This window comes from Micromonospora sp. C31, from assembly GCF_018070575.1.
GTDB lineage: Bacteria > Actinomycetota > Actinomycetes > Mycobacteriales > Micromonosporaceae > Micromonospora.
The window spans coordinates 1-56,923 of sequence record NZ_JAGPXN010000025.1 but is presented as its reverse complement, the minus strand read 5'-3'; the positions used below and the strand labels follow the sequence as shown (position 1 = coordinate 56,923).

Below are 56,923 nucleotides of genomic sequence, written 5' to 3'. Positions count from 1 at the left end.
GTCACCCTTGGGTAGCAGGGCGACCAGCAGACCCGCCGCGAGGATGAGCACCACCAGCGCGGCGGCGGCGATGAATCCGGGCCGCGTCCATGGCGGTCGCTGGGTGAAGTCAGGCTGTGACATGAGGGGGCCTCCCCGAGCTAGACGATCAGGGCGCCGACGATGGTGGATGCGCTGCCGATCAGGATGCAGGCGGCGAACACCCAGCCGAGCTGGGCGACGTTGGTGTCGTCACCGCGGCGGTGTGCCAGGGCCATCTTCGCGGCGCTGTAGATGATCCCTCCGACGCACGCGGCGGTGGCGAGCCACGCGATCCACTGGAGGATCTCCAGCACGTTGCTCTGCACCACTCCGGGGGGTGCCACGCCGCCGCCCGGGTTCGGCACCCCACCGGGGGGAGGGGTGGGGGCAGCCAAGTACAGCCCGATGCGAGCGGGTAGGTCTGCGAGCGTCATCGGTTCACTTTCGGTGTCGTTTGGATTTTTTGTGCGAGGGCGTGGCGCAGTGTTTCTACGTCGGGGGGTGTGCCGACGTCGCGGGGGTCGTCGGCGGCCAGGAGCGCGTCGATCCAGCCGACGCGCCACACCTGCGGCGCCCAGCCGCCGAGCAGTTGCAGTCGTTCGGTGGCGATGCGCGGGGGGCGCCGTGGGGAGGCTGCGACAGCGACCACGCCCAGCACGGTGGTCGTGCCGGATATGCCGGCGCGGCGACGCCACTGCTCGATCGCTCCGGTGGCCGCCCAGGTGCCGTGGGCGGATAGGCGGCACACCAGCACCACCTGGGCGGGCGGCATCGCCGGCGTCGTCAGCGGCCACGTCCGACCGAAGTCGACTCCGAAGCCGGCCAGCCGCGCCAGGGTGCTCGTGCCCGCTCCACCGTGGCACCCGACCCACCAGATCGGCGGCCATCCACTCAGGAGGACATTCTCCGGAATCGCCGAGGACGGAAGGTGGGGTGCGCTCCCAAGGCGCGTGCGGTGCGCGGTAACAGTCGTTGCCTTCACCGGCGTTCCCGCCGCGCGCAGATGCTCCCCGCCATCTGATGCCTCCCCCGTGTAACAAGGTCACCGACGAGTAGCCGACAGTAGCACCGCGTTTCTCAATGGATCTATGGTGATTGCTCTGCCGCGACAAGGACGCGAATGAAAGCACGGGGGAGGCGTCATATGGCACGCAGAGCAGCCACATCCGCGCGCATCAAAGACGGTGGATGGCAGGTTCGGGCGCTGTTGGCTGCTGTAGGTGCGGCGGCGGCGTTGACGGGGTGCGGCACGGCGGCAGAGCCGGGCACACCGACACCGGACCTCAGTGGCCCGGTGTATCCGACGGCCGGCGCGGTCGAGGTGTCGCCGACATCGACCGGCGAGGCACTGGGCAGCGACGACCACGGCGACGAGCGGGCCCCGGCTGCGCTGCCGCCAGCGGCTCAGGCGCCGAAGGTGGCGGCGGCGTTCGCGGCGGCGTGGGCGCGGTCGGATCTGCCGGCGGACGTGTGGTGGAAGCGGGTCGCGCCGCACTGCGAGGAGGGCTTCGCTCGCGCGCTGCGTACCGTCGATCCGGCGCAGGTTCCGGCGACGCAGGTGACGAGCCGCCCGGCGGTGAAGCAGGCGCCGAAGGACGGGGCGGCGGTGTACGAGGTGCCCACCGACGCCGGCACGCTGACCGTCACCCTCGCCGCCGTGAACGGGCGTTGGATGGTCACCGGCAACGACTTCGTGCGGGCGGTCCAGTGACGCGACGGTCGATCGCTCTTGTGGCGGCGGTGGCCGCCGTGGTGATGCTGGTTTGCGGCGGAACCGTGGGACTGCCTCTGGTGCTGTTCGGCCAGGCGCAGGCCGAGGCGGCGGCGTGCGAGGTGCCGTCGCTACCTGGTGCCTCACCGGTGCCAGGTGCCGGCAGGTGGGACAGTGCCCAGAGCACACACGCGGCGACGATCGTGGCGGTCGGACGCCAGCGTCAGGTGCCGCCGCGTGGGTACGTCATCGCGCTGGCCACCGCGATGCAGGAGTCCACCCTGCGCAACCTCGCCAACTCCACGGTGCCCGAGTCGCTGTCGCTGCCGCACGAGGGTGTGGGCCACGACCACGACTCCGTCGGGCTGTTCCAGCAGCGTCCAGGGTGGGGCACCGTCGCGCAGCGGATGACGCCCACCTACGCGGCCGAGAAGTTCTACGAGGCGCTGGTGCGTGTCGACGGGTGGCAGCGGATGCGGCTGACCGACGCCGCGCAGGCGGTGCAGCGTTCGGGCCTGCCGGAGGCGTACCAGAAGTGGGAGCCCGACGCGGAGCAGCTCGCCGCGCGGGTGCTCGGTCTGCCGAGCATCGACGACATTGGCGGTGGTGCGCCGACGGCCCCGTGCGGCGTCGACGACCTTGGTCCGGTCCCGGTCGGTCCGGGCGGGTGGGTGCAGCCGCTACGGGCGATGGTCACCAGCCCGTTCGGCCCGCGCAACGGCCGCCTGCACGCCGGCGTCGACATGTCGACCTCGGACGTGCGGGGTGACCCGATCCGCGCCGCGTCGGCCGGGGTGGTGGAGCAGGTCAAGTGCGACTGGCACACCACCTGCAACCGCGACGGGCACACCGGTGCGCGCGGTTGCGGCTGGTACGTCGACATCCGCCACGCGGGCAACGTCGTGACCCGCTACTGCCACATGATCGAGCGGCCCGAGGTGTCCATCGGTCAGCGCGTCGCGGCCGGAGCAGTCATCGGACACGTCGGCAACTCGGGTGGCAGCTCCGGGCCACACCTGCACTTCGAGGTGCACACCAACGTGCGTCCTGGCCCGTACCACGCCAACAGCAGCAACGCGATCGACCCCGAGCCGTGGATGCGGGCCCGCGGCGTGCCGCTCGGGACCAGGTCATGACCGGCGCCCACACGATGACGGCCTCCCCCGCCGCAGCAGGGAAGGCCGTCATCGTGACGTGGGCCGGGTCGCTACGTCTGCGCCGGAACGTCGGCCGGCGTCACCAGCTCGTCCGGCTGACCCTGTGCGGGCTGCGCCTGACGGGGCGGGCGGCGACGCCTGGACGTGGTCGACGACTCCGGCGCGTCCAGGCCGAGCTTGGCCAGTTCGTCTGCCGTCCAGCCGCCGGCGAGGGCGTCGGCGTATCGGGCGGCGTATCGGGCGTTGGCCTCGCGCAGCGCGTCGATGAGCTGGTCGCGGTCGTGCCGGGCGGTAGCGGCCTCGCCGACCAGGGCCGCGCGCTCGCGCAGCAGTTGCAGCGCGGCCTTCTCGGTTTCGGCGCGGACGGCCTTGGCGGACTGTTCGGCCATGGGATCCTCCCCCTGGATGCTCCGGTCTGGTGGCTGTGGACGCCGAGCCTAGCGGTCAAGATCGATCCTCGTGGGCCCGCCCTTGCGGCACCGCTGGTGACCGCCGGAGACGCCGTCAACGCTCGCCGAGGACGTCGACCAGGAGCACGGACGTGCCACCGGCACGTCGCGCAGTGCCGCGCCGCGTCGTCGACGGTGGGCGCTGGCGACCGGCCGTTCCGGGTCACCACGAGGTTGTCTCGTGGTGCGCGCCGTCAGGTGTGCTCGGGTCCGCGACCACACGGTCAGGTCGCGCACGCGCGACCCACCGGCCTCGCCGGAGCAAGTTGGAGTAAAAGTCTGACTTTTGGTCAGACGGGCCGCGCAGCGGCCGGGCAGATCAGGGCGGCGTCGGCCCGCCGGGAGGGTGGTCGACGTGGCTGAGTCGCCGCAGGTCGGGGTAGTCCGGTTCGGTGCCAGTGAGCGCCGGAGGCGTGCCCACACCGACGATGATCCGCGCGTGCACCGGGTGACCGTGCGGCTGTCCGAGGCGGAGCGGGCGGCGGTCGAGGCGAACGCGGCGGCGGCCCGGATGGCCACCTCGGCGTACCTGGCGGAGGCCGGTTCGGCGCCGCTCGTGCCCGCCCCAACGGGCCCGGGCAGGGGCGGGGAGACGGGACCGTTGCTGGTCGAGTTGATGGGTGTGCACCGGCAGGTGCGAGGCGCGGCAACCAACCTCAACCAGGCGGTGACGCGGCTGCACTCCACCGGGGAACCGGCCGGGGACCTGGCCGCCACGGCGGCGTACCTGGCACGGATCGCGGCCCGCGTCGACGACCTCGTCACCGCGATCGCCGCCGCGCAGACCGGCCGACGCTGATGATCCCGAAGGTCACCTACGGCGCCCGGGTCCGGGGCCTGCTGGAGTACCTGTGGGGCCCGGGGAAGGTCGAGGAACACGTCAACCCGCACCTGGTTGCCGGGTACGACGACGTGGCGCTGCTGGCTCCCGGCCGGCACGAACGCGACGGCGAGCGGTGGTCGCTGGGCGAGCTGGCGGCGCGGTTGGACGCGCCGCAGATCGCCGCCGGCGAGCGCGGAGTGAAGCAGTACGTGTGGCAGTGCTCGCTGAGCCTGCCGGCCCACGAGGGCCAGCTCGACGACGCGACGTGGGGCCGCATCGCGGGCAGGTTCGTGCAGGAGATGGGCTTCACCGGCGACGCGGAGCGGGCCGGATGTCGGTGGATCGCGGTGCGGCACGGGCTCTCGGCGAAGGGCAACGATCACGTGCACCTGGTCGTCACCCTCGCCACCGAGGACGGGGCACCGGTGTGGCTGCGGCAGGACAAGCGGCGCAGCCAGCAAGTCGCCGACCTCATCGAGGACGAGTTCGGGCTGGGCAAATGGACACCCGGTCGGGCCGGGGCGACCCGGCGTCCGGAGCTGACCCGGCCCGAGGTGGAGCGGGCCCGGCGCGTCGACCAGGCGCCGGATCGGGAGCTGCTGCGCCGCCAGGTCCGGGCCGCGCTCGCCGGCGCCACCAGCGAGGCCGAGTGGGTCGCGCGAATGAGGGGCGCGGGTCTACTGGTCGCTGCGCGTACGGCGGCGACCGACCGGGACCAGGTGGTCGGGTACGCCGTGGCGCTACGGCCGGTCGGTGCCAGCAAGCCGCGCTGGTATGCCGGGCGCAGCCTGGACGGGGACCTGAGCCTGCCCCAGATCCGCAAACGGTGGCCCGACGCGCCACCGCCGGCAGCCGGGCAGTGGAAGACGGCGGATTCCGCAGAATCGACGACGCTGCGCGGTGAAGATCGGATGGCGGTGTGGCGGTCGTCGGCCGCCGCCCTGGAGGCGATCAGCGGGCGGCTTGCCGGCGTCGCGCCAGGCTCGCCGCAGTGGCCGGTGGTGGCCCGCGCCAGCGCCGACCTACTGGCCCGGGTCGCGGCGGCCACCGAGCCCTCCGGGCGGGGCCCGGTGACGCGGGCGGCTGACGCACTGGCCCGCGCGGCAGCACCACCGCGTCGCGCACCGGCGCCGGCGGCGTCAACGATCGCCGCCGAGCTGGGCCGGGTCGCCGACGCGCTGATGGTCACCGGACCCGCCCGCGACGGCGGTGAGGCGGCGGTGCTGCTCGCCGTGGTCGTGCAGGCAGCCCGACTGGTGGTGGCGCTGGCCGAGCTGCGCGCGGCCGAGCAACAGGCACACGCGGCCGGCGCGGCGGCCAGGGCAGCGGCGCACCTGATGCCGCTGCTCGCGCAGGGCGCGGGGCACGTCGAGCGAGACGTTCCAGCCCCGCGCGTCGGGCGCGAGGAGCCGGACACGGCACGGGCACGGGCCCGCGTCGACCCGGCGGTGGATCAGCAGACGCAGCGATGAGAGACGGGGGACGGTAGTGGCCGACACCGAGATGGCCGAGATCCACCAGCGGGCCACCGCGGCGATGACTGCCGCGATCCAGGCCGCCGGCCAACTGGCCCAGGTGCTGATCGACGCCCGCATTGCGCAGCTGCAACGCGCCGCGCGGGCCAGCGAGGAGCAGGCCCGGCAGATCCACGCGCAGGCTCGCGCGGCGCAGCAGGCCGACGCGGCGGTGTGGCGGCCGGCGATGCGCCCGGGATGGTGGCGCACTGCCGGGACGGAGGACATCGCTCGGGTGTGGCGGGCCGCGTCGACGTGGCAGCACGTCGACCCCCGGGCGCAGCAGGCCCGGCAGACGGTCGTCGACCAGCTCGCCAAGCGGGCCGGCCGGGCGGCCGAGAAGCCTGAGCCGGTGCGCGAGCCGGACGACATCGAGGTGCTGTCCGATGCCGTCGACCGGGCGGTGCGCGAGGCCACGGACCGGGTGCGGCGGCCGGCGATGTCCGCCGAGGCGGTGCGGGACAGGCAGGAGCGGATGGCCGCTGAGGTCCGCAAGGCGTGGCCGTCTGGGCAGCGGGCCGAGCGGGTGCTCGGGTGCGAGGCGTGGGGTGCTCTGGCGTACACGCTGGACCAGGCGCAGCAAGCCGGCCACGACGTGCAGCAGTTGCTGCGCGGTGTGCCCAGCTTCGTCGACCGGGCCCGGACCCCGGGGGCGTTCGCGTGCCGGGTGGTGCAGGACCAACTCGACGGACGCATCGACCTCGGCACGGTACGTCGAGACCGCAGCCAGGAGACCGCCGAGAACCAGACGGCCCGTACCGATCCGGCGGAGAGCATCGCCACCAGCAGCAGTGAACCGGCGGTGACGGCCGCTCGGGCGTACCCCGTCTCGACCCGAGATGCTGTGGCGGGGGCGAAGACCGGCAGCGACGTAGCCGGGCAGGTGCCTGCGGTGAAAGCCGTGGAGGCCGGCCTTGACTCGCCCAGCCGGTAGGCCCATGTTCGGTGAGGAGCCCGTAGGCGTGTGGTCATCTACCGCCGAACGCGCCGCACGATTGAGGGCGGCTGCGGCGGGTCCACCAGCAGCGAGGAGTACGAACGGTTCCAGGTGCGAGTGCCGCCCGCCCCCTCGTGACACTCGAAGTCCAAGCGCACGTTAACCGGCGACGACGCGTTCCACTCCAGCTCCAGAACCACGGTGTGCGTGGCTCCAGGTGCGAGGTTGGTGAGCGTGATCGACGGCCTGGCGTTGGCCTCGTGGCCGCCGACATGCGGGACGAAGCCGCGCACGTCCGGCTGTCCGGCCGCGCTGATGATGACGGTGTCCAGGTGCGTCCCCCGCGAGCAGCTTGATCGGGATCTCCGCGAAGCGCTCACCGCTGACCTGGTCCACGCCCTGGTCGACCTGGAACCGAGGGCCTTCGGCCTCGTCTCGCGCCCTCTGCTCGCTCTGATACTGCTGACGCGCGAGCGCCAGTTGCTCCTCGGCGGCCCGCGCCTGCCGCTCCGCCGTGGCGGCCGACTCCTTCGCACTGGCCGCTTGCTCCTGGGCGCTCTTGGCCTGGCGCCCCGCGCTGACGGCCTGCCAGACCGCAATCCCGGCAGCCACGGCCGCGACTCCTGTCGGTCCCCACGTCGACCAGTCGATGTCCATCATCCGCCCCCCCCGCCGCGTCGCGCTACGGTCGTGCAGGCTACGCGAGCGCGCCGACGCCGCGCCGGGCGAGCCGGGACGGGGTTGCTTGCGAGATTTACTCATTTGGCCGCCAGTGTCGGCGTCGGTCGATACCCTCGCAGAGCGCGGATGCAGCTCGGCCGATTCCGGCCGAGCACGAGGACCGCCACCGGGGGGACCAGTGACCCAACCAGTCTGGGAGCAACTCGACCCGCTCGCCATGAACGACGGGGTGTACTACGTGCCGGCCGCAGTCGAGTTGCAGCCCCGCCTTCCGGACTGGGGTCAGCCCGACCAGCCCGCTCTCCGCGAGCGCCTGGCGAACGATCGACCCCACGGCATCCGCGGCCAGAAGCTGCTCTGCCTGCTCTGCATGCGCCACCGAGCCCAGAACGGGCTCGGTCGGTCGCCGGTCTGGATGACGCTGGTGGAGGGGCAGTACGGCCCGGTGTTCCGGCACGAAGACGGTCGCTCACCGCACCCGGAGCACGAGCCCGAGACCGACACTCACAAGGCGCTCAAGGAGCGCAAGGCCCGCACGTGGCGGTCCGTCGGCGGCGACGTCAAACTCGAAGTGTGGCGACCGCGCGCCCGCCGTCGACCCGACGTCGTGGCCGTCGGCCCCGTCCTGACCGTGGCCGGCGAGGTCCAGCACTCCAAGGTCGCCCCGGGTGACATCCGGGCCCGGCAGAAGGCTCTCCACAAGGCGGGCGACCGAGTGGTGTGGACCACCGACCGCAGCGCCGACAACATCGCGTTCCTTCACCCGGTGCCGCACCTGTCCGTGCCCGCTCTCAGCAACTATCGCCTGTACTTGACCGAGCCCCGGCTTGAGATCGGCGCGGGCGCCATCACGTTCGAGGAGCAGCGATGCGGGTGGGCGGACCTCTGGACCGGCACGAACCGCTGCCCGGTCACCCGCAAGGCCGTGCCGTGCGGGCGCCTGCACCTCTACCCGACCTTCAACCCCCGCAGCTACAGCCGCGAGAAGGCCGCCACCACCGCGGTGTTCCCGTGCGGCCCGCGCCCGCACCTGGACCACCTGCTGGAGGGCATCCTGCACGGGTCGTGGTTGCCGTACCGGCACCGTGACCGAGTTACCTGGATCCCCGCGACCTCCCACATGGAGGTTGTCGCCGAGCGGGGCGGGACCCTGGAGCTGGCCGAGGGCGGAAGCGCCCCACGCCGCGACCGGGCGAACGAACGAGCCTGCGAACGCCGAGCCGGAGCGGTCGCCGCCCAGAGCGAGGCACCCGAGGCGGAGAACCTGTCCCCGTGCTGCGGCGAGAGGCCGCCCGGGCGTGCCGGGCAGCCGCTGGTTCCCGCGTGCAAGCTCTGCCGGAACTCCCCGACGTACTACCGGAGGGACGAACTCGACCAGGGAGCGACCCGGGCCTGACGCCCCAAACCGCGCCGTCTGCGCCCGGCCATCGCTCAGCGGCCCGCTGTCGTCGAGAAGCAGCGGCGCGTCGTAGACGGACAGGTCCAAGTGAAGCGGCAGCGACGGCCGCTCGGGCGTACCCCGTCTCGACCCGAGATGCTGTGGCGGGGACGAAGACCGGCAGCGACGCAGCAGGGCAGGTGCCTGCGGTGAAAGCCGTGGAGGCAGGCCTTGACTCGCCCAGCCGGTAGGCCCGTGGACCGGTGACCATGACGTGGCCTCTCACTCTGCGGTGAAGGGCCGCAGCCGTGTGATCGACCAGTACGGACACGGCCAGGGCACATCGACCAGCCGCAGGAAAACCGGTGAATTGCCAGCGCTGCCGGTCATCGCGGTGCCCTACCGTTGGGTAATGGCATCGGACCCGCTGATCTTCGAGAACACCTGGCCGGCGTCGACCATCGACGGCATCCCCGCGGTCGTTCACGGCATTCTCGACCTGACCTGTGATCCGGACGGCAGCGTGTCCATGAGCCTCAGCGTTGGCCGCGTGGGCGCGGCCCCCGAGGACTGCGAGTACACGGAATTCGTTCTATCGCCCAAGCAGGCCGACACCCTGGCCACGATCCTGGCGAGCCGTGAGCGTGAGGCTTGAGATAGTCCGCCGCCAGGGGGCCAGATCGGTGGCAAGCCGACCCGGCCCGCAGCGCCGGCCACGGCGCGAGGACCGGAAGCGGCGCGGCAGCACCTTCCCGGGGCCTGCCCTCTCTCCTGCCAGCCCTTCCGACGGGCGAAGCTGCCGGCAGGCCCATCCGTCCGGGAGGATGGCTTGCCTCTACCCGGGCGGATGGGGCTGCGTTGACCCGCCTGATTCCGCAGAGCTGCCCGGTCAGGGCTGGTCGACGTCGTTCTCGACATGCGGAGCGTCGAAACTAATGACGTCCCCGACCTCCATCGGGACCGGCCGGTCTAGCACCAACTCGAACTCTGGTTCACCCGCGTCGCCGCTGCCGAACCCGACCGGCACCTGCTTCACTTCCGCCCGGTTACGACGCAACTGGGCTACCCGGGCATGCCCGATGACGGGCGAGCTCCACGTGTCGCCGCGGATCACCGCGATGCTGTCACGGCGGCGAGCCGTCCACGGGTAATGAGCCATCCATCCGCGGCACCGGCAGATCGTTCCGTAGATCGGATGCCGCTCGACGGACAGCACGGTGGCGCCGTTGGTGATCCCATCGAACACATCAATGCCTTCAGGTCCCGGTTCCATGGGCGTAGCGAAGGGGTCGGTCATCCCGCCATTCTTCTGCCACGGCGCCTACCGGGCGGGCTCAGACTTGACGGCCGGCGCGGTCCCGCGAGCTGCCGGCGCTGGGGACAGTGTCGACGCCGGCATCGACGCGGCGGTGGTGGCGGACGGGAACGCGATGGCCGCCACCGCGGCGGCTGTCGTGGCGTCGCGGGCGGGTGTGGGTTCGGTCGGTGGCTCGGGTTCGGTTCGGGTTTTGGCGTAGACGTAGTGCTGGATGACGGTGCGTAGGTCGTCGACCAGGCGGTCACCGTCGGCGGCCAGCTTGGCAAGCCGGGCGGGGGCGTCGGCGAGCTGGGCGGTGATGGCGGGGACGAAGGTCTGGGCGAAGCGGTCCGGGTCGTCGGCCTGGGCGGCGGCGTTGAGGTCGGGGTGTGTGCAGAGGCGGGTGGTGGCCTGGTTGAGCCAGATCCGTTCGTCGCGGGTGAGTGCCGCCGCGAGCACCGGTACCCGGGCGCGGATCTCGTCGTCGGTGAGCACGACCCTCGGCGTCCCGGCCGGGTCGGGGCCGGGCCGGTCAGCGCTGGTGCTGGCCGGGGTTGTGCCGGCTTCTGGTGTCGGCGTGGCACGGATGGTGTCGTGGACGGCCTGGCGGGCGGCGTTGAACATGCTCGCTCGCCAGTCGGGGTTGTCGCACTTGAGGAAGATCGCCACGGACAGATTGGGCTCGTTCGGGTCGCCGAGCATGGCGGTGAGGGCCTTGTCGAAGGTGCTGGCGAACGCGGCGACGTCGTCCTGGGCGCGGGCGGCGCTTTGTAGCGTGCCGGCGTTGGCTACGCGGTGGACTCGGATGGCCAGCCAGGCGCGTTCGTCGTCGGTGAGGCTGTCGCGTACCTGCTCGGGCATCCAGGCGTCGTCGAGGGTGACAGGTACGGCGGGTGCGCTGGCGGTGTTGACCGGTACGGAGTCGAGGTCGGCGATCGCGTCGACGGCGGCGGAGACGGCCCGCATCCGGCGCCGGGTGTCGACGAGTTCGTTGTGGCGGGCGAAGGGCTGACCGAGTTGGGTGCGGGCCCGCTCGATCTCTTCCCGTTGGCTGGCGATGTTGGCGACGAGCTGGCCGCGTCGGGACTCCAGGGCGGCGAGGTGGTGTTCGAGGCGGCGGATGAGGCCGGTGGCGTCGCCGGTGGTGGCGTCGGTCAGCGACAGTTTGGTGCTCATGCCGGAGTCGCCGTTGACGGTGAGGGAGACCAGGACTCCGTCGCGGCCGTTCCAGATGGTGGCGGTGACGGCGAAGCCGCCCAGCTTGGCCAGCGGCACCTGGTCGCGTTGTTCGGTGGCGCCGAGGCCGGCGGACGCGGCGGTGATGGCGTGTTGCAGTGCGCGGCCAGCGTCGGGACGCTTGTCGAGGTGGTGGCCGGCGACGGTCATCCGGAACTTCTCACCGCGGATGTCCTGGCGCTGGGCGATCGTCTGGTCCAGGGCCTCGATGCGCCGCTCGTCGACGGTGATCCACTGGTGCAGCTCCCGGATCTGCTTCTCCAGGGCGGCGTGGGTGTTGTGGTGGGATCGGTTGGCCCGTTCCAGCCGGGCCAGCTCCATGCCCAGCTCTTCCTTCTCGATGAGCAGCGGGTTGCCGGTGGCGATCGCCTTGATCTGGTGGGCCTGAAGGGTCTCGTCGGAGACGTCCTCGATCTCTCGGGCCACGGTGCCGCGCATCATCTGGTCGATGAAGCCGCCCTTGCGGGCGACGGTCTGCCAGGAGAAGGCGTCGAAGGAGCCGGTGACGACGTACCGGTAGATGCTGACCTCGGCGTTCTGGTTGCCCTGCCGCATGATCCGGCCGTCTCGCTGGGTGATGTCGGCCGGGCGCCACGGGCAGTCGAGGTGGTGCAGGGCGACGGCCCGGTTCTGGATGTTGGTGCCGGTGCCCATCCGGCCGGTCGAGCCGATGAGCACGGACACGTCGCCGTTGCGGCAGGCGGCGAACAGGTTGGCCTTCTCCTTGTCGTTGTTGGCCTCGTGGATGAACCTGACGGCTTCGCGGGGCATCCCCAGGTCGACCAGCCGGTCGCGTAGCGCCTCGTACGCCGTCCACCGTTGCGGGTCCTTCGGTTTCGGGGTGCCCAGGTCGCAGAACACGATCTGCAGCGCGCCCGGCGTCGGATGCTCGACCGGGTTTTCGGCGTCCGGGTCGACCAGGTAGCGGGTCTCGCGGTGCGCCTGCCAGATCTCGGCGATGTTGCGGGCCGCCACGTCGATCTTTCCCGGGGTGTCCTGGGCCGCGCCGAGCAGCCGCAGGTCCAGCGACGCGGCCCGCGCCTCGCCGGAGATCTTCAGGATGTTGTCGATGTCCCGGTCGCGGGGGTTGTTGCGGCACCACTCGACGCGGTCGTCGAGGGAGGCGATGAAGTCGACTAGCTCGGGCGCCGGGTCGATGCTGATGACGTGCGGGGCCCGGTGCCCGTCGGCGTTGACGCTCAGCAGCGGGGTGGGTAGTTGCAGGTCTTCGGGGGTGCGGATGTCGCCGAAGGTGCGCAGCATCAGCGACAGCTCGGCGGCGTTGGTGTACTTCGCCAGCCGAGACTTGGTCTGGAAGCCGCTGCCGGTGGGTGAGATCTCCACCGACGTGACGACCTTGCCGAACACCGACGCCCAGGTGTCGAAGTCCATGGTGCCGGTGGCTTCGAGCAGGTCCGGACGCAGATGCCGGGTGACGACGTACAGCTCCCGGACGCTGTTGGCGATCGGGGTGGCGGTGGCCCCGCACACCACACGCTGGCCGTAGCGGCGGCGCAGGAAGTCGAGCTTGGCCCGGAAGTCGATCGCCCGGTCGGAGCCGTCGTTGCTGGCGTCGACGATGCTGGAGGTGATCGTGTCGTTCTTCAGGTCGTGCCACTCGTCGCGGAAGACGAAGTCGACGCCGGTCTGGTCGAACGTCACGCCGGGGTCGGTCGGCTTGTCGAACTTCTCCTTGATCTTCTCCTCTTTGCGGATCAGGGAGCCTTGCAGTCGTTTGACGGCGGCGTTGCGGTCGGGGTCTTCGCCGTTGGCGACGGCCTGCGCGTGTGCCCGTTCGATCTTGTTGCGGAGGTCCTTCAGCTCACCGTCGAGGAAGCGGCGCTGCTCGGCGTCGGACAGCCGCAGCGTCTCGAAGAAACTGGCGGCCATGATGACGGTGTCCCAGTTGCCGGTGGCGCAGCGGGCCACGAAGCGTTGCCGGCGGGCGGCGCTGGTGTCGTCCTGCCCGGCGGCCAGGACCCGGGCCTGCGGGTAGATCTGGAGGAACTCCCGGGAGAACTGTTCTAGCAGGTGCGTGGGCACGACGATGGCGGGCTTGTTGACCAGCCCGAGGCGCTTGAGTTCCATCGCGCCGATCGCCATCACGGCGGTCTTGCCGGCGCCGACGCAGTGGAACAGGCCTACCCCGGGTTCGTTGACGATCCGGGTGACCGCCTCGATCTGGTGCGGGCGGGGCTTGAACTCCACCGAGATGCCGGGCAGGCTGCGCCGCGCCCCGACGTAGGAGCGGGGCACGTGGGCGTTGAACATCCGGTTGTAGGTGGCCGCGATGCGGGCGGCCCGCTCCGGTTCCTCCCACACCCAGGCTTCGAACCGTTCCTCCAGCTCGACAGCCTTGGCCTGCGCGGCGGCGCTCGCCTCCACATCGAGCGCCCGCTTGCCCTTCTCGACCTCGTAGAAGACGCGGATCGGGGTCTTGGTCAAGAGGCGCTGCGCCAGCTCGGGCGCGGACATGCCGGGGGTGCCCCAGGTCGAGCAGGCGAGCACACCGGTCCGGCTGCCCTTGACCTGCCAGTCTGATCCGCCGGGGTGCGTCACCCTCAGCCGCGGATCGCGCAGGATCTCCTGGAGGAACGCCTGCACCTCGGTGTAGTCGATGAACGGGGCGCCGAAGGAGACCATGATCTCGCCGGGGCCGACGTCGCGGGGCAGGACCCGTTGCAGGGCACGGACGTTGACCTCGAACCTCGGGTCGTCCTCGACGGCGACGAGCGCCTGATCGAGCTTGGCGCGCACGTTGTCGGACAGGTACGCGGCGGCTTCGACCAAGCCACCGGTGCCGGGATCGTCGTAGACCAGCTCACCGAGGGCTTCGCGGGCCTCGGGCTCGTTGACGCCGAGCAGCCGGGCGATCTGCGGCAGGAGCACCGCGCCGTGGTCGTCGAGGCAGATGGCCAGCGCGTCTTCGGGGCTGTCGGCGCCCAGGCGGGGTGCTCGGGGCAGGATGACCCGCTTGTTGAAGATGTCCGCCTTGGTGGCGGTGCGGGTGTCGTCGTTGAAGTTCTCTAACGCGAACACCGTGGCGGCGTACGGGTCGATGCCGCGGAATCCGCCGAGCTGGGGGTAGTTGCGGTAGAGCTTCGGCTGGCCGGTCTCCTCATCGAGGATCGTCTCCAGCTCACCGGTGGTCTTGTTGCGTTGCCGGCGGGTGTAGGTGTCGTAGCGGTTCAGGAAGCCGTACTGCTCGACGTAGGCGTCGTAGAGGGTGTTCAGGCGGATCCGCAGGAACGCCGCTGAGCCGGCCGGTGGGCCGTCGGGGTGTTCGTCGCCGTCGTCGAGTGACGACGATTCCGCTTGCAGCAGCTCGGTCACGGTGTCGCGCAGCAGCAGCAGTGCGCGCAGCTCGTCGGCCTGGGTGGCGGGCACCTTGTGCTCGACGACTTGGCCGTTCTGCACGGTGGTGAAGGTGCCGTCGTCGAGGGCCTCGATGTGGCCCTCTTCGCGGCCGACGGCGGCCAGAACCGCGGCCGGCTCTGCCGGGCCGGCTTCGACGCGCGGGGTGAGGGTCAACCCGGCGAGGCGGGCCTCGTCGACCACGTCGGCCAGGACCCGGGCCAGGTCTGCGGCGGTGTCGCCGCTGCCGGTGACGATCAGGTCGTGCGCGGTGTAGGCGCCCCGGCCGACGGAGAGCTCACCGAGGATCCGGTCGGGCCGGGCGGCGAAGAACTCGTTGACGTGGATGGTGTCGCCGCCGGGCACGTCGATCTCTTGGGTCTGCTCCCAGGCCATGCCCGCCTGCTCCTGGCCGGGCGCACGGCGCCGAAGGATGAGCAGGTCGGTGACGACCTTGGTGCCGGCGGCGTGCTCGTGGGCGTCGGTCGGCAGCCGCACGGCGGCCACCAGATCCGCCAGGGCCGCCATCTCCCGTCGGGCGGCCGGGTTCGCGGCGTCCATCGTGTAGCGGGAGGTCAGCGCCACGACCAAGCCGCCGGGCCGGGTCAGGTGCAAGCTCTTGATCAGGAAGTGGTTGTGGATCGAGTGCTTGCCCGGGTTGTGTCGCCGGTCGGCCAACGCGAAGTTCCCGAACGGCACGTTGCCGATCGTCAGGTCGAACGTGCCGGCCGGCGCGCGGGTGGCCGCGAACGACTCGGTGCGGATGGTGGCGTGCGGGTAGAGCGCGGCAGCGATCCTGGCCGTGATTGGCTCCACCTCCACCCCGGTCAGTCGGGCGCCGTCGGGTGCCAGGCCGAGGAACGTGCCCGATCCGCAGCCGGGTTCCAGCACGTCTCCGCCCTCGAACCCGAGGCCGGTGACCGCGTCCCAGATGGCGCGGACGTACGCCGCGTCGGTGTAGTGCGCGTTCAGGGTGTTGCGTTCGGCCGCCGCGTACTCTCGCTCGTCGAGCAACTGCCGCAGTTGCTCGCGGGCCGCCGCGAACCGCGCGTGGTCGCGGTGGTCGGCGCGGGCCTCGAACACCCCGGGCACCGCACCCCACCCCGACCATCGGGCCAATACCGCCTGTTCCTCGGCGGTGGCTGTCCGGTCCTCGGCCTGGAGCAGGCGCAGGGTGCGTAGCGCCGCCAGGTTCGCGTTGAGCCGGGCCACCTCACCCCGAGGGGCCAGATCCTCCTGGCCCCTCGGGATGAACGACGCCGGACGGCCCGGATCGGGCGCCGTAGCTGGCGGTTGCGCCTGCGGCGGTGGTCCCGGCTCGGCCAGCTCAACCGGCGCGACCGGTTCGGCGGCCGATCGTTCGGCGGCCGGTGATTCGGGGGCCGGTGATTCGGGGGCTAGCTGCGCGCGGGGGGTTCGCTGTCGGCGTTCATCGCGGCTTCCTGCTCCGCGATCTCCTGCCAGCGCGGATCGGTCGGGTCCTCCACCATCGGAATCCAGTCGTCCTGATCCGTCCGCGGCGGCGGGCTCTGCGTTCCCGGCGGGCTGGTCTCGTTGGTCTCCGGGTCGATCAGGATCAGCTCCGGCAGCACCTGTTCCTCGGCCGCCATCCGGGCCTCGTTGAGCCGGCCCAGCTTGTCCAGGTAGCCCTCGCCCGTCGGGTCCGGGCCGGCCAGTTGCCTCGTCAGGTCCTCGATCTGGGCGAGCGCCTGGTCCCCCAAAGTCGAGAAGAAGCTGTTCAGGTCCGTCCCCTCGGCTATCAACGCCGCGTACCGGTTCGGAAGGTACGTCTGCCAGTGCCTCTGGGCTTGCGCCCCGTACCGGTTCATCCTCTGTTGTCTCCGTCTCTGGCGCTGCTGCGGTCGGCTGGTCGGGGTCAGGGCCGCCCGGCGGCCCCGTGGTGGTCGCCGCACCATCGAGAACCGCCGGCACCGGCGCCGGCACCGCCGTCTGCGGAGTCACGGCCGGCCTGGGTGCGGCCGGCGTCGGGTCGACCGGGACACCGAGGCGGCCGGCGGCGTACGCGGCCAACGGCTCGGCGATCTCGTCCGGTTGCCCGTGCAGCATTGCGCGGATCGACTGGGCGGCGACCTCCCGGCCCGCCGCCGTGGTGAAGGTCCGAACGGCCCAGTCGACCCGGGCGGTGACCACCACCTCCACCAGCGGCCACGTGTCCTCGCCATCTACAGCGGCGGCCAGCACCGGCCCAGGCCTCTGCGGGTGCCGGGTCACCGCCGGGTCGAGCACGTGGAAAGCCCGCGCCGCGGACCTGCGCCCGTCGACGCTGCCGTCCTCGTCGACGACCACCACGACGCCGGCCGCCGGATCCGCCTGCGCGGTGAGCGCCGCGACCTGCGGCCCGGTCAAGGCCGGCCCGCACGCGGCCACCGCCAGCGGCGCCCCGTCGCCGCGCTCGGCCAAGACGATGGCCTCCAACGCAGTGCGCGCCACCACCGACCGGCCGACCCGTTCAGGCTGCTCAGCGAGCCCGAACACCACCTCAGCCGGGCGGAACACCGCCGTGGCCGGGCTGTGCAGCACCGGCGCCACGTCCGGCACACCGGGCGGGGCGTAGCCGGCGAAGCCGACCACCGGCCGCTCCGGATCGCGGTGCTCGCGGATGCCGATCATCACCCGGTTGCGGAACCGGTCGACCAGTTGCCCGCTGCGCCCGGTCGCGGCCAGGCCGGACGCCCGGATCTCCAAATCGGTGAAGCCCTGCCGCCGCAGTTCGTTGACCAGCGCAGCGGGCCGGTCCGGCGCGTACCCGACCGCCCACCGCCCGTCGACCGGAACACCCTGGGCGGCCAGCCACCGCGCCGGCGACGCACCGTCGGGCTGGTCGAGCTGCGCACGGTAGAACTCGGCCGCCACGCGCTGCACGGCCAGCAGACGTTGCCGCCGCGCGTCCGGGACCGCCGACAGGCGAGGCGGGCCGGCGACCTGAGCGGCCAGCGACCCGGCACGCCCGCGCAGCGCGGCGGTCCGGTCGACCGAGGCCGCAACCCGCTCGGCGACCTCCCGCGCCGGCCCGGCCGCCGGCTGGTCCGGCGCCGTCATCACGGCCGCCCGTTGTCGGGATCGGTGGGCAGCAGCCCGCGCGCCCGCAACGACTCGAACAGGCGTTGATGGTGCTCCAGTGTGGCCGTCAGGTCATCGATCTGCGATTGCAGCCCGGCGGCGACCGTGTCGGGTAGGCCCTCCGCGTCCGCGGCCATCGGTACAGCGGCGTCGTCAGCCATCGCTCCCCCATGTGATCGCTTGATCATCACCGTAACCAAGATGTCGAGTGAGATCGACACGTCGGCAGGGTCGCGGCCACACCGGCGCCGCCGCGACGCCGGCCGGGGTGGCGTCACCGCCGGCATCGCCCCAGGGGAGGACGATGACGCCACCGGCACGGCGGTCACCCGTACCGCGCTGGGGCTGCTCAAGACGATGACCGGCGGCCCACCCGGCTTCACTGACCTGGACCGACTTCTCAACGGGGCCGGCGTGACGGACTGTGACGGGCGATGCCATGAAACTCGGTATCCCGGTTGTAATCAGCGAGAATCAACGACAACGCCCGGTGCGCGAAATGCCCTCACCTTTTCCCGCGATACGGCGACGCACAGCAGGTCCGACGGCTCGGCGAAGCGCTGGGCACGCTACAGCAAGAGGTCCGCGCTTTGCGTGGGAGGTGGGCGCTCGGGGGCTAAGGCCGAGCGCCCACCGATTTCCTCGATAATGCGTTCCTTCGAGGGGGTGCTCGTCTTTGTCAAGGAAGCACCCGGAAAGAAGTCTGCCGTGTCTCAGCGATTGCCGTCGGACCAGGTGTGCGAGAAAAATCAGGACATTACGCTCGAAATTCGCTTTAGCCGCAGTCTGGTGAGCTGGTGTGGATCGGCTGTGGTCGCAGCACTGCTAGGGATCGCTGTCTGGTTCTATCCCGAGGTAGTAACGCCCGTAGCCGTCGCGCTAACGGCTCAGGCTGCCCTACAGCGCTCGATCCGCTGATCCGATGGAGGCCGGCCCCCTGCGGTGCCGGCCTCCAAAGACTGAGACGCCCTTTACAGCGGCGAGCAAGAGCGCCTGCAAGCGGACAGGCCCTACCGGGCGGGCTTGGCTTGGCGGTCGGCGTGGTCCCGCGTAGCTGCCTGTGCTGCAGGCAGCGAGCGGTTTGACGCGTTGGCAGGCTCGCCGCCACCCCGGCACCGCCGTCACGCAGGCCGGGGTCGCGTCACCGCTGGCGCCGCCCCAGAGGACGATGCCGCGGAATCACCGGCAGGGGTAGCGAGCCAGCCAGGAGGCGCGGACCCGCCGCCGGGCCGCCGTGGTCGCGCTCTCCAATATCGACGCCTCCGGCGGGGCCTCTCTCGGAGATTCCCGGGGGCGACCGCCGGCGCCAGGTGGGTGAGTGGTCACCCAGGGTGGGATCCCCTCGCGCCGGCCGCCCAGAGGGCTACCAGACCGGCTCCGGGACGACCAGGCCAAGCCGCTTCGCGGTCGGCTATGCCGAGCCTGGCCGTCCCGGAGCCGGCCCGGTCGATCGGAGATCGGCCGACACGAGGAGATCCCACCCCACCCCCGGCACCGCGCGCGTGCAAGCCCGCAACCCCGCCCACCACGGCCTACGCCGCGTCGTGCCGGTCAAGTACGTACTTGACGCTGCTCTTGGCCCACTTGCCCTTGCCCGACGGGGTCGGCACCTGCTCGGCGTTCAGCCTCTCGGCGATGGCCGCCAGCGACAGCCCTTCACCGCGTAGTTCCGCCGCCCGGGCGGCCGAGGGTGGCACCGGCGCCGGCGGTCGACCCAGCCGCACACCCCGGTCCCGGGCCGCCGCCATCCCCGCCGACACCTCGGGCCGGCGCGTCTCAGATTCGCTGCTCATGCCCCACAGCGTACGGCAAAAAGGTACAGAAAAAGACCCTCCGAGGGAGCTTTTCCTGTACCTTTTCCTGTACGATAGAGAGGCAAGGAACGGTCCGGCCAGGTGAGCCACCACCCGGCCGGACCAGGAAGAACAACCCCTCTGCGAAAGGGAGTTCCATGAACCAGCGTACGACGACCCCGGCCCGGGAGATCGACCACAACGACCAGTGCGTCGGCTGCGGTGCCAACGCCTACGGCGTCAGCGCCGGAGACCCGTGCCACCCGCTGTGCCCGTTCGAGACCGGCACGTTCAGCCCGGCGGTCATCCTGCGGGCCGCCAACCTGCGGGTGCGCAACCACCCGGCCGGGGTCGGCTACGACATCGCCGGCGCGATCTTCGCCGCCGCCGTCGACCTGGCCGGCAACGACCAGGCGCAGGCCCTCGCCGACGAGGCCCGGCAGGCGCTGGCCGACTACCTGGTCGGCCAGTGGCCGCCGAAGGCCGAGGCGATCCGCAACCAGGTGGTCTACCGCCACGGCCTCTTCGCCCAGCTCACCGAGATCGCGGTCTCGCTGTACGGCGCGGCCGACCAGCACGACGGCAACGACCCCGACGACTGCTGACACCCAGCCGGGCCGGCCCTCGGTGGGCCGGCCCGGCTCCCCCAACCCCACGTCAGCGCATCGAAGGGATCGAGACCATGACCAGCACCAACACCCGGCCCGCCCAGCTCGCGCCGGTCCGCATCGGCCGAGGCCGCGTCGTCCACCTCGGCAACCTGAGCAGCATCAAGGGCCCGGCCGGCGAGCCCCGCTACGTCGCCGGCTCGTGCGGGGCCAGCACCCGAGGCGACACCATCACGGTCGGTGCCGCTGTCACCGCGCCGATCGACTGCCGCACCTGCACGCGCTCCAACCCGGTCCGCGTGGCCTGGATCAACGCCACGGTGATCGCGGCGACCAGCGAGCCGGTGACCCTGCCGCACACCGGACTGACCGTGCCGCACACCCAGCTCCGCGTCGACGGCCCCACCCAGCCCGGCCCCGGCCGTGCGGAGCAGCACCGGCTGTACCTCGGTGCCCGCTTCGTCGGCTGGATTACCACCCACCCGCACCACCCGCACCGCAGCACCACCTACCAGACGAACTCCCTCGGAGGCAGGGAACTCGACGAGTACGCCCAGCAGTGCCGGCTGTTCACCGGCGAGCCCGCCACCGTCGCCGACGTGCTGGCCGAGCTGGTCCGCGAGCACATCACCGCGGCAACCGTCGCTGAGCGGCTGGCCGCCTCCCGCACCCCGGTCCGGCTCATGCAGCACATCCGCGACGGCGACGGCCAGCCCACCGGGGCCCCGTACCCGACCACCTACGCCACCGCCAACGCACCGCTGACCACCGACCCCACCTGGCACCGCGCGGTAGCCCGCGCCCTGCACCGCGACTCCCCCGCCGGCCCCGGCCAGCACTGGCAGATCTGGACCCCCACCGGCTGGACCCGCCTGCCCGACGTCGTCGACGTCGACCAGGACCTCGGCTGACCGCACCCGTGCCCGGGCCGCCACCGGCCCGGGCACGGGGACGCAGCCCGACCAGCAACGACGGGGAAACCACCATGACCAACAGTCACCGGACCGACGCCCGCACCATCCTCGCCACCGCCACCCCGACCACCCACCGCCCGCTGCTGGCCTGGGCCGTTGGAGCCCTCGCCCGCAGTCACGCCATCCACCCGCTGACCTACTGGCGCACCCGAGACGCCCGACAGCTTGCCCCTGACTACCTCGGGATGTCACTGCCCGCCGGCCGGATGCTCCGGCTCACCAAGGCCCGCATCGAGATCACCGACGGGAACCTCCACCAGCCGCTGCGACTGACCTGGACAGACCTGGGCAACGTGCTCGACAGCGGCCGAGTCACCGATGACCTGATCCGCCGCTGCCAGCAGGCCGTCGTCGCCTGGCGCGACCACCCGGGCGGATTCCGGGGAATCGGCTGGAACGACGTCCTCGACGCCTGCGGCCAGGCCGGAGACGCCGTATGGGCAGCGTGCCGGCCAACCGACCCCGGCGAGCAGCTCGACCTGTTCGGCTCCGCCGGCATCGAGAGCTGAGGCCCGCCGTACCAGAACGGTGAGCACCTGGACGCCACGATCCCCGGGCGCGGACGGACGAGAGCCGGCCCCGCGCCCGGCCGGCGCTCACCCGTGCCGCGAAGTAGCCGTTCGCAGTTCGATCGGCTGCTGGCTCATTGGGCCTGCTGAGCGCTGAAACAGAGCCCCGGACCGCCGACGGGGGTCAGCCGACGTGCGCAGGTACGTCCATCCGCGCGAGAGGTAGTAGGCGTGCAGCCTCTCGTTGGTCTTCCAGGCGTCCAGGCGGACATAGCGACAGCCGTGCCGCCACGCGTAGTCGCTGGCCCAGGCCAGCAACAGGGTGCCGAGTTCCTGGCCAGCGCGATCGAGTCGCACTGCCAGCTTCGAGACGTAGACGGCTGGCTCGGCCAGCTCGTCGGGAGTCCAGAAATCCGAGTCGCCGGTCATCTCTACGGTGATCGTGCCGATGGCCTCGTCACCGTCCCACAAGATCCAGATGTCGCCAGCTGCGAGTGAGGGACCTAGCTTCGTTCGCCACCGTTCCCACGTGACCCACTGGTCCGACCCGCGTTCGCGTAGCCACTGGATTCGCTGCATGAGCAGGGCCATTGCGATCTCGAACTCGTGATCGTCCTCAGCGGGCCGAATGGTCAGGGTCAAGGTTGGCTCAGCTCCAGGTCCGCTCGAACTTGCGCTCGAACACGATGACATGTTGATCGCTCGGCAGCACGTTGACCGTGCACCGCACGGGTGTGCCGTCGGCGATGTAGCCAGTCACGTAGTGGACCGCCACTGGTGTGCCCGGTCCCAAGCCCAGGCGGCGGATCTGCTCAGGGGTAGGCATCCGCGTGAAGATCTCATCGATTGCGCGATCTTGCGGGTAACCCAGGTCGGCAAGGGCCTGGTTGGTGCCCCTGGCGACGTCAGCGGGCGACATGATCTCGGAGTCTTTGACGAGGTGAAACGGGAAGTGTGAGTCGTTGATGTTGACTGGCTCGCCGTTGATGTAGCGCACCCGCCGGCGAGCCACCACCACCGTGCCCGGGTCGACCTGTAGGCGCTGAGCGATGTCCGGTGGCGCGTGGATGAGGGAGACATCGATCGTCTGACTCGGCTTCCGCCCTTCTTCGGTGATCTGTTGGCAGAAGCGGTCCATCTCCGGGCTTGCCGGCTGGTCTCGTGACTCGCCCTGGGGTCGGTACAGCATGTTCTCGCGCTGACGTACGAAGTGCCCGAGCGGGCGCCTTGCCACCACGAGCCCTTCCGAGACCAGGACGGCGATGCCGTTGCGGACGGTCTGCCGAGCTACGCCCCACTCCTCGGTCAGCTCCTGCTCCGTCGGGAGCCGCTCGCCTCCAGCGAGCTCTCCCGACGTGATTCTGTCGCGGAGCGCCGCAGCGATCCGCTGGTAGGCCGGCAACGGGGTGGCCCTGAAGTTGTCCACGTTCCGAGTCTCGCTCATGCGCCCGAACAATGTCTAGTCAATGTTGCCGCTACCCCTTGACGTCCTTTGGTGCCGAGTAGCACCATCAACACCACGCGCATTGTCTGGTCAATGACGACGTTCTAGACCTTGGGATGCGCCTGCATAGAACAAGAGGGCTCGGCGGGATTGCGCCCCACCGAGCCCGGATGGCACCCACCCCTAGGAGGACGAGATGCCAGCTATGAGGGTACGTGCTGCCCGGATACGTCCGGAACAGCCTCGCCCCGAATCGATGTCCAACGAGATGTCTGCGCTGGTGGCGCGGGCTCAGTCCGGTGACGCGGAGGCGTTCGGTCTGATCTACGACCGGTACGTCGACGAGGTGTTCCGGTTCGTGTCGGACCGGGTGCGTGACCGCCAGGCGGCCGAGGACCTGACCTCGGAGACGTTCGTGCGGGCGCTACGCAACCTCGGCGCGCTCCGCCCGGACGGCGACGTCACCGCCTGGCTCACGACGATCGCCCGGAACCTGACGGGCGAGTCGCCCTGGCAGAGCGTCGAGGTGCCGGTGGCGGAGATCCGCGACCGGGCCGAGGGCAGCCCGATGGCCGACCCGGCGAAGACGGCGATGGACCGGCTGGTCAACGCCGAGCTGATCGCGGGCGTCAACCAGCTCAGCGCGCCGCAGCGGCAGTACATCGTGCTGCGCTACCTGCGAGAGCTGTCGATCGACGAGATCGCCCTGGTGATGGGCAAGACCCCCGAGGCGCTCAAGACCATCCAGTACAAGGCCCTGCGGGCGCTGCGTGGCCTGCTCTCGGTTGGGGTGGTGATGCCGGCATGAGCGCCCCGACGATCACGCCGACCAACGGCACCGACCAGGCGGCGCTGCTGCGCGCCGCTCAGGGCACGCGGACCGTCCCGGCTCAGCAGTTGCCGATGGGCATCCGGGTCATGACCGGTCCCAGCGCCGCCCCGGTCTCGGCCGACCGCGCTGAGCAGGCGCCGGCCTGCCGGCCGCCCCGGACGTTGGAGCAACTGCTGACCCTGGCGAAGGGCAGTGAGGCCGCGCGGACCCGTCAGCTCGCCGAGAAGATCGGCGGCCTGGTGGAGGAGTTGACCGGCCGGCTGGAGGCCGAACAGGCCGCCGAGATGCGCCGTCGCGAGCTGGCCGAGAAGGAAGCCAAGCTCACCGCCGAGCTCGCCGAGCTGCGACAGAAGATGGGCACCGGAGCGGAGGCCGCCGCGCAGCGCGCCGCGATCCGTCAGTGGGCCAAGGCCAACGGCTACACCGTGCGTGAGCGCGGTCGGATTCCGCGGAATGTCGTGCAGGCGTGGGCGGCGGCGACCGGGTCGGAGGTGGCCCGGTGAAGGCGCTGAAGGTGCTGCTGCCCGCCCTGGGTGCGTTGTCGCTGGCCGGGCACGTGTGGGCCGCGCAGGTGGCGCGGTCGCAGCGGTCCCGGCTGGTGCAGGCCCGCCGGGAGGCGACCACGGACCCGCTGACCGGCCTGGCGAACCGCGCCGGCCTGTCCCAGGCGCTCGACGAGCTGGACGGCGAGCCCTACGACCTAGTCCTGGTCGACCTGGACAAGTTCAAGCCGGTCAACGACACCTGGGGCCACGCCGCCGGCGACCGCCTGCTGGTGGAAATCGCCCGCCGGCTACGCGAGCCCCTCGACGGCCTCGACGGTGCGGTCGTGGCCCGCATCGGTGGCGACGAGTTCGTGTTGGCATGTCCGTCGCCTGCGCCGATGGCGCAGATCCTTGGCGCGGAGGTCATCCAGGCCCTAGCTGCGCCGATCGACGTCGCCGAGGACGTCTCCGTGTCGGTGACGGCCAGCGTTGGCGCGGTCCACGCCACGGCCGGTGAGGACCGGGACCGGGCTATGGCGGCGGCGGACGCCGCCGCGTACGAGGCCAAGCTGCGCGGCGGTGACGGCCTGGTCGAGCACAACGTGCTTACCGAGCTGCCGGAGGTGGAGCAGCGCCCGCTGCTGCGGCTGCGCGAGATGACCGCCCTGACGAACGCGCTGGGGGTGGCGGCATGACCATCAGCTCTCCCTCCAGCGCTGCTCGTATCGATCTGGCGGCCACGTTGGCCGGATATCGCGCGGGTCTGCCGAAGTTGTCGGACGCCGAGCTGGAGCACCGGGCCGCCACGGTGGCGGCGCTGCCGGGCTGGTTCGCCGACGAGCTGCGCCGCGTGGTCGATGACGAGCGTGAGTCTCGTCGGCTCGCGGGCCAGCCGACGTCGGCGCGGACGCCGAAGGTCGCTGCCGGTGCGGCGGTCGCGGGAGTCCCGATCGCGGTGCTCTCGGGCCGGCTGCTGGCCGAGCACGCCGAGCAGGTGCCGCAGGTCCTGCTCTACTCCCCGGCTGTCGCGGTCGGCCTGGTCGGCGCGGTGGTTGGTGGCGGCCGGCTGGGGCGGTGGCTCGACGAGCGCCGTCACGCCCTGGCCGTGGACGTCGACGAGGCCGACCTCAACCCCCTCGGTCGGGAGCTGCTCGCGCAGGTCCGGGCCCGCCGCGCAGTCGGTGGTGAGAGCTGATGCCGACGCTGCGTATCCCGACGCTGGCGGGTGTCAGCATCCGCGCGACCGGCCGGTCGAACATCAGCAGCGACCGGCGCGGCACGGTGGTGTCGTACACCGGCCGCCTGATCCTCAACGGCCGTGAGGTGCTCTCGCCGGAGCAGGTGCGCGCCGATTGGGCCGCGCGGGGCGAGACGGCTCTGCGGGAGGCGGACCGCACCGAGCACAGCGACCCGGCCGGGCACGCCTGGGCCAAGGGCGTGTGCGCGGGCTACGCGACGGCGGTGCAGATTCTCGACGCCTGGTTCAAGCAGTTCGGGCCGGCAGGGCTGCCGCTGAGCGACATCGTCGCGGGCATCAAGGTGGCCCGCGCGGCGATGTTCGAGCAGGCGCCGCCCGACGTCGACGACCTCGGCCGGCTGACCATCTCGGCGGCCACGTCGACGCTGCTCACGCTGGCCGGGCACCTGGCCGTGACGGCCTCCTACGAGTGGGAGGTGTCGCGGTGAGCCGGATCCGTGCCGCGTTCTACGACCCGGAGGGCACCCGCTACGGCATCCCCACCTACTGGTGGAAGGGTGCGCCGGCCGGCTACGCCACTCGCCGGCAGTTGCGGGCGCGAGGGCTTCGGCCGGGTGGCCAGGAGGTGGCCGCGCAGGTGCTGTGGCGCGGCGTCGGCGGTGTGCGGACGGCCTACCTGTACCGGGTGGACCTGGCCCGGCCGAAGCGCACGGCCACGCCAGCGCAGCGGGCCGCGATCGGCTGCGCGCTGCGGGCCCGACGCACCTGCCCGACCTGTCAGGTCGTACAGCCCTACTACATCCCGCGCTCTCGCGGGGAGTGCCTGGACTGCGTGCCAACGATGGGGGCAGCCCGATGAAGGAGAAGCTGCGCGACGCGTCGACGGTGGGGCCGTGGATCGCCATGGCCGCCGCAGTGATCCTCACGGCCAAGGGCGAGTTCGACCTGGCGGTCCTGGCTCACTTCTCGAAGTGGATCGCCTGGATGTTCCCGGTGATGCTCGACGTGTACGTGATCACCGCGTTCCACCGTCGCCGGTGGAAGGACATGGTCGTCGGCATGCTGCTGATGATCTTCTGCCAGGTCGCGGTGCACCTCCTGCCGGTCTTCATTACCGAGGGCGAAGAGACGCCGTGGGGTCTGGTGGTGGCGGTCGCGTGCATCGCGCCGATCGTGGTCGTCCGCGTCAAGATCCTCACCGGTCGCACCGGAAAGGAGATCGCGGCCGAGGAAGAGGCGGCGCGACGGGCGGAAGAGGTCCGGGCGGCGCAGGCGGAAACGGCCGCCGCGCGCCAGGCGCAGGCGGAAGCGGAGGCGAAGGCGCGGGCGGAAACGGCGCGGGCCGAGGCGGAAACCGCCGCCCGGGTCGAGGCGGAAACCCGCGCTGCCGATGCTGAAACGCGGGCGCGCTCGGAGGCGGAAACGCGGGCGGAAATCGAGGCCGTCACGGAGGCGGAAATCGCCGAGCACGTCCAAGCCGCCGCTGAGGCTCGTGAGGCCGCCCGGGTCGCCGAGCAGCGGGCCGCCACCGCGATCGAGGCGGCGCGGATGGCCGAGGGTCGGCTGGCCGAGGCCCGCGACACCGCGGACCGCGCCGCTACCGCCCGGGCCCTGACCGAGCAGGCCACCACCGAACAGGTCCGGGTGCTCACCGAGGCCGCTGAGCAGGCCGAACGTGACTACCAGCAGGCCCTGGCGGAGGCCCGCTACACCAGCCAGGCCGCCCAGGACCGGGTCGCCGAGCTGGACGAGACGGTGCGGGCGCTGCGGGCGCAGCTCGACCAGGCGCAGCGCTTCGCCGAGGCGCAGGCCACCGCGCGGGCCCTCGCCGAGCAGGAGAGCCAGGCGATCAAGGACGCCCGCGACATGGTGGCCAACGAGCTGGAGCGCACCCGTCGCGCCCTCGCCAGGGCGCAGGAGAAGGCGGAAACCAGCGGGGGACGGCAGCCGGAAATCGCGCGGCCCGTCGCCCGGAAATCTCTGGCGTCGGTTCCGGCTCAGTTGCCGGCCAACCTGCCCGAGGTGGACAAGGTCCGACCGGAAACGGTGGCGCTGATCCTGGCCGCCCGAGCGGAAAACCGGAACGCCACCCAGACCGCGCTGAAGGAAATTACCGGCATTTCCGAGCGCACGATCAGCCGGGTCCTCAACGCCGTGCCGGCGGAAATCGTCGACCAGGTCCTCGAACTCACCAGCGGTCGCGTCGCCTGAGCCGACCGGCCAGCGCCGCGCGCACAACCCGGCGGCCGTGAGCCGGTGAGCCCACGGTGCTCGATCCGCCGACGACGTCGGGTCGAGTGCCGTGGCCCCACCCCTCGGCAGGCAGGAACAACCCCATGCGACCCCGTTTCGACCCGCACCAACCGCACCTGATGGAGGTGATCCCGTGAGCGCCCAACCCGCCGAGGACAACTACCAACCGTCACCGATGCCGCGAATTCCGTTCCGGCGTGAGGCGGACATCGTTTCCCTCGCTCCGCACAGGTCAGAGGCCCTTCCGACCCCTCCCCTACCGGAATCCAACCGGGACGAACCCGCACACAACGGGCCGGCCTCTTCCGGCCCCAACTCCGGCATCGGAATTACTCTGCGTGACGTTCCGGGGGATTGGGAGAGCGTCACGGCGGTGTGGACCGGCTCCCCGGAGCCGCTGTCCGACCTCGTCGCGCTGACCGGTCAGGCCCGCGACGGGCAGGACGCCCAAGCCATCGCGATGGCCTGCTGGGCGGTGCTCGTGCTCATCCCCCGCGGCCTGCTGCACCTGGCCTCGTGGGTCCTGGCCCACCCCCTGCGATCGCTGGCCGCCGCTGCGGTGGCCGCGGTCTTCCTCGCAACCCTCTGAGAGAGGAGGCACCTGTCATGACCAGCGCACTGATCGTGCTCGGCGGACTCGTCTACATCGGCCTGTCGATCGCCTTCCACTTCACTCCCCGCCTGCGGGTCGTCGTCGGCCTGGTGGTCGGCGCACTGCTCGCCGGCGTCGTCGTCACGCAGGTCAACAAGTGGCTCGCCAAGGGCATCACCACGGTCGCCGAGCCGATCGGTGACTGGATCGGTCAGGACACCAAGCAGGTCGCCCTGGCCCTTCCCACCGCGTTGGGACTCGCGCTCGGGATCGTCGTGGTCGTGTTCCTGCGCGGCAAGGGCGGCGGCAAGAGCGCCGGCGGCGGCAAGGGCGCGACCGGCAAGGGCGGCGGCGGTGGCAAGGCCAAGCTGGCCCACGCCGCACTCGCCTGCGCCCTGCTGCTGCCGATGATCATCGGCGGCCTCGGCGCGACCATCCGGGACGTGGTCCAGTGATCTTCTTCGACATCCTGGTCTACCTGGCGGTGGCGAAGATCGCCGTGCTGCTGCTGGAGGACGCCGCGTACGCGGTGCGCGGCAAGCAGTCCCCGCGCCGGCAGGCCCGCGCCCGCCAGCAGGCCACCGGCGGCGGCAAGAACACCGACGGCGGCAAGACCGCCGACGGCACGGCCGGGGGTGCCGGCGGCCGGTCGGGCGGCACGGTCGCGGCGGCCGACGGCTACCTCGCAGGGCTGATCGAGGACGCCACCGAACGGGCCCGGGCCCGCCGCCGCCGCGCGGTGGCCCGCAAGCGCGGCGCCCAGGCCGTCGACGGCGTCGTGGTCGACGTCGACGACGACGGCCGCTGGTACGCCGACTGCGACCACTGCGGCTGGTCCAGCCGCCCCTACCGCATCGAGGCCAACGCCCAGGGCGCCGGCCGCGAGCACACCCGCACCGAGCACCCCGAGCAGTACACCGGCGGCACCAAGGAGGCCGTCCAAGACACCGACAGTGGCACCGGCCGCGACGCCGATTCGACTGAATCGCACGCCGACCCCGCTGGCGGGCAGGAGCCGGGCCGTCCGCCGCTGCGGCTGATCCCGGGCGGCGCCCAGGAGCCGGCGCCGCCGGAAGCCGCCGGGCAGCCCGAGCAGCCGGCCCAGAAGCCACCGACGGCCGCCGATGTCGCTCCGCCGGTGCCGAAGGCGACGCAGGAATGGCCGCAGCGGTTGCATCACACCAAGTGCGGCCGGTGCGGGAAGACCAGCGTCACCGCCGAGATGCCGCGCAGGTGTCCCCGATGCGGGGCGGACGACAGCCGGCTGCGCGCGGTCCCGAATCCGCCGTCCGATGGCCCGGTGTACCAGTGGGTGTGTCCGCGATGCCGCGCCCGCCGGGCGGGCTTCGACTCGCTGGCCGCCGCCGAGGCCGCCGCCGCCCAGCACACCTGTCCCCCGGCCGCCGACATCCCGGCGCCGACCACCCCGGTCACCCAGGGCGACCAGGAGCGGCTGCGCTCCGAGCTGTACGGCAAGTGCGCCCACCGGGAGGTCCGCGAGGGCTTTCTCGACCAGTGGTGCGAGAACCCGGCCGGCGGCCCGCAGGGCCCGTACTGCGACGACCACAAGACCACCGGCACCGACGCCGGGGACGACCAGCACCACCCGACCGCCGACCCGGCGGCCGGTTCGTCAAGCAACACCGAGCAACTGAGGGAGATGACCGTGAACCTGGAAGCCACTGGTCCGGAGGAGATCCGCGCCGCGTTCACCGCTGCGGCCGAGGCGGCCGGGGAGAACGCCGAGACGATCGGCGGGATCGCCGGCGTGCTGACCGAGGCCGCCGACCGCTACGAGTCCCTGGAGATGGCGGCCTCGACCGTCGCGCACCTGCGCGACGCCGCCGAGCAGGTTGCCGCCGCCCACGCGGCGCTGAACAGCGCCCAGGAGGAGCTGCAGGCCGCGTTGGGCGACTTCAACGCCAAGGACGGCCAGGTCGCCGAGGCTGTCGCCGACGCCGGCGGCAACGTCGCCAGCAAGGAAGTCCTGGTCGGCTGACCCGACCCACCCCGGGCCCCGGGGCGGTCACCGCCCCGGGGCCCAGCCCCTCCCCGTCTCTCGCACCGCCTGCCAGCCCCGACGCATGAGGAGAGCCCGCGATGACGACCCGGACCGCTCAGGAGATTCGCTCGGAGCGCCTGGCCAAGCTCGGCCACGCCTTGACCGCCCTGCTCGCCGTCACCGCATACGCGGTGGCGTGGCTGGTCAAGCGCAGTTGGCGGCGGCTGCTGCCGGCGTACTGGGTCGCCGCCGAGCTGGTCGTCGCCTGGGTGGCCGGGCCTCTCGGGGTGTCGTGGCAGACGGTGGCGATCCTCGCTCTGGCCATCGCTGCCACCGCCGTCGGGTGGCGGGCCCGCTCCCGCACCGTGCGGGCGTGGCGGGCCGCGATCGCCGTGGTCCTCGGCGTGTGCGCCGTCGCCACGGTCGCCGCTGGCGGGCCGGCCGCGATGGCCGCCCACCCGACGCTGACCATGTTCGTGCCGACTCTCGCTGGCGCGGTGCTCGGCTGGCCGTGGTGGTACCACCTGCGCCAGCGCCCGCCGCAGCCCGAGCCGGCCCCGGCCCCGGCCGTGGCCGACGTGCCGGGCGAGATGGATCCGCTGACCGCGCACTGGCAGCACCGCTGGGAGCACGAGGTGCTGCCCGCGAAGGTGTGTGAGGGCACCACGCTGGTGCAGGCGGTCGCGCCCCGCCCCGGAGTTGTCGAGGCCCTCGTGCGGTTGGCTCCCGGCACGAAGCCGGGCCCGCTGGTCAAGACCGGCCCGGACGTGGAGGTCGCCCTGGACCTCGACGAGGGCGCCGTCGGGTGGCGCAACACCGGTAAGCGGGCGTGGCTGCGGGTGATCTTCGTCGAGCGGTCCTACATCGCTGGCGGGGTGCCGTGGACCGGCCCCACCTACGCCAACGGCCGCTTCGAAATCGCTCGTTTCAGCGACGGCTCTCCCGGCCACTGGGTGCTGACCCGGCCGCGTTTCGGGGTGCTCGGCGGTCTGATCGTCGGATCGATGGGCACCGGCAAGTCCCGCGCCCTGGGCGCGTTGATCGCCAATCTGCTCGCTGCGGGGGTGCAGGTCGCCGTCGGCGACCCGCAGAACGGGCAGAGCCTGCCCGCGTGGAAAGACACGGTGGAGTACCACCCCGGTGTCGAGGCGACCGCCCTGCTGGCCCGCCGGTTCCACGCCGAGGTGATGCGCCGCAGCGAACTGTTGGCTGCCGCCGGCGTCGAGGCGTTCGACGAGGACGACCCCCGCGTGAAGGCTCTCGGCCTGCGCATGTTCGTCGTCGTCATCGACGAGTGCCAGCTCGTGCTGATCCCGAACACGCCGATCGTCGGCGTGGTCGAGCAAGCCGCCGAGACGATGCGTAAGACCGGCTGCGGCCTCGTGCTGGCCACCCAGCTCCCGCAGATGAAGTCCCTTGGCGGGTCGGTGCGTCTGCGTGACGCCGTGGTCGCCGGCAACGCCTTCGTGCTGCGGATCTCCAACCGTGGCAGCGGCTCGACGATCCTGCCCGACGACTTCGTCGGTGACCCGTTCGCGTTGCCCGCCGAGATCGACGGCCAGACCACCGCCGGCATGGGCTACCTGCGCAACAGCAACCGCGTCGGCATGATCTGCCGCGTCCCGAACCTCGACGAGGCCGCCGTGGCCGCCACCAGCCCTCGCGTGCCCGTGCAGTGGCAGGTCCCGGCAGTCGACCCGGCCAGCCCGATCGTGCTCGCTGGCCACCGTGCCCCGGCCACCACCGCCAAGACGACCACGGGCGGCGGCAGCGCCGTGGACCGGCTGCGCGCCGCGTTCGGCGGTGGTGGCCGCAAGAGCACCACCGCGGTGGTGGAGCAGGTCACCCCGCCCACCCCCGCCGAGTGGGTGCTGGCGTGCCTGCGCCGTGGACCCGCCTCCGCGCAGGCGCTGCTGGACCGCCCCGACTGCCCCGTCGAGCAGTCCCAGCTCTACGCCCTGCTCGGCCGACTCAAGGACGCGGGCCGCATCACCCCGCCCGCCCAGCGCGGCGGCCCCTTCACCATCTCGGCCTGACCGCCGCCGTGACGGCCGGCCCCTCGGGTCCGGCCCTCGCGGTGGCCGCCAAGCCCATCCCCCCTGCCCCTGCCGCGCACCCACTCCCGCCCGGACAAGGAGACCCCCATGGCCAGCACCACCCGCCGCCGCAGCGCGAAGAAGAAGGCCGAGGTCGACCACGGCGCCGCCATCGCCCGCTGGTGCGGTGTGGCCGTCCGCGCCACCTGGCACCGCGCCGCCCGTGGCGCCGGCTGTCTCGCCCGCCGCCTGCCCAGCCCGCACCGCACCCCCGAGGTGGACCTGCCCGGCCACGACCACGCCGGCCTGGCCCTGCTGCTGACCGGCCTGACCGTCGCCGCCGCGCAGTGGACCAACCCCGCCGGACCGCTCGGGCGGATCCTCGACGTGCCGGCCGCCATCACCGACGCCCTGCTCGGCGGACTCGCCCCGCTCGCGCCGCTCCCGCTGATCTGGCTCGCCGTGCAGGTGATGCGCCACCCCGCCGGCACCCACACCGTCCGCACCCTCGCCCAGGCCGCCGGCACCCTCGGGATCGCCGCCGGCCTCGGCGGACTACTCGACCTCGCCGCGCCCGGCGCGGGCGGGCTGATCGGCCGCCTGACCGGTGCTCTCGACCTCGTGCTCAGCGCATGGGGTGCCGCGCCGATCCTGATCGGACTCGTCGCCGCCGGCCTGACCGCCCTCACCGGCATCACCCCGGTCGCCGTGGCGACCAGCATCGCCGCTCTGCGCCGCCGCACCCCCGCGTCGCCGGCGACGGACCTTATCGACCTCATCGACGCCGACGACGAGGACGACGTCGACCAGGACGACACCACCGCCATGCCGACAGCCACCACCGCTACGCCGACGGCTGCCACGACCGCCGCTCCGGGTGATTCCGAGGAATCCGCGTCTCGCCCGCCGCGACCGCGCCGGGCGGCCGACCCGGCCACCACGACCGTCGCGGCGGTATCGCCGGCGACGACGGCCGGCGGCTACCAGTTGCCGCCGGTGAGCCTGCTCGCCGCCGGCGAGTCCACCCGCCGGCGCGTCGGACCCGGCGACGCCGGCTGGATGGCGCTGCAGGGCGTTCTCGACGAGTTCAAGGTCGCCGCAAAGGTGTCGGGCGCGCGCCGCGGACCGACCGTCACCCGCTACGAGATCACCCTCGGCCCTGGCGTGAAGGTCCAGAAGGTCACCGGCCTGGCCAAGAACTTCGGCCTGAGCGTCGGCACCGAGAACGTGCGGATGCTCGACACGATCCCGGGCAAGAGCGCCGTCGGGGTGGAGCTGCCCAACCCGGACCGGGAGATCGTGACCCTCGGCGACGTCATCCGCGCCGCCGCCCGCGACCAGCACCGGCTCCTTGTCGGTCTGGGCCAGGACATCGACGGCAGCGCGGTCACCGCCAACCTCGCGGCCATGCCCCACCTCCTCATCGGCGGCGCCACCGGCGCCGGCAAGTCCGGCTGCCTCAACACCCTGCTCGTCTCCCTGCTCACGCGGGCCACCCCCGAGGAGGTGCGCCTGCTGCTGATCGACCCCAAGCGCGTCGAGCTGACCGCCTACGAGGGCCTTCCGCACCTGGTCACCCCGATCATCACCAACGCCCGTAAGGCCGCCGACGCTCTGGAGTGGGTCGTGCGGGAGATGGACATGCGCTACGACGACATGGCCGCCCACGGCTGCCGGCACGTCGACGAGTACAACCGCAAGGTCCGCGCCGGGCAGATCACCGCCCCGGCCGGCAGCGACCGGACCCTGGAGCCGTACCCGTACCTGGTGGTCATCGTCGACGAGCTGGCCGACCTGATGATGGTCGCCCCCCGCGACGTCGAAGACTCCGTCGTGCGGATCACCCAGCTCGCCCGCGCCGCCGGCATCCACCTGGTCCTGGCCACCCAACGCCCCTCCGTGGACGTGGTCACCGGACTGATCAAGGCCAACGTGCCGTCCCGCCTCGCGTTCGCCACCAGCTCCCTGATCGACTCCCGAGTCATCATCGACCAGCCCGGCGCCGAGAAACTGCTCGGCAAGGGCGACGGCCTGTACCTGCCGATGGGCGCGTCCACCCCGATCCGGATCCAGGGCGCCTGGGTGTCCGACGCCGAGGTCGCCGCCGTCGTCGACCACTGGCGTACCCAGGCCAGCGCTCAGCCGGCCGCCGCGACCTCCGCCGTGCCGCCGGCCGCCACCACCCCTGCCGGGCCGACGGTGGACACCACGGCGCTCGACGACCTCGACGCCGACGAGCGGGTCCTGCTGCGCGAGGCCATCGAACTGATCGTCACCAGCCAGTTCGGGTCGACCTCGATGCTGCAACGCAAGCTGCGCATCGGCTTCGCCAAAGCCGGCCGCCTCATGGACACCCTCGCCGACCTGCGCATCGTCGGCCCCGCCCAAGGCTCCAAGGCCCGCGACGTCCTCATCCGCCCCGACGAGCTGCCCGACCTGCTCACCGCACTCGGCGGCCAGCCGGCCACCGAGCTCGACGACAGCACCGACGCCACGGTGCTGCCCTTCCGCAGCGGCACCCGCCGCTAACCAGGACAGGAGACCCCCGCCATGACGACCACCCAGACCCGCACCACCACCACCGCCCCGGTCACCATCCCCGTCCGCCTTCAGGTCAGCGACACCGACGCCGCCGACCAGCCCCGCGTCAGCCAGATGATCGTCACCGGCTGGCCCGTTGCGCCGGGCCTGGCCGTGCACGTCACCGTCGACGACGGGCAGCGCCTCGACGGCCGCTACAGCCTCGTGCACCTGCCCAGCGGGCTCGCCCTGGCACAGCGACTGTGCGCCCGCCACGTCGACGAGGCCGCCGCCGCGGCGATCGCCACCGGCATCGACTGGAGCGACGACGCCGCGCAGATCCTCGCCGACACCCGCGTCACCCCGCTGCGCCCGAGTGACGCCCCGTGGAGCTGGTGCGGCTACGACGACTCCTGCCGCCGCGAGGTGTACCCGCGCCCCGACTCCGTTCTGTACGACCCCACCAGCCGATAACGCCGCGCGGGCGGCCCCACCGCCTACCAAGCCCGGGGCCGCCCGCCACCCCATCCAGCCCACAATGAACCAGAGGAGCACCCTCATCGTGCCTGATCCCGGAGAGCCGGCCTACCTCGGCGTCGCGTACGCCAGCACCTACGAGCCGCGCAGCCCGTACGGCCCGCGCCGCCACTTCCAGATCCCGACCGCAGGCGCCTTCGCGGTGCTGGTGGAGATCTCTACCAGCCTCGCCAACAGCACCTCCCGCTGCACCGGCTGCGGCACCACCGACAGCGACTTCTCCGAGCTGGAGATCCTCGCTCGCGCCGGAGCCCACGCCTCCGCCTGCGGCCGAGGCACCGCCACCGCAGCCCTGGACGCCGAAATCGCCACCGTGCGCGCCGAGCTGTACCGCGTCGACCCCAAGGCGTCCGGCTACCTGCAGATGGCCGGCGTGCTGCTCGGCGCCGGCCTGGCAGTGCTCGGCGGCGCCGGAGCCAGCGGCCACCTGCCCAACACCGCCCTCGCTGCCGGCGCGGCCACAGCCGCCGTGGTGCTGACCGCCGTGGTGCTGCTGCTGATGGCCTCCCGCCCGCGCCTGGGCGGCGACTTCGGCTTCGTGGCCTACGCCGACGCCGACGACGCCCAGGACGTGCTCGCCCGCCTCGCCGCCGGCGACGCCGAGCAAGTCCCGCAGATGACCCCGCTGACCCGCGCCCGCGAGCTCTGGTGGCTCTCGCGCACCGTCCGCACCAAGTACCGGGCCATCGCCCGGGCCGTGCCGCTGCTGCTCACCGGCTACGCCGGCGCCGCCGTTACTGCCGCCCTGGCGATCTGGGCCAGGTGACCACCATGACCGTGACCACCACGGCGATTGGCTACGTCGGCCCCCACACCCCCGAGGCGGTGGCCCGATGACCCGCCGCCTCTTCGCCACCTACGTCACCGGCACCACCAACGAGTACCGCCTCGACGTCGTTACCGACCCCGAGCCCGACACTCCGCAGGCCGTCACCTACTTCACCGCCGACACCCTCGACGCCGCCTGCCGCCAGGCGCAGCGGCTGCTCGACGCTGTTGAGGGCCCGGCCGACCGCTACGGCGAGCTGTACGCCCACGACGGAGACGGCACCGCGGTCTACTGCGACACCATTCACCGGCCCAAGTGACCATTCAAAGCGCGCGAATGGGCGGCCCCATTGACTGGGCCGCCCATTCGGTTGCATGTATTCAGATTTTCTTTGCCACAAAAGCCGCCCGGCTCGTGTTGGTATGTCCAGGTTTGTGGAGGGAGTCTACACAGGATCCCTGGGGATCCCTGGTTTCGGCGCGTGTTGGGCCCCCTGCGCGGTCGAACGTCGCCGTAAGATCCACGGGTTATAACCCCGATCTGATCTTGAGGGAGCGCCCGCGCTCAACCCCTAACTCCACAAAAGAACAGAGCCCCAAACCCCTCTCGTTTGGCCGCGGTGAGGGTTTGAGGCTCTTAACAAGCTCGGAGGACACCATAGCACCCACCTCCGGGCTGGGTGCACTGTTGTCTCTCGACACCTTCTCTGCGTGTCGCGGCGACGCCTGTGCGCGCCCAGTCCCCTCGCCTGATACTGCCGTGATTGCGGTGCCGCGATGATGACGGCACCGAACGTGACCCTGCTGGCCGCCGACCGGGTGGCCGCGACCGGGCACTGCCCGGTCTGCGCCGCTGTCGGTCGGGCGGTGCTGGCCGCTCCCGGCCGCGACCGCTGCACGGTGCACCTGGCCCGGCCCGCTCTGTTGGTGGAGACGACCCGCACCGGGCAGGCCCGACTGGTCGCTCCGGCGGGTGCTCGCCGACGGCCGGTGTATCCGACAGGTGTGCAGACGCCGTGCGTGTCCTGCGCCAGTGCGGGCCGGGACACGCAGGGCCTGCCCCGTGACGGTGACGGGTCGGAACCGCTGTGCATTCCGTGCTGGCGCAGCCGCACGGAGCGGGAGCAGCGCCGCCAGGCAGCCGAGCTGCGCGCCGGGGTACTCCACGACGTCGACGACGTCGTGGAGGGCTGTGCGGCGTGTGGTGAGTGGGAGCCGTCGCCGGCGTGCTGGCTGTGTGGCTACTCGTGGCTGGCGGCCATCCGCGAGGAGGCCGCCCTAGAGCAGGAGGCCGAGCAGGCCACCGCAGCGGCCGTTGTCCAGGCGGAGCGGGTCGCGGTGGAGGTCCGCTTCGGCCAGCTCGCCGAGATCACCGAGGCTGAGCAGCGGGTGGCAGAGCTGACCGCGTGGGTGCAGCGGCTGCGGGAGGTCATCGAGGCGTTCGCCGCCGGCCGTCGCCGTGGGCGTGCGGTGGTGCACCTGGCCGATCTGCTGGCCCGCCAGGCGTCGGCGAAGGCGTCGAAGCGTGGTCGTCCGTCGGTGCTGGCCCGCGTCGCCGGCGTGCTGGCCGTGGACGCCAACGCCCGGATCACCCGGCCGGGTCGGCTGCGTACCGCCGAGCTGGCCGACTGCCAGCCGCGCACCGTCACCGGCTGCTGGGCCCGCGCGGAGGCCCTGGAGTGGATGGAGCGCACCGCTCAGGGCCGCCGCCTGTCGATGGAGGAGCGGACCCGGCTGGGCCGCACGTACGACCGGGCGGAATTTGACCTGGCGCCCCTGGGCGGCCGGGAGCGTGCCGTCGCGCGGGAGCCGTACCTGCCGGTGGCGCTGCTGGTGATCGAAGGGCTGCTCGCGCACGCCGTGGCGCTGCTGGAGGCCGCCCAGGACGACGTCGACGCGCTGCACGCCCGCACTGGCGCGGTGATGGACATGCAGGCGATGGCGCGGCGTGCCCAGCTTCGCCAGGCCGTGGCCACCGCCCGGGACACCGCCATCGAGGGCGCCGAGGACCTCGCCCGGCACGCGCTGAATATCTGCCACCCCCGCGCAGCGTCTACAGGTATGAGTGTTTACTCCTGGCTCGTGGTTCGGGGTTCCCAACCTCCGACGATCACTCACCCTCGGTCGGTGGGGCCGAGTCGGCGGGAAAATGGCGCTTCGCGCTCACCAACGAAGAGGGTGCCACGATCCGTACGGCGTCCTAGGCCGATCGAGAGGGCTTGTACGCCGTCACGAGCATCGCGCCGTCCAGATTGGATGCAGTGGGGCGCGTACGACCTGGCACGAGCCGCACAGCGGGCCTGGCCGTGGCTGGAGAACGTACCCCTGCCTCGGGTGGCAGCCACGCTCGGGTCCCGGCTCGGTCCCGGCTGGACAATGCCGGTACTGCTCGACTGGATCGAGCGCAGCCGTGGCGGCCGTGAGCTGCTCGACACGCCGATGCAGCCGCTGGGCTACCTGCGGTCGCTGCTCGACGAGTCGCTGACCGGCAACGTCGAGCCGCCGCACCCGGCCCGCCGCTACGACGAGCACCGCGCCCAGGTCGCCGCCGCGCGGCGGCGCGACGTCGTCGACCAGGCCGCTGCGGCGGCCGCCGCCCGCGACGCCGCCCGCGCCGAGTGGGACAGCCGCGAGCAGGCCCGCCAGGCCGAGCGCGCCGGGCCCGGCGCCGGCCGCCACGCCGCCCTGGCCGCCGCCCGCGCCGCCGCGCGTGGCGACCACGCCACCGCCCGCGCCATCGCGGCCGACGCGCAGGACTGGCCGGCGGTCGCCCAGCCGGGCGCCGGCCTCCCCTCGGCTCTGGCCCACTAGCACTACGTAATCCAGGTACCTCGGTAGGTTCCGGCCCCTGAAATCGCCTGACAGGCGTTCTCAGGGGCCCGTTTCTGCGATCATGCCACAACAAGATCAGATACTATCGAATTTCTAGAATCGAGTAACTGTTACTACTTCCTGGAAATAGAAACTAGGATAAGATGGGGTCATGACAGAGACGAGTGCGGCGGCGGGCCCCCGGGGCGTGCCGCCGACCTGCAAGTACGACCAGCGGCCCCTGGCCTACGCCGGCCGGGGCCGCCCGCCGGAGTTCTGCCCGGACGACGAGCGCCGGCACCCGGGCGGGAAGAACTGCCGGCAGATGTACGCCGAGCAGCGGCAGGCGGAGCTGGCCGCCGGCCTGGACAAGCCCCTCGCGGCGTACCGGGAGGCGACGGCGCGGGTGCTGCCGGCGGTGGAGGCACTCACCGGCGAGCTGGCCACGGTGGTGGGCGCGATGCGCGAGGTGGACGGGTCGGCGGTGGCCCGGGTGGAGCAGGCCGAGGTCGCCGCCGTCGCTGCGACGCAGCGGGCCCAGAGCGCCGAGGACGACCGCGACAAGGCACTGCGCGAGGCCCGGTCCGCTCGTGCGGGCGAGGCCACCGCGAAGGAGGCGCAGCGGGTGGCGGAACGCCGGGCCCGTGACGCCGAGGCCGAGGCCGACCGCGTCCAGCGCGACGCGTGGCGGCAGGTCGCCGACGCCCGCGAGGCCCAGGGCCGCGCCGAGGCCGCCGCCGGCGAACGCGCCCAGGCCGTCATTACCGAGACCGGCCGCCGCGAGGCCGCCGAGCAGCGCGCCGCCGACCTCACCGACCAGCTCAAGACCCTGCGCCGCGACCTCACCGAAGCCCAGGCCGAGGTCCGCAAGACCGACAAGGCCCTACGGACGGAGGTCACCCGCGCTGAGCGTGCCGAGGCCACCATCGCGGCCGTCACCGCTGAACGCGATGCTGCCCGCGCCGACGTCGCCCGCCTCACCGCCGACATCGCCCGCCTGACCTCGGAGATGGACACCCTCCGCGCCGAGGTCGTCGACGCGCGTACCGCCGGCGAGCAGTTGCGCGTGGAGCTGGCCGCCGCGACCCGCCGCGCCGACACCGCCGAGGCCCGCGCCGAGCAGGCCGAGGCCACCACCGCGGCCGTCACCGCCGAACGTGACGCCGCCCGCACCGAGCGGGCCGACGCCGAGAACGCCCGCCGGGACCTCGACGCCGAGCTGCGCGCCGCCCGGGCCACCCTCGCCGAGGTGCGCCGCCAGGTCGAGCAGCTTCACACCGAGCGCCGAGCCGCCGAGCAGGCCGCCCAGGACGCCCGCGCCGACGCCATCCGACACGAGACCACCGCGACGGCCGCCGTCGACCGCGCCCAGGCCGCCGAGGCCCGCGCCGAGCGGCTCCAGGCCGAGCTCAACCAGGCCCGCACCAAGCCGGGCCGCAAGCCGTGACGGCGGGCGATTCCTCGGAATCGCCCGCCGTCATCCGACCGTTCACGCGGCCGGAGCCGTGTTCCCGCACGACCCCGACCACTACCTCCGGATCCGAAACCGCCGACAGCAACCCCGACACCCGGAAGGCAGGCACCATCATGACCGACCCGCGTACCGACACCCACCCCGACGCCGACGCGAACACGACCGCGCCGCAGCTGGTGGTGCTCATCGGCCCGGCCGGCGCCGGCAAGTCCACCTGGGCCGCTGCCCACTACCAGCCGCACCAGGTCCACAGCCTCGACCAGTTGCGCGCCGTGGTGTCCGACGACGAGTGCGACCAGGACGCCACCGCCGACGCCCTGGTCCTGCTCCCCGCGATCCTGCACACCCGCCTGGCCCGCCGGCTGACCACTGTTGTCGACGCCACCAGCACCAGCGTCGCCGACCGGGCGTGGCTGCTGGGCATTGCCGCCGAGCACCAGGTGCCCGCCGTCGCCGTCGTCGTCACCACCCCGCTGGAGGTGTGCCTGGCCCGGCAGGCCGCCCGACCCGGCCCCGCGCCGGGCCGGCGGTGGGGACGCGCCGTGCCGGCCGCCGTCGTCGCCACGCAGCACGCCGACACCCGCGCCGCCCTGGCCACCCTGCACACCGAGGGCTTCACCCACGTCACCGAGATCGGCTCACCACTGCCGGGAGCGAGCGTGGGCACCGAGATCCACTACCAGACCTACTGCGCCGCGACCGACACCGCCGGCACCGTGGCGCACACCGTGGACAGCCTCGACGAGGCCGACCGCCTGGCCGCCAACCACGCCCGATCCGACGTTGACGTCCACGTCACCGCCGTCGTACGCCCCGACGGCCGCGACCTCGTGCGGGAGTGGGAACACACCCACGCCGCCGTGCTGTGACCGAGCCACGCCGGCCCGAGGCGCGGCACCGCCCACCCGATACCACCACCACCGTTCGCGCGGTCGGGGTCGTGCAGCAACACGACCCCGACCACTACCTCCGGATCCGAAACCGCCTCAGCAGCAACCCGAGACACCGAAAGGCAGCATCATCATGACCACTGACACCGCCCGCACCTACACCCACCCCGAGGTCTACCTGCGTGGCGTCGCCGAGGGCTGGGCCGAGGCCCAGACCGACCCGACCCGCATCAACTGGCCCGCCCGGCAGGCCACCGCCGCGCGCCCGTTTCGGGTCGTGGCCGGCCGCCCGGTCAACCCGTTCGAGTCCACCCCCGTCCGCTACGGCCGCAACCGGCTCGGCTGGTGGGGCGAAACGCGCTGCGCCGACGCCGCGGCGACCGCCACCGACACCACCGGCGCCCGCTGGATTGTCATGATCGAGCGCCCGCGTGGGGAAGGCTGGGCGCTGCCCGGCGGACACATCGAGGCCGGCGAGGACGAGACCGCTGCGGCCGGGCGCGAGCTGGCCGAGGAGACCGGCCTGGTCGTCGACCTCACCGACGTGTGGGTGCGGACGCTGCCGGCCCGCTATGTGCCGGACCCCCGCTGCTCCGACGAGGCGTGGATCGTCACCTACCTCACCACGATCGACCTCGGCGTCTACGAGCCGGGCCACCTGCCGGCCCTGGTCGCCGGCGAGGACGCCCAACGCGCCGAGTGGATTCGCGCCGACAGCTACACCGACCTGGCTCGGCACCTGGCCACCACCGTCGGCGGCATCGTGTTCCCCGCGCACCAGCCGATGCTCGGCGACCTGCTCGGCGCCCCGACGTGGCCGACGCTGGACATGGTGGCCGAGATCAACGGCATCGCCCTGGGCGACATCGGCGAGGACGGCGACATCATCGCCCTGGGCCACCACGACCCGGCCCGGATGCTGACCGCGCTGCGCCGCTACGCCCGCGAGGTGTGGGGCGAGGCCCTGGCCCCCGCCGACCCGGCCCACCCTCACGCGCAGATCCGCCACGAGTGGGGCGTCAACACCGGCGAGCCCGCCGGCCCCGACCAGCAGTGGTACCTGGAAACGGCGCCGGCCGACACCCCGGGCGCGTTCCCGATCACCCGCTGGTACGAGAACTGACTACCCCTGCCCCCAGGAGGACAGACACATGGGTTGGATCAACAGAGCGATCGGCACCGGCCGGGACCTCGACCGCGTCGAGACCGAGCTGGCCGGCATGGACCCCAGGGACCCCCGCCGGACCAAGCTCAGCAAGGAGGCCGCCCGCCTCCAACAGCAGCAGACCACCGAGATCTCCAAGGCCCTGCGCAACGGCGCGGACGAGCAGACCGTCCGCTTCGCTCTCGGGCTGCACGGGCAGGGAGCGACCCGCGCCGACAGCCGTGGCCGACCCACCCCCGCGCAAGAGTTGCAGCAGATGATTGACCGCCACGGCATCGACACCGTTACCGAGGCCCTGTACCGCAGAGACTGACCAACCGACCCGCCGCCGACGTTGACGAGCCAGTGCGGCCGGCACGGGCATGGATCGTCGCCTGCCGTGTGGTGCCCGTTCATCGGGAACCACACGGCAGGCACGGTGTCGGTGGGTTGCGCTACGCTGCCCGCACGGCTGTCGCGCCAGCCGATCCAGGAGCCCGTCCCCGCCACGCCGGGGCCGAGCGACGAGCGGAGAAGACGTCTCAGACTCAGCGCCTCACCAACTCTCACCGCTGTCGGGCATGACCTCGTGTCGGTGGGGTCGGGGCGTGGCGTACCCCGCCGAGGAACGAGCTGATGATGCCGAAGACCAACCGCAGGCTCACCCGCGCGGTGATCGAGCGCCGCGACAGCACCGGAGAGACCTACACCCAGGCCCGCGAAGGCGTGCTGGCCACTCTGACCCTGCCAGAGACCGAGCGCCAGGCGCACGCCTTCCGTGCCGCCGTCGCGCTGCGCATGGCCCACGCCGGCGAGGACGCCGACCGGGCCGCCACCTCGGTGGAGGAGATCCAGGACCTCGCGCAGTGCAACGGCTGGTCCTTCGCCGACGCCCAGGTCGAGTACGACTCCCCGCTCAACCAGGTGATGTGCGAGAAGTGTGGCTGGACCAACGGAATGGTCTGCCCCGAGTGCCCCGGCTGTGGCTGCTACAACGGCCAGTGCACCGGCTGGCGTCACAACGAGTTCATGAGCGCCGACGAACGCCGCGAGCGCAACGAGTGCCCCGAGTGCGGCGGCAACATGCAGAACCACTACGACTGCACCTGCTACGACGACGTCGACGATGAAGACTGACCTGGCCCACGCGCTGGCGGCCGGCCTGGCGGTGTTTCCACTGCCGGCCGGCGCCAAGCGCGCCGCCCCGGGCTGGCCACGCCAGGTCACCACCGACCCCGCCGTGGTTGCCGACTGGCCCGACGGCGTCAACATCGGCGTCGCCTGCCGCGCCTCGCACGTGGTCGGCCTGGACCTGGACCGCAAGGACGGCGTCGACGGCGTCGACACCCTGCGGGCGCTGTGCGCCGCGGCCCGCTGGCCCTGGCCGGACACCCTCACCGTCGCCACCGCTCACGGCGGCCTGCACCTCTACTTCCGCGCCCCGACCGGTGTGGTGGTGCCCAGCTCGATCAGCCGGTGGCCCGGCGTCGACGTCCGCGCTCCCGGCCACCGTCTGGGCGGCTACCTGGTCGGCCCCGGCTCCGTCGTCGACGGCCGCCCCTACAAGATCGACCGCGACCTGCCGATCGCGCCGCTGCCGCCCTGGCTCACTGCCCGCCTGACCGGCTCGCGCCACACCACCGCGGTGGTCACCTCGTGATCCGGGTGCGCCTGGTTGCCAACGACGTCGACGAGCTGCACGCCACGTCCGCCGCCATCGCCCAGGCCCTCACCATCACCCGCACCAGCCGGCCGGTCCCCCGCCGCAGCGGCGACGGCGTTTCCCTCTACCTGCACGCCGAACTTCCCGCCGGTACGCCACCAGACAGAAGGACGAGACCGTGACCGACATCGACAACGCCACGACGACGTACGACCAGGACCACCGGCGGCTTCCCGGTGGCGGGTTCACCTGCGAGCGGCCGGACTGCACCCACGTCAACGGCCAAGCCGTGCTGATCGAGCGTGACCTGGCGCGGGAGCTGGCCGACGTCGGCCAACAGCCCCCCGATCCCGGTCTCGGACCGCACCCCTGGCCCAGCGCCTTTCTGAGTTCGTGCCGTTGCTGTACGTAAAGGTATGACAGGAGTAGCCTGATCCGTATGACAAAGCGCCGAGTGACGGTCTCCGTGCCCGAGGACGTGGCCGAGACCCTGGAGCAGCAGCCCAACGCCTCCGCGTACGTCGCCCAGGCCGTCCGCGACCGCAGGCGCATGGACGAGTTCCGTGCGCTGATGGCCGATGCCGGGGTGCAGCTCACCGAGCAAGGCATGGCCGAGGCCCGTGCTCGCCGGCTACAGGTGCAGGCCCACTGGCCCCACGAGCGGTACGAGGCCGTGCGCGACCGGGTGCGCCAGCACATGCAGGATGAGGCGGACGACGCCAGCCGGCCGGCCGCGTGAGCGCCGAGGACGAGCAGCGCCCGGTCGCGCTGGTGCTAGACCGCTCAGCGCTGCTGGCCTACCCGTACTCGATCCACGTCGGCGAACCCATCGGTGAGGTCATCACCGATGGCCAGCGCTTTGGCATCACCGCCGTTGCTGCCGCTGAGGCCCTGGAGCTGGCCGCTGACGCCAAGCACCGAAAGCACCTGCACCGGCTGCTCAGCCACGACTCCTGCGCACGGCTGCCCACCCGGGGCGAGTCGTGGCAGGAACTGTCGTACTGGCGTGGGCTCACCGGCCGCGTCGACCTGGCCGCCACGGTGATGGCCGCCCTGGAGCACCGAGCCTCGATCCTGACCAGCGAGGGCAACCGGTACGGGCCCGAGGGACACCTACCGGTCATCCACATGCCCGCGTAGCGGCCGTGAGGACCAACGGCCGCGAATCCGGCCACTAAGCGACGTTTATCCCGGAAACGCTCGTTGCGGGACGGCTTGCAAAGATCATCAGTAGGAGCCGTTCGCTCAGGACGGCGAGTCTCGAAACCTGTCCCAGCGCCGATCTGTCGGGACCGGGATTGCGGGACGTTTCCGGGACAACGCCCCCCCAACATCTCGGCCGCTCTACCCTCTACCGGCCCCCGACCAGGGCGATTTACGGCTTAGCGCCGGATCCACTGCCGATGGTCCCCAAGGGCCGCGCTGCCGCGCGCGGCGACCACGCCGCCGCTCGCGCCACCGCGGCCGCCGACGCGCAGGACTGGCCGGCGGTTGCCGACGCGCAGGACTGGCCGGCGGTTGCCCAGCCGGACGCCAGCTTTCCCCCGACTCTGGACCACTAACCCCCGTGCCGGACGTATCCGACCGTGTCGAGCAGCCACCTCAACGCTGACATCGCCGCGCGAATCCGGCTGCGCTCGTGTCCCTTCAACGACTACTTCTCCATTAGCCGCGTGGATTAGCGGCCGGGCAGGGTTGGAAAACCGCTCGCTCCCGGTTACGGTATCGGTCTATAAGTCAACTGAGGACAACCCTCTGGGAGGCGACCATGGCACGAGACGGCGAACTGCGGTACACCCTCGCTCAGTACGCGCGGCGGGTGGGCATCAGCGACAGCCGCGCCCGCGCGCTGCTGGGTGCGGGGCGGCTGGCCCACCCCGACGGGCACGACCCGGACGGGCGGCCGTACTGGCACGCCCGGACCATCGACAGCTGGTGCCGGCGTACCCAGCGGCAGGTGCCCGATGATGCCGACTGGCCGATCGGCTGGGAGCCGGCCCCGGCGCCGGTACCGATCATTGAGCGGCGCGACCTGGTGGTGGAAGGGCACGACCCGCAGACCGTGTCGGTGATTGTCTACGACACCCCACACGGCCACGTGGTGCACGTCATGCGGCACAACGACTACGGGCTCAGCCCCGAGGTGGCCGCCCGGGTCGCCGCCGAGGTGCTGCACCCGGTGTTCTGGGCCGACGCCGTGGTGCTCGTGCCCGAGGCGGTCCTGTTCGGCATGGACGAGGAGCACCAGAGCATCGAGGCGTTCCGGCTGCGGGTGCCGCACCCCGAGGCGGCACCCGTCAGCTGGCTTCCCCGGTTCCTCACCGGCCTGGCGCAGACCGCGGAGGAGCAGCCGGTGCAGGCGGACCCCCGCCACGTGCAGACCACCTACATCGGCTACGTCGACGCCAGCGAGATCCAGCAGGTTCTCGGCCGGCCGGTGCCACTGTGGTACTACCGGACCTGCACCCCCGACGCGGTCCGGCTCATGCAGGCCTACGGCGAGTCCGGCACGGTCACCGTCCCTGACACCACGACCGACTGGCCCGCCACCCGCGACCGAGTGGCCGCCGGCGTCGACGCGGGACTACACCTGCGGTATCCGCACGCCTTCGGCCTGCTCGCCGCTGACGCCATGCAGACCCTGCGCTACGAGCAGACGCGCCACAGCACCAGCCGCGATCGCGGCGACGGCTGGTACATCGTCGCTCGCCCGGCACGTCCCGACTGGCCCAGTATCGACGTGGAGCACGTGGTGGCGACCGCCTCCGCCGCGCCCCGCGACCCGGACGCCATGGCCACGGAGCTGCCCACACTGCGCGAGGAGGAGGCCGGCCTTCCTTGGGACTCGCCGGTGGCCGACGCGCTGTGGCACACCGCCCGCCTTGCCGGGGTTGCTCTGCACCGCAGCCACCCCGAGGTCGTCTTCACCGCGCCGACCCGGTGCACCGTCAGCGGCGTCGGTCCGGTGCTTGACCAGTGGCGCAAAACCCTTCAGCCGCTCAGCGACGCCGAACGCGACCGGCTGCTTCGCGCACCGACGCGCCGGCTGGCACGGCTGCTGGTGCTGGAGACCCACATCGACACCATCCGAGAGCACGGCATGATCGAGCGCGCGGTCGCCGAGGTAGCCGGGCTCTACCGGGACCCGGCAGGCCGTCTTGTCATCGAGGACAGCGAACCCACCCCCGGCGAGGCGTCCTACAGCGCCGAGTGGCCCACCAACTTGCCGGACGGGTGGGGCGAGCAGACCGTCATCGCCAGCGACGGCGGCCGGCCCGCGGCCGTGTTCGCCCTGACCCCGCAGCCCGACGGCCGCATGCAGGTCGACCCGCTGCCCAACCCGGGTAGCGAGCCCGGCTACACCTGGGGCTACTCCGGCAGCGGTCCCCGCGCCCTGTACCGGGCGCTGGTTCGCTGCGCCCTGCGGGACTGGACCGCCGACCTCGACCAGGGCACCTGGCTGGTCTCCCTGACCAACGCGTGGCGACAGCCGGAGCGCAGCCCTCTGTGGGCCTTCATCCTCAAGCACCAGGGGCCGCTGCGGATGCCATGGCCCCAGGTCATCGATTGGGCCCAGCAGGACCTCAAGACGCTGACCAGCCGGACTGCGACGGGTCAGACGTCCGCACAGCCGTAGGTGATGCTGCCAGCATCATTGCCGGCCACCCGAAGGGATGTCCGCCATGCATCACACGCTCGCGGACAACCCGGCTCGCGACGTAATGTGACCGGCGTGGATGAAGCGGTAGGCCCGACCGCGTCGCAACGAAGCGCTCGCCTGCTGGGCGAGCATGGGGCGCCTCGCCGGCGGACCGTGGACGAGCACCAGTTCCGTACCCCTCGCGGCGGGATGAGAGTTCAGATGTTTACCGCGTCAGGACATCGACCCGTGGCCGTGGTGACCCAGGTCGACCGCGAGGGCACCAGCCTGATGAACGCCGCCGAGCATTACGCCGAGGACATCTGGCGGCGGCTCTGTCCCGATGAGGTAGAGCCGCCGCTGTTTATCGCCCACCAACTCCTCGACGAGCGTGACTTCGGCTTCCAACAGTTCCGCTTCGTCGCCGCCGGCCGGCACACCGTGCAGCGGCCGGTGCGGTGGGGGCCGGCGCTGAGCCCAGCCGAGCTGGCACAGCTGGTCGGCGGGCCGGTCGACTCGAGCCGCGGCGAGTACACCCCGCCTGAGCCGGCCGCCGAGGGACAGCTACGCTTCGCCGTCGCCCGGGTGATCACGCTGCCCAGGCCCGATCTGCATGGCGAGCCGCCATGCATGCCCGCCGGTACGTCGTGGGGGCAGCGGCTGGCACGCCAGCTGGCACCACGACACCAGGGTCGTACATGCTGCTGGTACCACCGCGGTGACTGGAGCGCAGCCTCCGCCATCGCGATCCGGGCCATCGCTCGCACCGCCGCTACCCCGTTGCGGCAGGGCTACCTGGAGGCGGACGAGCACTTCCCTGCGGTGTCCACCTTCATCGGCCAGGCTCCGGCCGACTCATGGACGCGCGATGCCGCTGCGAGCCTGATCCTGGAGCCGATCCAGCCCAGCCGCGACGACGACGGCAGACGCTTCTACGTCAACGGCCGACATCGCAGCCAAGCGATGCTCGACGCCGGCGTACGCCGGACGTTGGTCGCCCACTGGGACTGGCCCGAACCGGACGGCGTGCAGTGAGCGAGGACGACGCCTCGCTGACCGAGGCGGTGCGTCAGCTCATGGCGCAGGTCGGCACGGTGGGCCGGGTGTCCGGGCGCGAGCCCTGGCGCGAACTGGTCGTGTGGGTCACCCGGGGACGGTGGGGCCGCCGAACCGGCTGGCCCGTTGTCCCGGTCCTGACAACGCCCTGGCAGGACACCATCTCCGCCGAACGGCACGGATGGCGCACCCGTGCCGCCAACCTTCACGGCGACTTCGCGTTCGCCGTCGACTACCGAATCTGCTGCCGCTGCCAAATTGGCTGGGTGGAACAGCCCTACACCCACCCCCAGTACCAGCGACACGGCCTGGCCAGCGCCGGCCTTGCCGCGCTCCGGGCCGAGCACCCCGGCCTGTCATGGCACACCCTCGGCGGCCACTTCCGCAGCTCGCGGCCGTTCTGGGAAGCCGTGGGCGCTGATGTTCCTGGCGGCTACCACCAGCGCGGCACCTGTCCACATTTCGCCGCGCCTGGACTCTAAGTCACCACCCCCTTCAAACGCTGAATGCCGGTCGTTCGGCCCAACCCGCAGGCCGGCGGCGCGCACTCGCAGCGCCATCCCGGTGTCGAAGGTGACCCGCCGTCCTGGCCTCGCCGGCGAGCAGGTTCCAGGGAGACCGTGCGGTCGACGATCTCGTCGTCGTTGCTTGGTAGCCGGACGTGTCCGGCCGGGTCGAGCAGTACTATCCGCATTGATTAGCCGCACCTGCCTGGGCCTCATTCCGGCATGAGGCGACGACCAGGTTTGCCCTGTAAGACCTGCACCGAGCCGGCGTGGCGGGATCCTGACGGCGGTCAACGCCCCCCCCGGATCCCGCCACTGTCAGTGGCGCTTGACGGCGAGATGGGCTACTGGTTCCTATCCTCGCTGGCTGCAGGTAGACGCAGAAGGAGATCTGCCAGGGCTCGAAGATCCTCGCTCGTCATCTCTGCTCGTAGCGCTTCCGCGATCTTGTCGGGCGTGCCACCGAGGCGTTTGATAGCGGCCGCTACCGCCGACGCCCGCGTCCTCGCTGCCCCGGAGGAGGCTCCATCGGAACTGCGCTCACGGTTAACCGCGGTTAATTCAGGCGACTCAACCGGCTGCTGCCGCTGCTGCAGTTCCCCGAGCTGTTGGTCGAGCGGGAGCTGGTGAAGATCACGGACTTCTCGGAGAGGGAGCTCTCCAGACCTCAGCATGGCCTGCACTTCCGGTGCCAGCTTGAGAAGGTTGAGCCGCTGAGTTACCCAGGCGGGTGTGCGGGATAGCCGGATCGCTGCTGCCTTCCCTGTCCCGCACTCCTGCGCCAGCAGCTGAACCGCCTTGGCCTCCTCGATGGGGTCCAGGTTCTCGCGGTCCAGGTTCTCGGCGGCCGTGGCGCTGACCCACGCCTCTCTGCTGTCCGCCAGGTTGTTCTTGACGACGATGTCCAGCGTAGGTTGGCTCGCCAGGAGCGCCGCCGCGCGTCGTCTGCCGCCGGTGACCTGTACCCATGCGGCTTTTCCGATCGCAGCCTCATGCTCCGGAAAGATGCGCAGGAAGGCTTCCCGGGCTACCACGGCACAGGGCTGGAGTTGCCCGTGCGTACGCATCGACTCGGCGATGCTCTCGATCTTCGCGTGGTCGGCGTCGAGTTCCCGGGTGTTCAGTGGGTTGGCCGCGACCTGGTGAACCCGGGCCGTTCGTGGTGCCGCCTCGGCGAAGGCCGGTACCCGCGCCTCTGGCAGCACCGGATCGCTGGCGAGGTCCGACAGGTTTACTCGCTTCCCAGCCACGTCAGACCTCCTGGAGGTTCGGCGCGCTGGCCTGTGAGGGGACTGTAGCTCCCCCGCCATAGCCCATCTCCAGCGCTAGCCGGAAGAAGTCCTCGCGCGCCTCCATGGCCGTCCGATTCTTCGGGTACTGCGTGACGACCAAGCCCTCCGCGGAGGCTCGCGAGTGCAGCTTGTACCGCCGGATGACGGTGTTGCACATCGGCCAGCCCTTGCGGCGGATGAACTGCGCCGTCTGCTGAAGATCCGGGAGCCCGTCTCGCGGATCCCAACTGTTGACGACCACACGGTACGGAATCCCGCGCGGCGCGATGACGGACTCGATCGTTCGAGTCGTGGGGTCGTAGCAGAGCGGCTCCGGCACCATCGGCACGAGGACGTCATCGCACTCGTCGAGCGCGGCTTGGAGGATGCGCTCGTCCTCCAACGAGCCCGGCGTGTCGACGAAGATGTGCTCGTAGTGCAGGTTCCGCAGCTTGCGGAGATCGCGGGGGTCGTCGACCTGGGCGAAGTCGAACGGCAGTCCGCCCCCCTGCTGCTCCACGCGCCTCGACCACCACACGGACGATGCTTGGGGGTCCGTGGACGCAACCATCACCGGGCTCTCCGGGTCGCCGACAGCCTCAGCGGTTGACCGAAGGATCGGCTCAGGGTTGACCAAAACGTCGTAGGTCACTGCCCCCAGGTTCACGGCGAGGGTGGTCTTACCGACGCCGCCCTTCTGATTGGCGACGACATGTACCTGAGTCATGCGGGCTCCGTTCCGTGTGCTTCCCGGGCCGATCGTGGCCGCGGTACTTCGGATGCCCTGTAATGCTAGGGCTGGCCTGACCTGGCTAGAAGCCTGGTCTCGGCCCTGTGCCGGTTAACCGCGGTTAACCGGCCGGCGCCCCGCGCGTGCGTGGGGCAGCCCACCGTTCGGTTAACCCAGTGAACTTGACCGCAGATGCCACACTGAACCGCGATGGATCCATTGGCGAACTTCGGCCGCAATGACCGGTGCTGGTGCGGTGAACCGCGTAAATACAAGGCCTGCCACGGACTGCACCACCCAGCGTCCACACCTGGTCAGCCGATCGGCCACCCTGACGACGAAGACCGCGTCTGGCTGTCACCGACCACCATCATGGCCCGCGACGCCCTGCACCAACCGGCCGCCGGGGTCCCCTTCGTCCTGCCGATCGGACGACCCCATACCCGCCCGATCTACGTCGACCCGGCCGTCCAGGCCCTCCTCAACGTGCCCAGGCTCAGCACGCAACCGTTGCCCGTCCTCGGCAAACACCGCTTCGAGGTCTTCGATCACACCGAACACGACCGCGACGCCCTCACCGACGGCGCCGCCGGTATCGCCGTCGCCGTTGCTCAAGCCCTGACCGACCTCAACCTTGAGCCCGACCACCGGCCGACCATCCTGTGGAACGACGAGGTCGACGCCGACCGCCTCCTCGGACAGACGCTTCTGTTCGCCGATCATGTCTGCGTCCCCGACCGCGTCTTCGCCGCCCTCATTGACGACCGGGACGACGACGCGATCCACGAGGCCATCGCCGAACAGCGTCGCCTTCGCCCGCTCATCGAGGCCGGCGTCATCGTCCCCGTCCCCGAAGCGCTCGGCATCGCCGCGCGGGTCGACGCCGTCAACGCGATGACCCAACGCGATCTGCAACGCCGCGATCTCACCGACTGGATTCGCAGCCAACTCATCGTCGAAGGCCCGACCGCCCGAGAAGCCATGTTCATCAGCGCGATTGACGACCTCGACTCACGGCAGATGTGGCTCCTCTCCCGGCGTACAGTCTTCGACGAAGACCCCCACGGCAGAGGCACCTTCACATCCCGCCTGCTCGGCACCTACGACCCCGCCCACGACTACGAGCCGTGGAAGCAGCAGAACCTCGATAAAGCCGTCGGCTGGCACCTAGGGCGCGCCAACGAACGACTCATCGCCGGCGAGGTCTTCACTGCCGACTACCTCACCACCTCACCGTTCCAGGCTCGGCTCCTCGCCCGGAAGGGCGCACTACCTGACCAGCCGATCCACGCCGCTGTCTGGGCCGACATCCCCATCCTGCCCACCGCCGACCCCGCCACCCTCGCACGCGCAGCCGCTGAAGAAGAAGCCGTTGAAGACCTCCGCCAGAAAGTCCGCAACGCTCTCCGTGGCGCCCGTGACCTCGGCACCGGCGCCGACGCCCTCACAGGCCTCGGTGAAGACCTAGCCCACGCCAGCCGGCAACTCCAACGCACCGTCCGCACCGAACGCCGCTGGAAGGTCATTGCCCCTGCCCTCACAGGACTCGGAGCCATCGCGCTCGGCGCCGCCGGCGGCCTCCCCGCCATCGCCTCCGGCGTCCTCGGTGCCGCTGGCGGACTCGTCCCATACTTCGCCGACAGAGCGAACCGCCGCCGCAACGCCGCCTACCTGTTCTACCTGGCCAACCGAACCCGCTGACCTAGGCGCGTCGATAGGCGCGGGCTGTTTCGGCCGACGAGGCACGCAAACTGGCTGCGCGTGAGGATCCACCGAGCGGCCACGTCGCCCCCAATTGCGGGTGCCGCGATCGGTGTGGGCGCCGAGCGGACGCCGGTCAGGATGTGCAGCACCGCATCGGCGCGCTTCTCCGCTCGGCTGGTTCGATCTCGGATGCGCACCCTCTGCCTCTAGCAGGATCAACCCTCTGTCGTCTCAGATGGTGGACCGGATCAGCGAGGCTTCCCCGGACTCGGGCGCCTGGTCCAGCGTGGTGGACGACGGGGTCGGGGCTTGTGTCGACGGCCCGGTGTTCAGCACCCGGGGCGGCAAGCCGCTTACCCAGGCGGGCATCTTCGCCGTGGTGCGCCGGCTCGCCCACCTCGCCGGACTGCCGGCCGCCAAACCAGATCTCCCCGCACAGCCTGCGCCACGCCGCCGCCACCGCCGCCCTCGACGACGGCGCCCCGCTACGCGACGTCAAGGACCTCCTCGGCCACGCCGACCCCGCACCACCCGCCGGTACGACCGCAACCGCGGCAGCCTCGACCGCTCTCCCCGCCCACCGCCTGGCCGTGCTCTACGGCGAGTGAACCCTGACGCTGTAATGATTCTTCTTGAGGAACACTTCCCTGCGGAGTCGCTGCGTGTGCAACTGGTGTCTGCGGTTGTGATGCGAGGCGCCGGTTGCTCGCGGTCTTCGGGTACCCTAAGAGCGTTCTCGGCAGTCGGACCTGGGAGGGGCTACTAGGGATGAGCCCGCCGGAGAGGCTCTTTACGGCAATTTTCGGCTAATGGCCAGATAGCCGATGCTGCCCAAAATCCGGCGGAGATCATCAAGATCGGCCTCGCGTTAGCGCTGGTCACCGGGGCTCTGACCTTTTCCTACCACTTCTCCAAGCAATTGGCTTCGATCCTCGGCGCGCTGATCCGCGTGGTGGTCGCTGGCAAGCTCCCTGGGGCCTCGTCCACTGGGTCGACCCGTCCGGAAGGCCGTTACTGCGACGGTCAGCGGTGTCGACCGCCAGTCGTACTCTTTGCGCAGGCCCGCCGCGGGGATGATGAAGGCACGGTGAGAATGCAGGACGCCACGTCGCATGCAGGGTTCGGTACGACCATCAACCACTATGGCCCGGTCATCCACGGCAACGTGGACAGGACGCAGTTGGCTTGGGGGAACAACACCGTCAGCCAAGCGCGCAGCCATACAGAGCAGGTCGCTCCGGGGTTCGAGCTCATCGCCAAAGCGGTGGCAGACACGGTAGAGAAGCTGGCCGCCGTTGGCTTGAGTGAAGATGATCTCCGCGAGGCGCGGGTGGCCGCTGCTGATGTCTTTGTCGAGGCTGCGCAGACTGAACCTGACCGGGGAAAGGTCCGTCGTGCCGTCAACGCGTTGAAGGGCTTTCTCGCTCCAGTGGCTATGGGCGTGGTGGCTGGCAGTACGGCAGGTGCTCAGGAGTGGGCTCGTACGGCAATCGAGCAGCTCAGCGTGCCGTTCTGACGGCTCCTTAGCCGACAGGCGGCCGCCGAGCTCTGGACCAAGTGTCCCCGAACTCGCGGTGGTGCGGCAGGAAGCCGCTGCGGCGCGCACCCTGACCATCGCCGCCGTCCGCACCACCAACACCACCGACACCGCCGTCACCCTGCTGCTCGGCGCAGCGGCCATCGGCGTCGAGGTGGCGATGATCGGCTTCGGCATCGCGATCCTGGTTCGGGATACTGGTCTTACGACACAGTTGCGGTAACGGGTCGCGGCCCTGACGCGGGATCCGGCGGGCGAGACGTCCACAGCCGAGAACCCGGGCCGGGTTGGGGAGTCGTCCGGCACCTAACTCCGTGGCGTGCCGGGCACGGCAACGCCCGGACAGGTCCCGCGATGTTTCGGCAACTGCGGATGACGCCCTGGTCGACATCCACCAAATCCGCTCGGCAACTCGTAGACCGGGGCGACGAGTTGCCGAGTCGCGCCGACGCAGGGCCGGGAGATCACGACGGCCCGGCGGAGGTGGTCACGCCGGCGAGCGCATGCAGGAAGGGCGGTACGATCTGGGGCAACAGCTCGAACTGCCCGTCCGGCACCAACACACGCAGCCGGTGCAAACCGTCGCTGATGAGCAGCAGCATGATCGCCGTGCTGACCCGGGTGCCGGTGGAGGGGCGGCGATCGCGCAGCACGTCGCGGACGAGTAGTCGCGGCAGGCCGAGAACAGCGCCCATCATCCAGGTCAGCGTCGCGTCGCCAAGGTCGCCGCTGTCGAGTTCGGCTTCGACGGCGGTGCACTGGGCCAGCGCCCAGTCGCGCATGTCAGCCGCAGCGTGCCACGCGACGCGCAGTTGCTCGGGTGTCGCCCCGTCGATGACGCGCAGCAGGTCCTCACGGACGTCACCAGCCGGCAGCAGGCTGGTCCCAGCCCCGTCGTTGATCTCCGCCGGATCACGGCCTGGCCCGTCCGGGTACTCCAGCCACGATGCGATCGGGCTGATCGCGCCGGCCGGCAGCAGGGCGCGCACGTGCGGAGCCATCGCCGGTCCGGACAGTTCGGGAGCGCCTGCGAGTACGCCGGCCACGGTGAACGTGGCGAACTCCTTGGCGGTGACCGGTTCGCCACTGCTGGGCCCTCGGTCGAACTGGGCAAGCTCGGGCGGCGCCCACGACACGCCCGCAGCGGTGATCCGCTCGTCGATGCGGCGCATCCGCCGCGGTAGCACGACTGAGTGAGCGTTGGCGGCCGCGCGCTCAGCCACGTCCCATGCCCAGTCGGAGCGGTCGCTGGAGTTGGCGGGGGGCCCGGGCGCGTCGTATTCGCCGGGAAGTACGACCCGTTCGACGGCGGCGCGCCACGCCGCCCGCGCCGTGTGCTCGGGCACGGCGAGCTCTTCGCCGAAGGCGTGCAGGGCAAGGTCATGAGGGCGCCGGCCGGGCCGGGCATGCCGGCCCAGCCACACCACTAGGTCCAGCGCACCAGATGGGGCGGTCGACGTGCTGCCGCGGCCGCGACCGAGCGAGCGGGTCGCGTTGCGCGGCAGCAGCCCTTCACCGCGCCAACGCTCAAGCTGGGTGCCAGTGACAACGACGCCCCGAGCTCGGGCAGCCGCCAACAGGTTCTCGTCGGCGGGGCTGGTGGTCTTGCGTGGCATCAGCAGACCGTACCCGGCTGTGACGGGCTCCATGGCACATTGGAGCCCCGTGAGCTCTGCCAGGTTCCCCCGCTGGCCCTCTGATCTGCTGAGGACGTCGCTGCTCATCCGGGGCGGCGTGACGTCGGAAGGACAGAGGCGGGCGTGAGTAGGGAGAGCATGTCGGGGCGTGAGCGGTCGCCGCGCCGGTGGCAGCGGCTGGCAGCGGTTATCGGTGTGGCCGGCGGAGCGGGACTGGCCGCCGCGCACAGCCCGGCTTGGGCGGTGGGAATCGGAACGGCGGCTGCGGTGCTCGCCGCGGCCGCCGAAGTGCTGCGCCGGTGAGCCGCAGCGATGTTCCTCGCGCGAATTCAACGCGTCCGGCGGACACGTGGTATCGCCAGGAGTCTTTACGTGAGGGGTGGTTCGGGACGCGGCTCCGGCAAACGTGCCAACGCGAGGAAGGCCTGCGCGAACAGCTCGGCAGTCGGCTGGCGCGGGTTCGTTGAAGTCGACCTGCCCGGGATCATTGACCCGTCCGGCTGCTGGAAGGGCTGCCCGTAGTTTCCGGACCGAAAACAACGCTTAGTACTCCAACGTCACTTGGCTTCGGCGTTGGGCGTGGCGTGGGCATGAGGACGGCCACCGCGTTGATCATCGATGGTTTGTGAGGACAACCGAAGATCGCGCGATGGCCGTGGGCCACAGCGTA

Annotated in this window: 58 protein-coding genes and 1 pseudogene (1 of these 59 cut by a window edge); 44 read left to right on the top strand and 15 right to left on the bottom strand. The window is 71.6% G+C overall.

The window, feature by feature from the left end; translation table 11 throughout:
- The 3 genes from KBX06_RS25270 to KBX06_RS25260 form a co-directional block, all read right to left on the bottom strand.
- Nucleotides 1–123, bottom strand: the start of a protein-coding gene (locus KBX06_RS25270) for a hypothetical protein (protein ID WP_210839327.1). The gene continues 618 nt to the left of window position 1, outside the view; the window shows 123 of its 741 coding nt (coding positions 1–123); the start codon lies at nt 121–123; its stop codon lies beyond the left edge, outside the window.
- Between the two features lie 17 nt (nt 124–140).
- Nucleotides 141–365: a hypothetical protein gene (locus KBX06_RS25265; RefSeq protein WP_247686648.1), complete on the bottom strand. Its 225-nt coding sequence runs from the start codon at nt 363–365 to the stop codon at nt 141–143.
- 86 nt (nt 366–451) lie between these two features.
- Nucleotides 452–1,003 (bottom strand): hypothetical protein, encoded by a 552-nt coding sequence (locus KBX06_RS25260; RefSeq protein ID WP_307854747.1) that lies wholly within the window; start codon nt 1,001–1,003, stop codon nt 452–454.
- Nucleotides 1,004–1,315: 312 nt separating this feature from the next.
- Between KBX06_RS25260 and KBX06_RS25255 the strand changes: the two genes are divergently transcribed.
- Nucleotides 1,316–1,732 (top strand): hypothetical protein, encoded by a 417-nt coding sequence (locus KBX06_RS25255; protein WP_210839325.1) that lies wholly within the window; start codon nt 1,316–1,318, stop codon nt 1,730–1,732.
- Nucleotides 1,690–2,868, top strand: a complete 1,179-nt coding sequence (locus KBX06_RS25250; RefSeq protein WP_247686647.1) for a M23 family metallopeptidase — start codon at nt 1,690–1,692, stop codon at nt 2,866–2,868. The genes KBX06_RS25255 and KBX06_RS25250 overlap by 43 nt, the downstream gene beginning before the upstream one ends.
- Nucleotides 2,869–2,939: 71 nt before the next feature.
- On the opposite strand, the gene KBX06_RS25245 is transcribed toward KBX06_RS25250, so the two are convergent.
- A complete protein-coding gene (locus KBX06_RS25245; protein ID WP_210839323.1) occupies nt 2,940–3,278 on the bottom strand; it encodes a hypothetical protein in 339 nt (112 codons plus the stop codon).
- A 499-nt stretch (nt 3,279–3,777) separates the two neighbouring features.
- Between KBX06_RS25245 and mobC the strand changes: the two genes are divergently transcribed.
- The 5 genes from mobC (at nt 3,778) to KBX06_RS25220 (ending at nt 9,326) form a co-directional block, all read left to right on the top strand.
- Entirely contained in the window at nt 3,778–4,137 is a 360-nt protein-coding gene (gene mobC / locus KBX06_RS25240; RefSeq protein WP_307854746.1) for a plasmid mobilization relaxosome protein MobC, read from the top strand.
- Nucleotides 4,137–5,633, top strand: a complete 1,497-nt coding sequence (locus KBX06_RS25235) for a relaxase/mobilization nuclease domain-containing protein (RefSeq protein ID WP_210839319.1) — start codon at nt 4,137–4,139, stop codon at nt 5,631–5,633. Before mobC ends, KBX06_RS25235 begins: the two co-directional genes overlap by 1 nt.
- 16 nt (nt 5,634–5,649) lie before the next feature.
- Nucleotides 5,650–6,609 carry a hypothetical protein gene (locus tag KBX06_RS25230; protein ID WP_307854745.1) on the top strand — a complete coding sequence of 320 codons (960 nt, stop codon included), beginning with the start codon at nt 5,650–5,652 and terminating at the stop codon, nt 6,607–6,609.
- A gap of 862 nt (nt 6,610–7,471) precedes the next feature.
- On the top strand, nt 7,472–8,689 hold the full coding sequence (locus KBX06_RS25225) for a competence protein CoiA family protein (RefSeq protein ID WP_210839317.1): 1,218 nt from the start codon (nt 7,472–7,474) through the stop codon (nt 8,687–8,689).
- Nucleotides 8,690–8,981: 292 nt separating this feature from the next.
- On the top strand, nt 8,982–9,326 hold the full coding sequence (locus KBX06_RS25220) for a hypothetical protein (protein WP_210839315.1): 345 nt from the start codon (nt 8,982–8,984) through the stop codon (nt 9,324–9,326).
- Nucleotides 9,327–9,560: 234 nt separating this feature from the next.
- Here the strand turns inward: KBX06_RS25220 and KBX06_RS25215 are convergent, their stop codons facing one another.
- The 5 genes and pseudogenes from KBX06_RS25215 to KBX06_RS25195 form a co-directional block, all read right to left on the bottom strand.
- Nucleotides 9,561–9,968, bottom strand: coding sequence for a hypothetical protein (locus tag KBX06_RS25215; protein ID WP_210839313.1), 408 nt, complete (start codon nt 9,966–9,968; stop codon nt 9,561–9,563).
- A 24-nt stretch (nt 9,969–9,992) separates the two neighbouring features.
- A complete protein-coding gene (locus KBX06_RS25210; RefSeq protein WP_210839358.1) occupies nt 9,993–15,770 on the bottom strand; it encodes a DEAD/DEAH box helicase family protein in 5,778 nt (1,925 codons plus the stop codon).
- A gap of 185 nt (nt 15,771–15,955) precedes the next feature.
- Nucleotides 15,956–16,474 (bottom strand): TnpV protein, encoded by a 519-nt coding sequence (locus tag KBX06_RS25205; protein WP_374225676.1) that lies wholly within the window; start codon nt 16,472–16,474, stop codon nt 15,956–15,958.
- Between the two features lie 622 nt (nt 16,475–17,096).
- A pseudogene (locus KBX06_RS28790) lies at nt 17,097–17,618 on the bottom strand (hypothetical protein); the annotation flags it as partial.
- Nucleotides 17,618–17,860: a hypothetical protein gene (locus KBX06_RS25195; protein ID WP_210839371.1), complete on the bottom strand. Its 243-nt coding sequence runs from the start codon at nt 17,858–17,860 to the stop codon at nt 17,618–17,620. The gene KBX06_RS25195 and the pseudogene KBX06_RS28790, both read right to left, overlap by 1 nt.
- On the opposite strand from KBX06_RS25195, the gene KBX06_RS25190 reads away from it, so the two are divergent.
- Nucleotides 17,841–18,557, top strand: a complete 717-nt coding sequence (locus tag KBX06_RS25190; protein WP_210839311.1) for a hypothetical protein — start codon at nt 17,841–17,843, stop codon at nt 18,555–18,557. The genes KBX06_RS25195 and KBX06_RS25190 overlap by 20 nt on opposite strands.
- A gap of 614 nt (nt 18,558–19,171) precedes the next feature.
- Here KBX06_RS25190 and KBX06_RS25185 read toward each other — a convergent pair.
- Nucleotides 19,172–19,432, bottom strand: coding sequence for a recombinase family protein (locus tag KBX06_RS25185; RefSeq protein ID WP_210839308.1), 261 nt, complete (start codon nt 19,430–19,432; stop codon nt 19,172–19,174).
- Nucleotides 19,433–19,590: 158 nt separating this feature from the next.
- On the opposite strand from KBX06_RS25185, the gene KBX06_RS25180 reads away from it, so the two are divergent.
- The 3 genes from KBX06_RS25180 (at nt 19,591) to KBX06_RS25170 (ending at nt 21,523) form a co-directional block, all read left to right on the top strand.
- Nucleotides 19,591–20,037, top strand: coding sequence for a hypothetical protein (locus tag KBX06_RS25180; RefSeq protein ID WP_210839306.1), 447 nt, complete (start codon nt 19,591–19,593; stop codon nt 20,035–20,037).
- Nucleotides 20,038–20,114: 77 nt separating this feature from the next.
- Nucleotides 20,115–20,951, top strand: coding sequence for a hypothetical protein (locus tag KBX06_RS28120; protein ID WP_247686646.1), 837 nt, complete (start codon nt 20,115–20,117; stop codon nt 20,949–20,951).
- Nucleotides 20,952–21,025: 74 nt separating this feature from the next.
- Complete coding sequence (locus KBX06_RS25170; protein ID WP_210839304.1) at nt 21,026–21,523, top strand: hypothetical protein; 498 nt, start codon at nt 21,026–21,028, stop codon at nt 21,521–21,523.
- An 87-nt stretch (nt 21,524–21,610) separates the two neighbouring features.
- On the opposite strand, the gene KBX06_RS25165 is transcribed toward KBX06_RS25170, so the two are convergent.
- Complete coding sequence (locus KBX06_RS25165) at nt 21,611–22,165, bottom strand: GNAT family N-acetyltransferase (RefSeq protein WP_210839303.1); 555 nt, start codon at nt 22,163–22,165, stop codon at nt 21,611–21,613.
- Between the two features lie 7 nt (nt 22,166–22,172).
- Nucleotides 22,173–22,949 (bottom strand): GntR family transcriptional regulator, encoded by a 777-nt coding sequence (locus KBX06_RS25160; RefSeq protein ID WP_307854744.1) that lies wholly within the window; start codon nt 22,947–22,949, stop codon nt 22,173–22,175.
- A 274-nt stretch (nt 22,950–23,223) separates the two neighbouring features.
- Here KBX06_RS25160 and KBX06_RS25155 point away from each other — a divergent pair, with 274 nt between their 5' ends.
- From KBX06_RS25155 to KBX06_RS28105, 29 genes are all read left to right on the top strand, one after another.
- On the top strand, nt 23,224–23,775 hold the full coding sequence (locus tag KBX06_RS25155; protein WP_247686644.1) for an RNA polymerase sigma factor: 552 nt from the start codon (nt 23,224–23,226) through the stop codon (nt 23,773–23,775).
- A complete protein-coding gene (locus KBX06_RS25150) occupies nt 23,772–24,302 on the top strand; it encodes a histone-like nucleoid-structuring protein Lsr2 (protein ID WP_210839301.1) in 531 nt (176 codons plus the stop codon). Before KBX06_RS25155 ends, KBX06_RS25150 begins: the two co-directional genes overlap by 4 nt.
- On the top strand, nt 24,299–24,979 hold the full coding sequence (locus KBX06_RS25145) for a GGDEF domain-containing protein (RefSeq protein WP_210839300.1): 681 nt from the start codon (nt 24,299–24,301) through the stop codon (nt 24,977–24,979). The genes KBX06_RS25150 and KBX06_RS25145 overlap by 4 nt, the downstream gene beginning before the upstream one ends.
- Nucleotides 24,976–25,479: a hypothetical protein gene (locus KBX06_RS25140; RefSeq protein WP_210839299.1), complete on the top strand. Its 504-nt coding sequence runs from the start codon at nt 24,976–24,978 to the stop codon at nt 25,477–25,479. Before KBX06_RS25145 ends, KBX06_RS25140 begins: the two co-directional genes overlap by 4 nt.
- Nucleotides 25,479–25,970, top strand: a complete 492-nt coding sequence (locus KBX06_RS25135) for a hypothetical protein (protein ID WP_210839298.1) — start codon at nt 25,479–25,481, stop codon at nt 25,968–25,970. Before KBX06_RS25140 ends, KBX06_RS25135 begins: the two co-directional genes overlap by 1 nt.
- Nucleotides 25,967–26,341, top strand: a complete 375-nt coding sequence (locus tag KBX06_RS25130) for an RRQRL motif-containing zinc-binding protein (RefSeq protein WP_210839296.1) — start codon at nt 25,967–25,969, stop codon at nt 26,339–26,341. The genes KBX06_RS25135 and KBX06_RS25130 overlap by 4 nt, the downstream gene beginning before the upstream one ends.
- Nucleotides 26,338–27,693 carry a hypothetical protein gene (locus KBX06_RS25125; RefSeq protein WP_247686643.1) on the top strand — a complete coding sequence of 452 codons (1,356 nt, stop codon included), beginning with the start codon at nt 26,338–26,340 and terminating at the stop codon, nt 27,691–27,693. The genes KBX06_RS25130 and KBX06_RS25125 overlap by 4 nt, the downstream gene beginning before the upstream one ends.
- Nucleotides 27,694–28,108: 415 nt before the next feature.
- Entirely contained in the window at nt 28,109–28,324 is a 216-nt protein-coding gene (locus KBX06_RS25120) for a hypothetical protein (RefSeq protein ID WP_210839295.1), read from the top strand.
- Between the two features lie 17 nt (nt 28,325–28,341).
- Nucleotides 28,342–28,782 carry a hypothetical protein gene (locus KBX06_RS25115; protein ID WP_210839293.1) on the top strand — a complete coding sequence of 147 codons (441 nt, stop codon included), beginning with the start codon at nt 28,342–28,344 and terminating at the stop codon, nt 28,780–28,782.
- Entirely contained in the window at nt 28,779–30,326 is a 1,548-nt protein-coding gene (locus KBX06_RS25110; RefSeq protein ID WP_210839291.1) for a hypothetical protein, read from the top strand. The genes KBX06_RS25115 and KBX06_RS25110 overlap by 4 nt, the downstream gene beginning before the upstream one ends.
- A 101-nt stretch (nt 30,327–30,427) precedes the next feature.
- Nucleotides 30,428–32,365, top strand: coding sequence for an ATP-binding protein (locus KBX06_RS25105; protein WP_210839289.1), 1,938 nt, complete (start codon nt 30,428–30,430; stop codon nt 32,363–32,365).
- A 108-nt stretch (nt 32,366–32,473) separates the two neighbouring features.
- Nucleotides 32,474–34,894, top strand: coding sequence for a DNA translocase FtsK (locus KBX06_RS25100; RefSeq protein ID WP_210839287.1), 2,421 nt, complete (start codon nt 32,474–32,476; stop codon nt 34,892–34,894).
- 21 nt (nt 34,895–34,915) lie between these two features.
- The gene (locus KBX06_RS25095) at nt 34,916–35,359 is read left to right on the top strand and encodes a hypothetical protein (RefSeq protein ID WP_210839285.1); all 444 of its coding nucleotides are present in this window, start codon (nt 34,916–34,918) and stop codon (nt 35,357–35,359) included.
- Between the two features lie 88 nt (nt 35,360–35,447).
- The gene (locus tag KBX06_RS28590; protein ID WP_307854743.1) at nt 35,448–36,188 is read left to right on the top strand and encodes a Pycsar system effector family protein; all 741 of its coding nucleotides are present in this window, start codon (nt 35,448–35,450) and stop codon (nt 36,186–36,188) included.
- A gap of 67 nt (nt 36,189–36,255) precedes the next feature.
- Nucleotides 36,256–36,510, top strand: a complete 255-nt coding sequence (locus KBX06_RS25085) for a hypothetical protein (protein WP_210839283.1) — start codon at nt 36,256–36,258, stop codon at nt 36,508–36,510.
- A gap of 457 nt (nt 36,511–36,967) precedes the next feature.
- A complete protein-coding gene (locus KBX06_RS28110; RefSeq protein ID WP_247686642.1) occupies nt 36,968–39,001 on the top strand; it encodes a hypothetical protein in 2,034 nt (677 codons plus the stop codon).
- Between the two features lie 172 nt (nt 39,002–39,173).
- Nucleotides 39,174–40,448 (top strand): hypothetical protein, encoded by a 1,275-nt coding sequence (locus KBX06_RS25075; protein ID WP_210839281.1) that lies wholly within the window; start codon nt 39,174–39,176, stop codon nt 40,446–40,448.
- Between the two features lie 140 nt (nt 40,449–40,588).
- Complete coding sequence (locus KBX06_RS25070; protein WP_210839280.1) at nt 40,589–41,344, top strand: AAA family ATPase; 756 nt, start codon at nt 40,589–40,591, stop codon at nt 41,342–41,344.
- A gap of 154 nt (nt 41,345–41,498) precedes the next feature.
- Nucleotides 41,499–42,488, top strand: a complete 990-nt coding sequence (locus KBX06_RS25065) for an NUDIX domain-containing protein (protein WP_210839279.1) — start codon at nt 41,499–41,501, stop codon at nt 42,486–42,488.
- 28 nt (nt 42,489–42,516) lie between these two features.
- Nucleotides 42,517–42,843 carry a hypothetical protein gene (locus KBX06_RS25060; RefSeq protein WP_210839278.1) on the top strand — a complete coding sequence of 109 codons (327 nt, stop codon included), beginning with the start codon at nt 42,517–42,519 and terminating at the stop codon, nt 42,841–42,843.
- Nucleotides 42,844–43,145: 302 nt separating this feature from the next.
- Nucleotides 43,146–43,646: a hypothetical protein gene (locus KBX06_RS25055; protein ID WP_210839277.1), complete on the top strand. Its 501-nt coding sequence runs from the start codon at nt 43,146–43,148 to the stop codon at nt 43,644–43,646.
- Nucleotides 43,636–44,169 carry a bifunctional DNA primase/polymerase gene (locus tag KBX06_RS25050; RefSeq protein WP_210839276.1) on the top strand — a complete coding sequence of 178 codons (534 nt, stop codon included), beginning with the start codon at nt 43,636–43,638 and terminating at the stop codon, nt 44,167–44,169. The genes KBX06_RS25055 and KBX06_RS25050 overlap by 11 nt, the downstream gene beginning before the upstream one ends.
- The gene (locus tag KBX06_RS25045; RefSeq protein WP_210839275.1) at nt 44,166–44,354 is read left to right on the top strand and encodes a hypothetical protein; all 189 of its coding nucleotides are present in this window, start codon (nt 44,166–44,168) and stop codon (nt 44,352–44,354) included. Before KBX06_RS25050 ends, KBX06_RS25045 begins: the two co-directional genes overlap by 4 nt.
- Complete coding sequence (locus KBX06_RS25040; protein ID WP_247686641.1) at nt 44,351–44,584, top strand: hypothetical protein; 234 nt, start codon at nt 44,351–44,353, stop codon at nt 44,582–44,584. Before KBX06_RS25045 ends, KBX06_RS25040 begins: the two co-directional genes overlap by 4 nt.
- 27 nt (nt 44,585–44,611) lie before the next feature.
- Entirely contained in the window at nt 44,612–44,911 is a 300-nt protein-coding gene (locus tag KBX06_RS25035; protein ID WP_210839273.1) for a hypothetical protein, read from the top strand.
- Nucleotides 44,908–45,312, top strand: a complete 405-nt coding sequence (locus KBX06_RS25030) for a hypothetical protein (RefSeq protein ID WP_210839272.1) — start codon at nt 44,908–44,910, stop codon at nt 45,310–45,312. The genes KBX06_RS25035 and KBX06_RS25030 overlap by 4 nt, the downstream gene beginning before the upstream one ends.
- A gap of 628 nt (nt 45,313–45,940) precedes the next feature.
- Nucleotides 45,941–47,809, top strand: coding sequence for a hypothetical protein (locus KBX06_RS25025; protein ID WP_210839271.1), 1,869 nt, complete (start codon nt 45,941–45,943; stop codon nt 47,807–47,809).
- 252 nt (nt 47,810–48,061) lie between these two features.
- A complete protein-coding gene (locus KBX06_RS25020) occupies nt 48,062–48,847 on the top strand; it encodes a hypothetical protein (RefSeq protein WP_210839270.1) in 786 nt (261 codons plus the stop codon).
- A complete protein-coding gene (locus tag KBX06_RS28105; protein ID WP_247686640.1) occupies nt 48,844–49,350 on the top strand; it encodes a hypothetical protein in 507 nt (168 codons plus the stop codon). Before KBX06_RS25020 ends, KBX06_RS28105 begins: the two co-directional genes overlap by 4 nt.
- Before the next feature lie 368 nt (nt 49,351–49,718).
- Here the strand turns inward: KBX06_RS28105 and KBX06_RS25010 are convergent, their stop codons facing one another.
- Nucleotides 49,719–50,624, bottom strand: a complete 906-nt coding sequence (locus KBX06_RS25010) for a ParB/RepB/Spo0J family partition protein (protein WP_210839269.1) — start codon at nt 50,622–50,624, stop codon at nt 49,719–49,721.
- A 1-nt stretch (nt 50,625) separates the two neighbouring features.
- The gene (locus KBX06_RS25005) at nt 50,626–51,372 is read right to left on the bottom strand and encodes a ParA family protein (protein WP_210839268.1); all 747 of its coding nucleotides are present in this window, start codon (nt 51,370–51,372) and stop codon (nt 50,626–50,628) included.
- A gap of 213 nt (nt 51,373–51,585) precedes the next feature.
- Between KBX06_RS25005 and KBX06_RS25000 the strand changes: the two genes are divergently transcribed.
- The 4 genes from KBX06_RS25000 (at nt 51,586) to KBX06_RS24985 (ending at nt 54,839) form a co-directional block, all read left to right on the top strand.
- The gene (locus tag KBX06_RS25000) at nt 51,586–53,076 is read left to right on the top strand and encodes an SEC-C domain-containing protein (protein ID WP_210839266.1); all 1,491 of its coding nucleotides are present in this window, start codon (nt 51,586–51,588) and stop codon (nt 53,074–53,076) included.
- A 143-nt stretch (nt 53,077–53,219) separates the two neighbouring features.
- Nucleotides 53,220–53,687, top strand: coding sequence for a tyrosine-type recombinase/integrase (locus tag KBX06_RS28785; RefSeq protein WP_374225675.1), 468 nt, complete (start codon nt 53,220–53,222; stop codon nt 53,685–53,687).
- Between the two features lie 485 nt (nt 53,688–54,172).
- Nucleotides 54,173–54,595 carry a hypothetical protein gene (locus KBX06_RS24990; protein ID WP_210839265.1) on the top strand — a complete coding sequence of 141 codons (423 nt, stop codon included), beginning with the start codon at nt 54,173–54,175 and terminating at the stop codon, nt 54,593–54,595.
- A gap of 61 nt (nt 54,596–54,656) precedes the next feature.
- On the top strand, nt 54,657–54,839 hold the full coding sequence (locus KBX06_RS24985) for a hypothetical protein (RefSeq protein WP_210839263.1): 183 nt from the start codon (nt 54,657–54,659) through the stop codon (nt 54,837–54,839).
- 241 nt (nt 54,840–55,080) lie between these two features.
- On the opposite strand, the gene KBX06_RS24980 is transcribed toward KBX06_RS24985, so the two are convergent.
- Entirely contained in the window at nt 55,081–56,232 is a 1,152-nt protein-coding gene (locus KBX06_RS24980) for a hypothetical protein (RefSeq protein ID WP_210839260.1), read from the bottom strand.
- Nucleotides 56,233–56,923 lie beyond the last annotated feature (691 nt).

Coding starts and splice junctions, on each gene's coding strand:
- KBX06_RS25245 (WP_210839323.1), bottom strand. CDS start 3,278: ATGGCCGAACAGTCCGCCAAGGCCGTCCGCGCCGAAACCGAGAAGGCC.
- KBX06_RS25235 (WP_210839319.1), top strand. CDS start 4,137: ATGATCCCGAAGGTCACCTACGGCGCCCGGGTCCGGGGCCTGCTGGAG.
- KBX06_RS25215 (WP_210839313.1), bottom strand. CDS start 9,968: ATGACCGACCCCTTCGCTACGCCCATGGAACCGGGACCTGAAGGCATT.
- KBX06_RS25205 (WP_374225676.1), bottom strand. CDS start 16,474: ATGGTGCGGCGACCACCACGGGGCCGCCGGGCGGCCCTGACCCCGACC.
- KBX06_RS25190 (WP_210839311.1), top strand. CDS start 17,841: ATGTCGAGTGAGATCGACACGTCGGCAGGGTCGCGGCCACACCGGCGC.
- KBX06_RS25185 (WP_210839308.1), bottom strand. CDS start 19,432: ATGAGCAGCGAATCTGAGACGCGCCGGCCCGAGGTGTCGGCGGGGATG.
- KBX06_RS25180 (WP_210839306.1), top strand. CDS start 19,591: ATGAACCAGCGTACGACGACCCCGGCCCGGGAGATCGACCACAACGAC.
- KBX06_RS28120 (WP_247686646.1), top strand. CDS start 20,115: ATGACCAGCACCAACACCCGGCCCGCCCAGCTCGCGCCGGTCCGCATC.
- KBX06_RS25170 (WP_210839304.1), top strand. CDS start 21,026: ATGACCAACAGTCACCGGACCGACGCCCGCACCATCCTCGCCACCGCC.
- KBX06_RS25155 (WP_247686644.1), top strand. CDS start 23,224: ATGTCCAACGAGATGTCTGCGCTGGTGGCGCGGGCTCAGTCCGGTGAC.
- KBX06_RS25150 (WP_210839301.1), top strand. CDS start 23,772: ATGAGCGCCCCGACGATCACGCCGACCAACGGCACCGACCAGGCGGCG.
- KBX06_RS25140 (WP_210839299.1), top strand. CDS start 24,976: ATGACCATCAGCTCTCCCTCCAGCGCTGCTCGTATCGATCTGGCGGCC.
- KBX06_RS25135 (WP_210839298.1), top strand. CDS start 25,479: ATGCCGACGCTGCGTATCCCGACGCTGGCGGGTGTCAGCATCCGCGCG.
- KBX06_RS25125 (WP_247686643.1), top strand. CDS start 26,338: ATGAAGGAGAAGCTGCGCGACGCGTCGACGGTGGGGCCGTGGATCGCC.
- KBX06_RS25115 (WP_210839293.1), top strand. CDS start 28,342: ATGACCAGCGCACTGATCGTGCTCGGCGGACTCGTCTACATCGGCCTG.
- KBX06_RS25105 (WP_210839289.1), top strand. CDS start 30,428: ATGACGACCCGGACCGCTCAGGAGATTCGCTCGGAGCGCCTGGCCAAG.
- KBX06_RS25100 (WP_210839287.1), top strand. CDS start 32,474: ATGGCCAGCACCACCCGCCGCCGCAGCGCGAAGAAGAAGGCCGAGGTC.
- KBX06_RS25095 (WP_210839285.1), top strand. CDS start 34,916: ATGACGACCACCCAGACCCGCACCACCACCACCGCCCCGGTCACCATC.
- KBX06_RS25085 (WP_210839283.1), top strand. CDS start 36,256: ATGACCCGCCGCCTCTTCGCCACCTACGTCACCGGCACCACCAACGAG.
- KBX06_RS28110 (WP_247686642.1), top strand. CDS start 36,968: ATGATGACGGCACCGAACGTGACCCTGCTGGCCGCCGACCGGGTGGCC.
- KBX06_RS25075 (WP_210839281.1), top strand. CDS start 39,174: ATGACAGAGACGAGTGCGGCGGCGGGCCCCCGGGGCGTGCCGCCGACC.
- KBX06_RS25070 (WP_210839280.1), top strand. CDS start 40,589: ATGACCGACCCGCGTACCGACACCCACCCCGACGCCGACGCGAACACG.
- KBX06_RS25065 (WP_210839279.1), top strand. CDS start 41,499: ATGACCACTGACACCGCCCGCACCTACACCCACCCCGAGGTCTACCTG.
- KBX06_RS25060 (WP_210839278.1), top strand. CDS start 42,517: ATGGGTTGGATCAACAGAGCGATCGGCACCGGCCGGGACCTCGACCGC.
- KBX06_RS25055 (WP_210839277.1), top strand. CDS start 43,146: ATGATGCCGAAGACCAACCGCAGGCTCACCCGCGCGGTGATCGAGCGC.
- KBX06_RS25050 (WP_210839276.1), top strand. CDS start 43,636: ATGAAGACTGACCTGGCCCACGCGCTGGCGGCCGGCCTGGCGGTGTTT.
- KBX06_RS25035 (WP_210839273.1), top strand. CDS start 44,612: ATGACAAAGCGCCGAGTGACGGTCTCCGTGCCCGAGGACGTGGCCGAG.
- KBX06_RS25025 (WP_210839271.1), top strand. CDS start 45,941: ATGGCACGAGACGGCGAACTGCGGTACACCCTCGCTCAGTACGCGCGG.
- KBX06_RS25005 (WP_210839268.1), bottom strand. CDS start 51,372: ATGACTCAGGTACATGTCGTCGCCAATCAGAAGGGCGGCGTCGGTAAG.
- KBX06_RS25000 (WP_210839266.1), top strand. CDS start 51,586: ATGGATCCATTGGCGAACTTCGGCCGCAATGACCGGTGCTGGTGCGGT.
- KBX06_RS24990 (WP_210839265.1), top strand. CDS start 54,173: ATGCAGGACGCCACGTCGCATGCAGGGTTCGGTACGACCATCAACCAC.
- KBX06_RS24980 (WP_210839260.1), bottom strand. CDS start 56,232: ATGCCACGCAAGACCACCAGCCCCGCCGACGAGAACCTGTTGGCGGCT.